53 protein-coding genes, 2 tRNA genes and 1 riboswitch (1 of these 56 cut by a window edge) are annotated in these 56,053 nt (G+C 72.3%); of the genes, 29 read left to right on the forward strand and 26 right to left on the reverse strand.

Translation table 11 applies throughout. The features are described from left to right. Positions 1-190: 190 nt before the first annotated feature. From ABTY59_RS00005 to ABTY59_RS00020, 4 genes are all read right to left on the reverse strand, one after another. Positions 191-1,714, reverse strand: coding sequence for a glycoside hydrolase family 3 protein (locus ABTY59_RS00005; RefSeq protein ID WP_352016618.1), 1,524 nt, complete (start codon positions 1,712-1,714; stop codon positions 191-193). A gap of 9 nt (positions 1,715-1,723) precedes the next feature. After that, entirely contained in the window at positions 1,724-2,503 is a 780-nt protein-coding gene (locus ABTY59_RS00010; RefSeq protein ID WP_352017282.1) for a carbohydrate ABC transporter permease, read from the reverse strand. Between the two features lie 86 nt (positions 2,504-2,589). Next, the gene (locus tag ABTY59_RS00015; protein WP_352016619.1) at positions 2,590-3,612 is read right to left on the reverse strand and encodes a carbohydrate ABC transporter permease; all 1,023 of its coding nucleotides are present in this window, start codon (positions 3,610-3,612) and stop codon (positions 2,590-2,592) included. 137 nt (positions 3,613-3,749) lie between these two features. Continuing rightward, entirely contained in the window at positions 3,750-5,045 is a 1,296-nt protein-coding gene (locus ABTY59_RS00020) for an extracellular solute-binding protein (protein WP_352016620.1), read from the reverse strand. A 287-nt stretch (positions 5,046-5,332) separates the two neighbouring features. Between ABTY59_RS00020 and ABTY59_RS00025 the strand changes: the two genes are divergently transcribed. The 19 genes from ABTY59_RS00025 (at position 5,333) to ABTY59_RS00115 (ending at position 25,851) form a co-directional block, all read left to right on the forward strand. Then, positions 5,333-6,097, forward strand: coding sequence for a GntR family transcriptional regulator (locus tag ABTY59_RS00025; RefSeq protein ID WP_053649500.1), 765 nt, complete (start codon positions 5,333-5,335; stop codon positions 6,095-6,097). Positions 6,098-6,501: 404 nt separating this feature from the next. After that, positions 6,502-6,696: a hypothetical protein gene (locus ABTY59_RS00030; RefSeq protein WP_352016621.1), complete on the forward strand. Its 195-nt coding sequence runs from the start codon at positions 6,502-6,504 to the stop codon at positions 6,694-6,696. Between the two features lie 26 nt (positions 6,697-6,722). Then, positions 6,723-7,001 (forward strand): hypothetical protein, encoded by a 279-nt coding sequence (locus tag ABTY59_RS00035; protein WP_352016622.1) that lies wholly within the window; start codon positions 6,723-6,725, stop codon positions 6,999-7,001. 47 nt (positions 7,002-7,048) lie between these two features. Continuing rightward, a complete protein-coding gene (locus tag ABTY59_RS00040) occupies positions 7,049-8,071 on the forward strand; it encodes a glycosyltransferase family 2 protein (RefSeq protein ID WP_352016623.1) in 1,023 nt (340 codons plus the stop codon). Positions 8,072-8,105: 34 nt separating this feature from the next. Continuing rightward, positions 8,106-9,059 carry a UbiA prenyltransferase family protein gene (locus tag ABTY59_RS00045; protein ID WP_352016624.1) on the forward strand — a complete coding sequence of 318 codons (954 nt, stop codon included), beginning with the start codon at positions 8,106-8,108 and terminating at the stop codon, positions 9,057-9,059. After that, positions 9,056-10,036 carry a lysylphosphatidylglycerol synthase domain-containing protein gene (locus ABTY59_RS00050; protein WP_352016625.1) on the forward strand — a complete coding sequence of 327 codons (981 nt, stop codon included), beginning with the start codon at positions 9,056-9,058 and terminating at the stop codon, positions 10,034-10,036. Before ABTY59_RS00045 ends, ABTY59_RS00050 begins: the two co-directional genes overlap by 4 nt. Next, entirely contained in the window at positions 10,033-11,463 is a 1,431-nt protein-coding gene (locus ABTY59_RS00055; RefSeq protein WP_352016626.1) for an aspartate aminotransferase family protein, read from the forward strand. Before ABTY59_RS00050 ends, ABTY59_RS00055 begins: the two co-directional genes overlap by 4 nt. Then, positions 11,457-12,509, forward strand: a complete 1,053-nt coding sequence (locus tag ABTY59_RS00060) for an NAD-dependent epimerase/dehydratase family protein (RefSeq protein WP_352016627.1) — start codon at positions 11,457-11,459, stop codon at positions 12,507-12,509. The genes ABTY59_RS00055 and ABTY59_RS00060 overlap by 7 nt, the downstream gene beginning before the upstream one ends. Positions 12,510-12,521: 12 nt before the next feature. Continuing rightward, positions 12,522-13,565 carry a glycosyltransferase family 2 protein gene (locus tag ABTY59_RS00065; RefSeq protein ID WP_352016628.1) on the forward strand — a complete coding sequence of 348 codons (1,044 nt, stop codon included), beginning with the start codon at positions 12,522-12,524 and terminating at the stop codon, positions 13,563-13,565. Further along, entirely contained in the window at positions 13,558-14,673 is a 1,116-nt protein-coding gene (locus ABTY59_RS00070) for an endonuclease/exonuclease/phosphatase family protein (RefSeq protein ID WP_352016629.1), read from the forward strand. The genes ABTY59_RS00065 and ABTY59_RS00070 overlap by 8 nt, the downstream gene beginning before the upstream one ends. Beyond that, entirely contained in the window at positions 14,670-15,641 is a 972-nt protein-coding gene (locus tag ABTY59_RS00075) for an endonuclease/exonuclease/phosphatase family protein (RefSeq protein ID WP_352016630.1), read from the forward strand. The genes ABTY59_RS00070 and ABTY59_RS00075 overlap by 4 nt, the downstream gene beginning before the upstream one ends. A 17-nt stretch (positions 15,642-15,658) precedes the next feature. Further along, positions 15,659-16,624, forward strand: coding sequence for an aldo/keto reductase (locus tag ABTY59_RS00080; RefSeq protein ID WP_352017283.1), 966 nt, complete (start codon positions 15,659-15,661; stop codon positions 16,622-16,624). After that, complete coding sequence (locus ABTY59_RS00085; RefSeq protein WP_352016631.1) at positions 16,614-18,605, forward strand: MMPL family transporter; 1,992 nt, start codon at positions 16,614-16,616, stop codon at positions 18,603-18,605. The genes ABTY59_RS00080 and ABTY59_RS00085 overlap by 11 nt, the downstream gene beginning before the upstream one ends. Before the next feature lie 17 nt (positions 18,606-18,622). Further along, complete coding sequence (locus tag ABTY59_RS00090) at positions 18,623-19,606, forward strand: LuxR C-terminal-related transcriptional regulator (protein WP_352016632.1); 984 nt, start codon at positions 18,623-18,625, stop codon at positions 19,604-19,606. A 103-nt stretch (positions 19,607-19,709) separates the two neighbouring features. Next, a complete protein-coding gene (locus tag ABTY59_RS00095) occupies positions 19,710-19,973 on the forward strand; it encodes a DUF3311 domain-containing protein (protein ID WP_352016633.1) in 264 nt (87 codons plus the stop codon). Beyond that, positions 19,970-21,595, forward strand: a complete 1,626-nt coding sequence (gene mctP / locus ABTY59_RS00100) for a monocarboxylate uptake permease MctP (RefSeq protein WP_352016634.1) — start codon at positions 19,970-19,972, stop codon at positions 21,593-21,595. The genes ABTY59_RS00095 and mctP overlap by 4 nt, the downstream gene beginning before the upstream one ends. A gap of 75 nt (positions 21,596-21,670) precedes the next feature. Continuing rightward, complete coding sequence (locus ABTY59_RS00105; protein WP_352016635.1) at positions 21,671-22,171, forward strand: GNAT family N-acetyltransferase; 501 nt, start codon at positions 21,671-21,673, stop codon at positions 22,169-22,171. Positions 22,172-22,212: 41 nt separating this feature from the next. Then, positions 22,213-22,348, forward strand: a riboswitch (cobalamin riboswitch). A gap of 132 nt (positions 22,349-22,480) precedes the next feature. Continuing rightward, positions 22,481-24,835: a ribonucleoside-diphosphate reductase subunit alpha gene (locus tag ABTY59_RS00110; protein WP_352016636.1), complete on the forward strand. Its 2,355-nt coding sequence runs from the start codon at positions 22,481-22,483 to the stop codon at positions 24,833-24,835. After that, positions 24,835-25,851 carry a ribonucleotide-diphosphate reductase subunit beta gene (locus tag ABTY59_RS00115; protein WP_352016637.1) on the forward strand — a complete coding sequence of 339 codons (1,017 nt, stop codon included), beginning with the start codon at positions 24,835-24,837 and terminating at the stop codon, positions 25,849-25,851. The genes ABTY59_RS00110 and ABTY59_RS00115 overlap by 1 nt, the downstream gene beginning before the upstream one ends. Before the next feature lie 64 nt (positions 25,852-25,915). Here the strand turns inward: ABTY59_RS00115 and def are convergent, their stop codons facing one another. From def to ABTY59_RS00155, 8 genes are all read right to left on the reverse strand, one after another. Next, positions 25,916-26,551, reverse strand: a complete 636-nt coding sequence (def, locus tag ABTY59_RS00120; protein ID WP_352016638.1) for a peptide deformylase — start codon at positions 26,549-26,551, stop codon at positions 25,916-25,918. A 67-nt stretch (positions 26,552-26,618) separates the two neighbouring features. Then, complete coding sequence (locus tag ABTY59_RS00125; protein ID WP_017236276.1) at positions 26,619-27,599, reverse strand: tetratricopeptide repeat protein; 981 nt, start codon at positions 27,597-27,599, stop codon at positions 26,619-26,621. Between the two features lie 79 nt (positions 27,600-27,678). Continuing rightward, positions 27,679-28,935, reverse strand: coding sequence for an HD domain-containing protein (locus ABTY59_RS00130; RefSeq protein ID WP_352016639.1), 1,257 nt, complete (start codon positions 28,933-28,935; stop codon positions 27,679-27,681). Continuing rightward, positions 28,932-30,317, reverse strand: a complete 1,386-nt coding sequence (locus ABTY59_RS00135; protein WP_352017284.1) for an HD-GYP domain-containing protein — start codon at positions 30,315-30,317, stop codon at positions 28,932-28,934. The genes ABTY59_RS00130 and ABTY59_RS00135 overlap by 4 nt, the downstream gene beginning before the upstream one ends. Positions 30,318-30,469: 152 nt before the next feature. Beyond that, complete coding sequence (gene rsrA / locus ABTY59_RS00140; RefSeq protein WP_352016640.1) at positions 30,470-30,787, reverse strand: mycothiol system anti-sigma-R factor; 318 nt, start codon at positions 30,785-30,787, stop codon at positions 30,470-30,472. Further along, a complete protein-coding gene (locus ABTY59_RS00145; RefSeq protein WP_030207302.1) occupies positions 30,784-31,440 on the reverse strand; it encodes a sigma-70 family RNA polymerase sigma factor in 657 nt (218 codons plus the stop codon). Before ABTY59_RS00145 ends, rsrA begins: the two co-directional genes overlap by 4 nt. A gap of 252 nt (positions 31,441-31,692) precedes the next feature. Beyond that, complete coding sequence (locus tag ABTY59_RS00150; RefSeq protein WP_352016641.1) at positions 31,693-32,325, reverse strand: alpha/beta hydrolase family protein; 633 nt, start codon at positions 32,323-32,325, stop codon at positions 31,693-31,695. Between the two features lie 24 nt (positions 32,326-32,349). Further along, positions 32,350-33,165, reverse strand: coding sequence for an SOS response-associated peptidase (locus ABTY59_RS00155; RefSeq protein ID WP_352016642.1), 816 nt, complete (start codon positions 33,163-33,165; stop codon positions 32,350-32,352). A gap of 50 nt (positions 33,166-33,215) precedes the next feature. On the opposite strand from ABTY59_RS00155, the gene ABTY59_RS00160 reads away from it, so the two are divergent. The 4 genes from ABTY59_RS00160 (at position 33,216) to ABTY59_RS00175 (ending at position 36,687) form a co-directional block, all read left to right on the forward strand. Beyond that, positions 33,216-33,902 carry a M50 family metallopeptidase gene (locus ABTY59_RS00160; protein WP_352016643.1) on the forward strand — a complete coding sequence of 229 codons (687 nt, stop codon included), beginning with the start codon at positions 33,216-33,218 and terminating at the stop codon, positions 33,900-33,902. 20 nt (positions 33,903-33,922) lie between these two features. Next, positions 33,923-35,257 (forward strand): 3-phosphoshikimate 1-carboxyvinyltransferase, encoded by a 1,335-nt coding sequence (aroA, locus tag ABTY59_RS00165; protein WP_352016644.1) that lies wholly within the window; start codon positions 33,923-33,925, stop codon positions 35,255-35,257. 3 nt (positions 35,258-35,260) lie between these two features. Continuing rightward, positions 35,261-36,271: a ribosome small subunit-dependent GTPase A gene (gene rsgA / locus ABTY59_RS00170; protein ID WP_352016645.1), complete on the forward strand. Its 1,011-nt coding sequence runs from the start codon at positions 35,261-35,263 to the stop codon at positions 36,269-36,271. 92 nt (positions 36,272-36,363) lie between these two features. Beyond that, complete coding sequence (locus ABTY59_RS00175) at positions 36,364-36,687, forward strand: DMT family transporter (RefSeq protein ID WP_189799973.1); 324 nt, start codon at positions 36,364-36,366, stop codon at positions 36,685-36,687. Here the strand turns inward: ABTY59_RS00175 and ABTY59_RS00180 are convergent. Next, positions 36,579-37,214 (reverse strand): TetR/AcrR family transcriptional regulator, encoded by a 636-nt coding sequence (locus tag ABTY59_RS00180; RefSeq protein WP_352016646.1) that lies wholly within the window; start codon positions 37,212-37,214, stop codon positions 36,579-36,581. The two genes, ABTY59_RS00175 and ABTY59_RS00180, sit on opposite strands and share 109 nt — an antisense overlap. Positions 37,215-37,353: 139 nt before the next feature. Between ABTY59_RS00180 and hisN the strand changes: the two genes are divergently transcribed. Together hisN and ABTY59_RS00190 are read left to right on the forward strand one after the other, a co-directional pair. Beyond that, positions 37,354-38,163 carry a histidinol-phosphatase gene (gene hisN, locus ABTY59_RS00185; protein WP_352016647.1) on the forward strand — a complete coding sequence of 270 codons (810 nt, stop codon included), beginning with the start codon at positions 37,354-37,356 and terminating at the stop codon, positions 38,161-38,163. Between the two features lie 147 nt (positions 38,164-38,310). Next, positions 38,311-38,700: a CBS domain-containing protein gene (locus tag ABTY59_RS00190; RefSeq protein WP_352016648.1), complete on the forward strand. Its 390-nt coding sequence runs from the start codon at positions 38,311-38,313 to the stop codon at positions 38,698-38,700. A 66-nt stretch (positions 38,701-38,766) separates the two neighbouring features. On the opposite strand, the gene ABTY59_RS00195 is transcribed toward ABTY59_RS00190, so the two are convergent. Beyond that, positions 38,767-40,236 carry a catalase gene (locus ABTY59_RS00195; RefSeq protein ID WP_352017285.1) on the reverse strand — a complete coding sequence of 490 codons (1,470 nt, stop codon included), beginning with the start codon at positions 40,234-40,236 and terminating at the stop codon, positions 38,767-38,769. Positions 40,237-40,388: 152 nt separating this feature from the next. On the opposite strand from ABTY59_RS00195, the gene ABTY59_RS00200 reads away from it, so the two are divergent. Continuing rightward, positions 40,389-40,808 (forward strand): Fur family transcriptional regulator, encoded by a 420-nt coding sequence (locus tag ABTY59_RS00200; protein ID WP_352016649.1) that lies wholly within the window; start codon positions 40,389-40,391, stop codon positions 40,806-40,808. Between the two features lie 102 nt (positions 40,809-40,910). On the opposite strand, the gene ABTY59_RS00205 is transcribed toward ABTY59_RS00200, so the two are convergent. From ABTY59_RS00205 to ABTY59_RS00220, 4 genes are all read right to left on the reverse strand, one after another. Continuing rightward, positions 40,911-40,984, reverse strand: a tRNA-Met gene (locus ABTY59_RS00205). 46 nt (positions 40,985-41,030) lie between these two features. Continuing rightward, the gene (locus ABTY59_RS00210) at positions 41,031-42,995 is read right to left on the reverse strand and encodes a tetratricopeptide repeat protein (protein WP_352016650.1); all 1,965 of its coding nucleotides are present in this window, start codon (positions 42,993-42,995) and stop codon (positions 41,031-41,033) included. A 204-nt stretch (positions 42,996-43,199) separates the two neighbouring features. Continuing rightward, a tRNA-Met gene (locus ABTY59_RS00215) sits at positions 43,200-43,273 on the reverse strand. A gap of 45 nt (positions 43,274-43,318) precedes the next feature. Then, the gene (locus tag ABTY59_RS00220) at positions 43,319-46,222 is read right to left on the reverse strand and encodes a UPF0182 family membrane protein (protein WP_352016651.1); all 2,904 of its coding nucleotides are present in this window, start codon (positions 46,220-46,222) and stop codon (positions 43,319-43,321) included. Positions 46,223-46,357: 135 nt separating this feature from the next. Between ABTY59_RS00220 and ABTY59_RS00225 the strand changes: the two genes are divergently transcribed. Continuing rightward, positions 46,358-46,909, forward strand: a complete 552-nt coding sequence (locus ABTY59_RS00225) for a PPA1309 family protein (RefSeq protein ID WP_352016652.1) — start codon at positions 46,358-46,360, stop codon at positions 46,907-46,909. 65 nt (positions 46,910-46,974) lie between these two features. Here the strand turns inward: ABTY59_RS00225 and ABTY59_RS00230 are convergent, their stop codons facing one another. The 4 genes from ABTY59_RS00230 to ABTY59_RS00245 form a co-directional block, all read right to left on the reverse strand. After that, positions 46,975-48,063 carry a YlbL family protein gene (locus ABTY59_RS00230; RefSeq protein ID WP_352016653.1) on the reverse strand — a complete coding sequence of 363 codons (1,089 nt, stop codon included), beginning with the start codon at positions 48,061-48,063 and terminating at the stop codon, positions 46,975-46,977. Positions 48,064-48,128: 65 nt separating this feature from the next. Then, on the reverse strand, positions 48,129-48,263 hold the full coding sequence (locus ABTY59_RS00235; protein WP_352017318.1) for a hypothetical protein: 135 nt from the start codon (positions 48,261-48,263) through the stop codon (positions 48,129-48,131). 261 nt (positions 48,264-48,524) lie between these two features. After that, complete coding sequence (locus ABTY59_RS00240; protein WP_352016654.1) at positions 48,525-48,986, reverse strand: molybdenum cofactor biosynthesis protein MoaE; 462 nt, start codon at positions 48,984-48,986, stop codon at positions 48,525-48,527. 85 nt (positions 48,987-49,071) lie between these two features. Continuing rightward, positions 49,072-50,181, reverse strand: a complete 1,110-nt coding sequence (locus ABTY59_RS00245; protein WP_351193747.1) for an SDR family oxidoreductase — start codon at positions 50,179-50,181, stop codon at positions 49,072-49,074. Positions 50,182-50,392: 211 nt separating this feature from the next. On the opposite strand from ABTY59_RS00245, the gene ABTY59_RS00250 reads away from it, so the two are divergent. Further along, positions 50,393-51,814, forward strand: a complete 1,422-nt coding sequence (locus ABTY59_RS00250; protein WP_352016655.1) for a zinc-dependent metalloprotease — start codon at positions 50,393-50,395, stop codon at positions 51,812-51,814. Continuing rightward, on the forward strand, positions 51,811-52,335 hold the full coding sequence (locus ABTY59_RS00255; RefSeq protein WP_352016656.1) for an NUDIX hydrolase: 525 nt from the start codon (positions 51,811-51,813) through the stop codon (positions 52,333-52,335). Before ABTY59_RS00250 ends, ABTY59_RS00255 begins: the two co-directional genes overlap by 4 nt. 50 nt (positions 52,336-52,385) lie before the next feature. Here the strand turns inward: ABTY59_RS00255 and ABTY59_RS00260 are convergent, their stop codons facing one another. The 4 genes from ABTY59_RS00260 to ABTY59_RS00275 all read right to left on the reverse strand — a co-directional run. Further along, complete coding sequence (locus ABTY59_RS00260; RefSeq protein ID WP_352016657.1) at positions 52,386-53,141, reverse strand: AIM24 family protein; 756 nt, start codon at positions 53,139-53,141, stop codon at positions 52,386-52,388. 19 nt (positions 53,142-53,160) lie between these two features. Further along, positions 53,161-53,841: an AIM24 family protein gene (locus tag ABTY59_RS00265; RefSeq protein WP_352016658.1), complete on the reverse strand. Its 681-nt coding sequence runs from the start codon at positions 53,839-53,841 to the stop codon at positions 53,161-53,163. Positions 53,842-53,852: 11 nt separating this feature from the next. Continuing rightward, on the reverse strand, positions 53,853-55,502 hold the full coding sequence (locus ABTY59_RS00270) for a TerD family protein (protein ID WP_352016659.1): 1,650 nt from the start codon (positions 55,500-55,502) through the stop codon (positions 53,853-53,855). A 132-nt stretch (positions 55,503-55,634) separates the two neighbouring features. Beyond that, on the reverse strand, positions 55,635-56,053 hold the 3' portion of the coding sequence (locus ABTY59_RS00275) for a M48 metallopeptidase family protein (protein ID WP_352016660.1). Its footprint extends 157 nt past the window's final position; the window shows 419 of its 576 coding nt (coding positions 158-576); its start codon lies off the right edge, out of view; the stop codon is at positions 55,635-55,637.

Below are 56,053 nucleotides of genomic sequence, written 5' to 3' on the forward strand. Positions count from 1 at the left end.
CGTGCCGGACGAAGGCCCTCGTAGCGGAGCTACTTGGGTCTTTGGCCGGTGCGGCGAGGGGGCGTGCCGGGCGCCGCGGGTGCTGTGCGGGACTTCCGAAACACCCCCTAGGACCCCGCGCACACGGACCCGTGCGCGCGAAGGGGCCCGGCACCTGATCCAGGTGCCGGGCCCCTTCGCGTACGTCCCGTCAGGCGCCGGTGCCGACCACGGCCTCTGCGGCCGCGCGGCCGCAGACCCGGGCAGCGCCGTGCGTGGCGATGTGCAGGGCCCCGCGGGGCTCCGCCTCGTTGAGGCCCATCTCGACGACGACGGTGTCGGGGCGGGCCGCGAGCAGGCCGTCCAGGGCCTGGATCATCCACGGGTGCCGGTGGACGTCCCGGACGACCGCCACGATCCGCCGGTCCCCCGCGGCGGCCAGGACGGCGTCCACGGACGGCTCGTCGTACGAGCCGGTCTCCGTGCCGGGGAGCAGGCGCTCCAGCTCCGCCGCGACGCCCCAGGGCGTCTCGTCGCCGACCGCGAAGTTCGCGACCGGGGTGAAGGAAGCCACGTAGGGAGCCTCGGTCATCGGCGTGTGGGGGTGCGCCCCCCGGGTCACCCTGAGGGCCCGGCGGGCCGCCACGAGTCCGATGTCGGCGCCGGGCGCGGTCCCCTCCTGCACTGCCGCGCCCGGCACCGATCCAGCCCCCCTGGCCCGGTGCGCCTGGGTCCAGGCCGCCAGGGCGCGCACGCGCGCCGCGGCGTCGGCCAGCCGCTCCTCGGGCAGTTCACCGGTCCGTACCGCGGTGACGAGCGCGTCGCGCAGCCGCAGCACGGTGTCCTCGTCGCACAGCCCGCCGCCGACGCAGATGGCGTCGGCGCCCGCGGCGATCGCGAGGACGGATCCGCGCTCGATGCCGTACGTCGCCGCGACGGCCTGCATCTCCATGCCGTCGGTGACGATCAGCCCCTCGAAGCCCAGCTCCTGGCGCAGCAGACCGGTGAGGATCTGCGGGCTCAGGGTGGCCGGACGGTGGGGGTCGAGCGCGGAGAGCAGAATATGCGCGCTCATGACCGCTTTGGTACCCGCGGCGACGGCCGCGCGGAAAGGTACCAGCTCACGGGCGTGCAGTGTGGCGAGGTCCACATCGATCCGGGGCAGCGCGTCGTGGGAGTCCACGTTGGTGTCGCCGTGCCCGGGGAAGTGCTTCGTGCAGGCCGCGACCCCGACGCCCTGGAGGCCGTCGACGTACGCCACGGTGTGACGGGCGACCAGGTCCGGGTCCGGTCCGAAGGAGCGGACGCCGATGACCGGGTTCTCGGCGTTGGAGTTGACGTCCGCCGAGGGCGCCCAGTTGAGGTCGACGCCGCAGCGCACGAGCCGGCGGCCGAGCTCGCGGGCGACGGCCCGGGTGAGCTCGACGTCGTCGACGCTGCCGAGGGCGTAGTTGCCGGGGAACGACGAGCCCTGCTTGACCTCCAGGCGGGTGACGTCCCCGCCCTCCTCGTCGATGGCGACGAGGACGTCGTCCCGCTCGGCGCGCAGCTGCGCGGTGAGCGCGGCGAGCTGCTCGGGGGTGACGACGTTCCGGCCGAACAGGCCGACCGACGAGAGGCCCTCGCCGATGCGGCGGAGCAGCCAGTCGGGGGCGGTGGTGCCGACGAAGCCGGGCTGGAGGACCGTGAGCGCGTCACGGGTCAGGGTGTCCGAGCCGTGTACGAGTGTGGTCATGGGGGTCCGTTATCCCTTCACCGCGCCGGCGGTCATGCCGCCGACGGCCTTGCGCTGGAGGAAGAGGAAGACGACGAGCACGGGGAGGGCGAAGAGGGTGGAGGCGGCCATGGTGGCGCCCCAGTCGCTGCCGAACGCGGTCTGGAACTGGGTCAGCCAGAGCGTCAGGGTCTGCGACTCCTTCTCCTTGTTGAGCATGAGGATCATGGCGAACTCGTTCCAGGCGGTGATGAAGCCGAAGAGCGAGGTCGACATCAGACCGGGGGCGAGCAGCGGGAAGATCACCTTGCGGAAGGCCTGGCCGCGGGTGCAGCCGTCGATCTGCGCGGCCTCCTCCAGCTCGACCGGGACGGCGGCGATGAAGCCGCGGAGGGTCCAGATCGTGAAGGGGAGGACCATCACGAAGTAGATCAGCGTGAGCATCGGGATGCTGTTCAGCAGGTCGTTCTCACGGGAGATCATGTACATCGCGATGACCATGACCTCCCAGGGGGCCATCTGCGCCATCATCACGATGAGGACGATGCCCTTGCGCCCCTTGAACTTGAGGCGGGCGATCGCGAAGCTCGCGGCCAGCGCGACGACCAGGGCGAGCAGTACGGCCCCGAGCGTGACGGTGAGGCTGTTGGTGACGTACGTCCAGAAGAGGTCGACGCCGGTCGCGGTCTTGTAGTTCTCGAAGGTCGGCGTGAAGACGAAGACCGGGTCCTTCGTCATGATCTCGTGCTGCGGCTTCAGCGAGGACGAGAACATCCAGTAGACCGGGAAGACGAACACGACCGCGAGCACGAGGGCGCCGACGTTCTTGGCGACCGCCGCGACGGTGAGCGGCTTCCTGGTGCGGAGCTTCTGCGGGGTCGGGGTGGTGGTGGCGCTCACAGCTGCTCCTCCTCCTTCAGGATCAGGCGGAAGTAGAAGGACATGACCGCGATGAGCATCACGATCGTGAGGATGGAGATGGCGGCGGCGACACCGTAGTGGAACTGGCCGACGCCCTCGATGTAGGCGAAGACCGGGAGCGTCTCGGAACCGCGGTCGGGGCCACCCAGGTTCATGGCGTAGACCTGGGCGAACGCCTTGAAGATCCAGATGATCTCCAGGAACGTCGTGATCATGAAGAAGGACCGGAGGTTCGGGAAGACCACGGCCCAGAAGGTGCGCCAGCCGCTGGCGCCGTCCATCTTGGCGGCCTCGTACAGCTCGGAGCCGATGGTGGTCAGGCCGGCGTACATGTTGAGGGCGACGAAGGGGACGGAGCCCCAGACGAGCAGGATGAGGACGATGACCAGGGTGGAGAAGCCGGTCTCGAACCAGTTGTGCTGGTCGTAGCCGGCGAAGCCCAGCGTGCGCATCAGCCAGTTCACGACGCCGAACTGCTCGTCGAAGAGCCAGCGGAAGACCGTGACGGAGGCGACGATCGGCATGGCCCAGGCGAACATCAGGGCCAGCGAGAGGACCAGTCGCATCTTCTTGCCGAGGCGGTTGAGCAGCAGACCGATGCCCGTGCCGATCGCCATGATGAGGGCGACGTTGACGGCCGTGAAGACGACGCTGCGGACGACGACGGTCCAGAAGTCCGCGTCACCGAGGAGCTCGGTGTAGTTGTCGAAGCCGGTCCAGACGGTCTCGCGGGTGATGAACTCCTTCCGGTTGAGCTGCTGGAAGGAGAGGATCACATTGCGGATCAGCGGGTAGAGCAGCAGCACCGCCATGGACAGCAGGGCCGGCGCGACGAGCAGGTACGGCAGCACCCCGCTGGGCAGGGAGCGCCTGCCGCGTGGAGGCTGAAGGACTTCCTTCGGGCCCGAAGAGGGTGGCGGAGTCTGAGACTTCCCTGCCGCCCTTCCGGGCGCGTCCTGGGGACCGGCGGTCGCCGTCCCCTGGGAGTCCACGGTCATGGTCTTATTCCTCGCGGTTCTGGGGCTCCCGCGCCCACCGGGGCGCGGCCCGGGGGAGCGGGCCGCTGATCACTGCATCGCTGCAACGCGCCGGTGGTGCGGCCGGTGCGAACCGGCCGCACCACCGGGGCTACGGATTACTGCTGGTTGATGCGCTCGTTGATGATCTTGTCGGCGTCTTCGCCGGCCTTCTTGGCGTCCTCGCCCTTCAGGACCTTGGTCATGTAGTCCTTGATCGGGTTCGGGGCCGTCTCGACGTTGGCCCAGCCCGGGGTGACCGGGGTGACCTTGCCGGAGGCGGAGGAGGCGGCCATGGCCTCGGCGAACGAGCCGGCGGCGGGCTTGAACTGCGCGGCGTCGGTGTTCGGAAGCAGCGCGCCCTCGGTGGCGGTCGCGTACTTCGTCATGAAGTCCTTGCCGGCGGCGAGCGCCAGCCACTCCTTCGCGAGGTCCTTGTTCTTGGAGCGCTCGGCGATGGCGAGGTTCGAGCCGCCCAGGAAGACGGAGCCCGGCTTGTCGGCGGTCTTGCCCGGGATCGGGAAGTAACCGAAGTCGGCGGTCTTGCCGGCCTTCTTCAGGGCGTCGATCGCGCCGCCGGCCTCCCAGCCGAGACCGATCCAGGAGGAGACGCCGCCCTTGGGGACGATGTCGGTGGACTGCTGCGGGGTCGCCTCGTCCTTGTCCTTCGGAGCGGTGGAGTAGGACGCCAGCTCCTTGTAGAAGTTCATGGCGTTGACGGCCTCGGGGGAGGACAGGTTGCCCTTCCACTTGTCGCCGTCCTTGACCGCGAGGTCGCTGCCCTCGTCCCAGATGAGGCCGGCGAGGACGTACCAGGACTGGCCCGGCAGGTAGATCGCCTGCGACTTCGGGTCGGAGGCCTTGAGCTTCTTCAGGCCGTCGATCCACTCGGCGCGGGTCTTCGGCGGGGTGACACCGGCCTTCTTGAAGGCGGCCTTGTCGTAGACGACGACGCGGTTGGCGGCGTACCACGGGGCGGAGTAGAGCTTGCCGTCCAGCTCGTTGGAGGCGACCATGCCCTTGTTCCAGGCGTCGTAGCCGAGCGTGGCCTTGTCGCCCGAGAGGTCGGCGAGACCGCCGGTGACCGCGTAGCCCGCGGTCTGCGTGTTGCCGAGCTCCAGGACGTCCGGCGGGGTGTCCTCGGAGAGGGCGGTGGTGACCTTCTCCTGGATGCCGTTCCAGATCTGCTTCTCGACCTTGACCTTGACGCCCGGGTGCTTGGCCTCGAAGGCCTTGTTCACCTCGGCCATCCAGGCGTCCGGCGCGGAACCGTCCATGACCCAGACGGTCAGGGTCTTGTCGCCGCCGGCCGTGGCCTTGCCGCCGTCCTTGCCGGTGTCACTGTCCGAACCACACGCAGCGATGGAGACCATCATGCCCGCGACGCCGATCGCCGCGATGAGCTTGCGCTTCACGCCACCCTCCTCAGGGATGCCTGCAACCCCCCTGCCCACCGCGCGAAGACATACGTCAGGTATTGCTCGTGGGGCTGGGACCTGGTCTTTAATGGTTTAGACCAGTACCCGGAGCTTGGCCTAGACCTTTAGGGGTGTCAAGGGTGTATAAGAAGGGCAGTCGCGTCCGTTATCGGACCGACACCTGAGGGAGGGCGACGACCCGTGACCGGTCCGTGCCACCATGTGAGCCGCGACAGACGGAGGAGCCGGTGACGGCAGCAGCACAGGAGTCGGGAAGGCAGGCCATGGCCACGGACGCGGGCAGTACGGAGACAGAGAGCGGGACACCGACCCGCACCGCGCGCGTGCCCAAGTACTACCGGCTCAAGCGACACCTGCTCGACATGACGGAGACCCTGCCGCCCGGCACCCCGGTCCCGCCCGAGCGGACACTCGCCGCCGAGTTCGACACCTCGCGCACCACCGTGCGCCAGGCCCTCCAGGAGCTGGTCGTCGAGGGCCGCCTGGAGCGCATCCAGGGCAAGGGCACCTTCGTGGCCAAGCCCAAGGTCTCGCAGGCCCTGCAACTGACCTCGTACACGGAGGACATGCGGGCCCAGGGCCTGGAGCCCACCTCCCAGCTCCTCGACATCGGGTACGTCACGGCCGACGACACCCTTGCCGGACTGCTCGACATCTCGGCCGGCGGCCGGGTGCTCCGCATCGAGCGCCTGCGCCTGGCGAGCGGCGAGCCGATGGCGATCGAGACCACCCACCTGTCCGCGAAGCGCTTCCCGGCCCTGCGCCGGTCGCTCGTGAAGTACACCTCGCTGTACACGGCGCTCGCCGAGGTCTACGACGTGCACCTCGCCGAGGCCGAGGAGACCATCGAGACCTCCCTCGCCACCCCGCGCGAGGCCGGGCTGCTCGGCACGGACGTCGGCCTGCCCATGCTGATGCTCTCCCGCCACTCCCTGGACGCCCAGGGCGAGCCGGTGGAGTGGGTGCGGTCGGTGTACCGCGGCGACCGGTACAAGTTCGTGGCGCGCCTGAAGCGTCCCAACGGCTGAACCTCACGTACGTAACGGACGGCCGCACCCCGGCGGGGGGTGCGGCCGTCCGGCGTTTCCGGGGGCGGTACGGGAGGAACCGCCGCCTCCGGGAGCGGTGCCGCGCGGCCGGAGCCGAACGGGGCGATCCGGAGCCGTACGGCGACGTGACGGCCCCCCGGCACCTTCCGCCTGGCAGCAACGTGACGCCTCCCCGATAGGCCCTGGTGGAGGCCGCGCGGAAGCCGGTGGCGCGCACTGGCCCCTAGCGGCCACGCGGTTGGCGCCACCCGTTCTCCGGTGACAGGGCTCCCCCGGCGGGCCAGTCTTGGACGTGTCGAAGCCGCCCGGCAGAGCCCGGAAGCGGCCCCGGGGAACCACCCCCGCGACCCCCACTCCGCACCGTCCAGGAAGGCAGCCCCGCCATGCCCAGCAGCGCCCGTTTCGCCACTTTCGCCCGCATTCAGCTCCGGGCCGCCGTCGCCCTCGCCGTCCCCGCCGCGGCCGCGCTGACCCTGGTCCTGGCGGCCCAGCCGGCGACCGCCGGGACGGCCGTCACCGCCGACGGCACCACGACCGTCCAGCCCACCGACGGCAACGACGGCTTCTCCTGGGGCTGATCCCCATCTACCTCATCGGCGTCTCGATGAGGGAACCGGACGACGACCCCGCACCGGACGCCGACCCCCCACCGGCCCCGTCCGCCGCACGACTCGTCGAGACGCTGCACCGCGTCGCCCGGCCGCCGGACCGCTTCGAGTCCGCCCGGGCCCTGGTCCTCGACCGGACGGTCCGACTGGCCCTCTACATCAGGGGCCCCGACGAGATCGAGGCCGTCGGCCACGCGCTGCGGCTCTGCCGGCTCCTCCTCGGCCACTCCCCCGAGCTCTCCCGCCACCGCATCGCGGACTTCCGGCTCCTCTGACGCCCCACCGCCCGGGGAGCCCCGCCCCAAGGAACCAAGGAACCCCCATGCCCAGGGCCCGTCCCAGCGTGTCCGTCATCATCCCCAACTACAACTACGAGAAGACCCTCCGCGCCTGCCTCACCTCGGTCTTCGCCCAGACCCACGCCCCGCTCGACGTCATCGTCGTCGACGACGCCAGCACGGACCGGTCCCGGGACATCGCCCGCGAGTTCGACGTCGTCCTCATCGCCAACCCCCACAACCGGGGGGTGTCCGCCGCCCGGAACATGGGCGCCGCCGCCGCCCGCGGCGAGGTCCTCTTCTTCCTCGACTCCGACACCGCCCTCGACCCCGAGGCCCTCGCCCACGCCGCCGACCTCCTCGCGGACGACCCCGGCCTCGGCTGCGTGCACGGCGTCCTCGACCCCGAACCGCTCTTCGACGACGGGCCGGTGGAGCGCTACCACGCCCTGCACGCCCACTTCTGGCGCCGCCGCGCCGCCGGCGAGGTCCGCACCGCCTTCTTCGCCCTCGGCGCGATCCGCAAGGACGTCTTCGAGGAGACCGGCCCCTTCGACGAGAACCTCCGGGACTCGGAGGACGTCGAGTACAGCGGCCGGCTCGTCCGCACCCACCGGATCCTGATGACCGGGGCGATCCGCGGCCGCCACGACGACGTGGACCGGCTCGGGGCGATGCTCTCGGAGCAGTACCGCCGCTCCCAGCTGCTGATCGCCGCGCTCGGGCAGATGCGGGAGGGCGGACTCACCGCCAACCGGCCGCTCGGCGTCCTCGCCGCCGCGCTGACCCTCCCCACGCTGCTCCTCGGGCTGCTGTCCCCCTGGCTGCTGCTCGTCCCCGCCCTGTGCACGCTGCTCTTCGCCTGCGCCGATCCCGGCCTGAGCCGTTTCGCGCTGCGCACCCGGGGACCCGGCTTCCTCCTCTACTTCACCGTCGTGCACTTCGTCCTGCACCAGGCGATCGTCCTGGGCGCGGCCCGCGGCGCCGTCCGCTGGCTCACCGAGCCGGACTTCGGCCCGAGCGTGCGCCGCCGGGCCGCCCCCGCCGCCCCCTCCACCTCCGTATGACCGCCCGTACGACCCTCCCCACAGGAGTACGTCCATGGCCACGCCCACGCTCACCGGCCGAGAGGCACCGGCGGCCCGTCCGCCGGCCTCCCGTCCCCCCAGTCGTCTCGCCGACCTCACCGCCCTCGTCCGGCCCGGACAGTGGACGAAGAACCTGGTCGTCGTCCCCCTCGGCCTGCTCGGCGCCCCCCGCCTCGACGGCGCGACGCTCGGCGGCGCCCTCGCCGCGATCGCCGTCTTCACCCTGGCCTCGGCGCTGATCTACCTCGTCAACGACATCGGCGACCGGGACCGCGACCGGCGCCACCCGGAGAAGCGCCACCGGCCGATCGCCGCCGGCCGGATCGGCGTCGCGACGGCGGTGTCCTTCGCCGCCGCCCTCGCCGCCCTCCTCGCGGCCACCGTCGGCCTGACCGTGCTCACCGGCACGGCCGGACTCACGGACTGGTGGCCGGTCGCCGCCTACGTCGCGCTGAACGCCGCGTACAGCAAGGGGCTCAAGCACGTCCCGCTGCTCGACGTCTTCATCGTCGCCCTCGGCTTCGTGCTGCGCCTCGCGCAGGGCTGCCTCGCCACCGGGAACCCGGTGCCGAGCTGGCTCGCGCTGTGCGTCCTCTCCCTCTGCCTGCTGCTCATCCTGGGCAAGCGGCGCCACGAGATGGCGGTCGGCGGGGTGCTGCACCGGCCCGCGCTGCGCGGCTACACCCTCGGCTTCCTCGACCAGCTGCTCGGCTTCACCGCGGTCCTCGCGGCGGTGAGCTACGTCCTCCAGGTGCAGGGCAGCCCGGTCTTCGGGACGCACGGCCCGCTCGTCGCGGTCCTCACCGCGCCGTTCGCGCTCTTCGGCCTCGCCCGCTACCTCCAGCTGATCGTCGTCGACGCGGGCGGCGGCAACCCCTCGCGGGCCCTGTTCAGCGACCGGATGACCGTCTCCAACGCCCTGCTGTGGTCGGTGCTGCTCACCGGCGCGTGGCTGCTCGGCTCATGACCACGACGACCGCCGTACGAGCGGCGCCGGCCGCCCCGCCGACCGGACCCGGACGTCTGCGCCGCGTCCTGCCCGTCCTCTTCCCCGTCGCCGTCGTCACCGGCATCGGCTTCGCCCTGTACGACCGGGCCGGGGAACTCGCCGCCCTCCTCCTGCGGCCCGACTCCGTCCCGTACCTGCTCGCGGCCCTCGCCGCGAACGCCGGCGCCGTCCTGCTGTCCATGGCCACCTGGCGGACCCTGCTGTCCGACCTGGGGCCGCGGGTGCCCGGCCGGACCGCCACCCGGATCTACTTCACCTCCTACCTCGGCAAGTACGTGCCGGGCGCCGTATGGGGCGTCCTCGCCCAGCTGCGGATGGGCGGTGCGGCCGGGGTGCCCGCGCCGGTGGTGCTCGCCGTCTTCCTGCTCAACCTGATCGTGGCCGTCCTCACCGGCCTCGCCGTCGGCCCGGTCGCCGCGCCCTGGACGATCGGCGCCGAGGCCTGGTGGCTGGTGCTGCCGGGCGCGGTCACCCTCGCCTTCGCCGTCCGGCCGGAGCTGCTCCACCGGCTCGCCGCGTCCGCCGCGCGGCTGGCCCGCAGGCCCGCCCCCGAGTCCCGGGCGAGCGACCGGGGCATGCGCCGGGCGCTCGCCTCCGCGACCGGCTCCTGGGCGGTCGGCGGACTCCACCTGTGGGCGCTCGCCGTGATGCTCGGCGCCCCGCCGCTGACCGCCCTCCCGGTCTGCGTCGGCGGATTCGCCCTGGCCACGGCCGCGGCCAGCCTCCTGGTGGTGCTGCCGGACGGCTGGGGTGCACGCGAGGCGCTGCTGCTGCTCGCCCTCACCGCCGTACTGCCCTGGCAGGAGGCGACCGCCGTCGCGGTCGCCAGCCGGGTGATCTGCACCCTCAGCGAGGTCCTCGTCGGCGCCGCCGCGCTCCTCCTGACCCTGCCCCGCCGCACGACTCCCCCCACCGACCCGAAGGAACGGACATGACCGCCCTCTACACCGTCGACGACTGCGAGTCGATGACGACCAAGCAGGTCCACGGCCTGTACAAGGACCACGTCAACAAGAGCCAGGTCTCCCTGATGACCTCCTTCGGCTTCGGCCAGGAGCTCGTCGAGAGCGCCGAGGGCATGTGGATCACCCAGCGCGACGGCCGCCGCGTCCTCGACTTCACCGGTGGCGTCGGCGTCCTCAACCACGGCCACAACCACCCCCGGATCCTCGCCGCCCGGCAGCGCTTCCAGGAGCGCAGGAGCATGGAGGTCCACAAGACCTACTTCTCGCCGTACATCGCGGCCCTCGGGCACAACCTGGCGGAGCTGCTGCCCGGCGACCTGAGCATGTCGTTCTTCCCCAACTCCGGGGCGGAGGCGGTCGAGGGCGCGGTCAAGCTGGCGTACAAGTACCACGGCGGCCGGCGCTCGCGGGTGCTGCGGGCCGACATCTCCTTCCACGGCAAGCTGCTCGGCTCGGGCAGCCTGACCGGTCAGAACGCGTCGACGTTCCAGTTCCCCGGGATCCCCGGCGTGGGGATCTTCCGGTACGGGGACCTGGAGTCGGTGCGGCGGCTGGTGGCCGAACTCCGCACCGCCAAGGGCGAGTCGGACGTGTACGCGATCCTCATCGAGCCGCTGTCGGCGTCGACGATGAACGAGTGCCCGGAGGAGTTCCTGCGCGGACTGCGGGAGCTGTGCACGGCCGAGGACATCGTGCTGCTCTTCGACGAGATCTACACGGGCTGGGGCAAGACCGGCACCCTCTTCCACTTCATGCGGTACGAGGGCCTGGTCCCCGACATCCTCACCACCTCCAAGTCCTTCGGCGGCGGCAAGTCCTCCATCTCCGCGTTCGTCGCCCGCGAGCCGGTCTTCCGCAAGGCCTACGACAACCTCACCGACGCCCTCCTGCAGTCGACCTCCACCACCTACTACGGCTTCGGCGAGGAGGCGGTCACCGCGATCGAGGCGGTCAACGTGGCCGTCGAGGACGACTATCCGGCCCGCGCCCGGGACATCGAGCGGATCCTCGCCCCGGGTCTGGAGCGGATCGCGAAGGAGCACCCGGACGTGGTGGCGGAGGTCCGCGGCCACGGCGCGCTGCACGGCGTGTTCCTGCACAAGGGCCCGAAGGTCCTGGAGCTGGTCACCAAGCTGGTGCCGGGCGCGATGACGAAGGACCCGCGCTTCCTCACCAAGCTCGTCACCTCGTCGGTGGTCAACGCCCTGTACCGGGACCACGGCGTCTACACGTACTACACGCTCAACGGCGACAACCCGCTGATGGTCGCCCCCTCGCTGGTCGCCGAGCCGCACGAGGTCGAGTTCTTCCTGGACTGCCTCGACAAGACCCTGGCCCAGGGTCTGCCCCGTCTGCTCACCCGTTTCGTCAAGGAGAAGGTGTCGTCGCTGTGGTAGAGCGCGTCGTGGTCACCGGCGGTGCCGGAATGCTCGGATCGACCCTGATCGAGCGGCTGCTCGACGAGGGCCGCGAGGTGCACTGCGTGGACCTGCGGGCCCCGCGCACGGAGCACCCGAACCTCACCCACACGGTCTCGGACGTCCGGGACGCCGTCACGATGAAGCGGGCCACCGCCGATGCGGACGTGGTGGTGCACTGCGCCGCCGCCCTGCCCAGCTACCCGGCGGACACCATCCGCTCGGTGATCGTCGGCGGGACGGAGACGGTCCTCACGGCCGCCGAGGCGAACGCCGTGCCCCGGGTCGTGCACATCTCCTCGACCGCCGTGTACGGGTTGCCGAAGACGGTGCCGACGCCGGAGGAGTACCCCCGCGAGCCCGTCGACACGTACAGCGCCGCCAAGGCGGAGGCCGAGGAGGTCGCGGAGCGCTTCCGGGGCCGGGAGATGTGCGTGCCGGTCCTGCGGCCCAAGACCTTCCTGGGACCCGGCCGGATGGGGCTCTTCGCGATGCTCTTCGAGTGGGCCGACGAAGGCCGGAACTTCCCCGTCCTCGGCCGGGGCGACGTCCGCATCCAGATGTTCGACGTGGCCGACCTGGTCGACGCGGTCGTCACCGCGATGGAGGCGCCGGCCGAGCGGGCCGACGACACCTTCAACCTCGGCGCCACCGAGTTCGGCACGATACGCGAGGACTTCCAGGCCGTCCTGGACGCCGCGGGGCACGGCAAGCGGGTCCGCTCGCTGCCCGCGAGGCCCGCGCTCGCCGCGCTCAGCCTGCTCCAGCGCTCCGGTCTTTCCCCCGTCTACGGGCGCCTGCTCCACAAGCTCCTGGCCGACAGCTTCGTCTCCACCGACAAGGCCAGGGACGTCCTCGGCTTCCGGCCGGTCCACTCCAACCAGGACGCGATCCTGCGCACCTTCGCCTGGTGGCGCGAGCAGCAGCGCACCGCCGGCGCCCGCCCCGCGCGGAAGAGCGAGGGCGTCACCAGTGTCGAACCGTGGCGGCAGGGAGCCCTCTCCCTCGCCAAGGTCCTCTTCTAGGAGCACCCGATCATGTCCCTCCCCCTGGTCTCCGTCATCGTCCCCAACTACAACTACGGGCGCTCGATCGGCCTGTGCGTCGAGGCCGCCCTCGCCCAGACGTACCCGAACGTCGAGGTGCTCGTCGTCGACGACTGCTCCACCGACGACTCCGCCGCGATCGCCGCGGCGGCCGGCGCCCGGGTGGTCTCCACCGGCGTCAACAGCGGGGTCGCGGTCGCCCGCAACCTCGGCGCGGAACTGTCCTCCGGCGAGATCCTGGTCTTCCTCGACTCCGACGTCGCCATGCACCCCGACGCGGTCGCCCGGTCCGTCGAACTCCTCGCCTCCGGGCAGGGGTACGGCGCGATCTGCGGCACCTACGAGCCCGAGCCGCTGATCCGCGACAGCCTCATCGAGGAGTACCGCTCGCTCCAGCAGTACTACCTGCTGCTGAAGTCGGAGGGCACCATCACGACCGTCCACACCGCGATCATGGCGATGCCCCGGCGGGTCTTCGACGAGGTGGGACCGTTCAACCCGATCCTGCGGCACACCGAGGACCAGGACTACGGCCGCCGGATCTCCGAGCGGTACACGGTGCTCAGCTCCCTGGAGGTGCGCGGCCGGCACGACCACGACGACACCGTGCGGATCGTCCTCGACAAGGTCTTCGCCCGCGCCCGGCTCGCCGTGCCGCTCATCCTCGGCCGACGCCACCTCCAGGGCGGCTTCGTCACCGGACCGCGCGCGGGCGCCAGCCTGGCCGCGCCGCTGACGGTCGCCGCGCTGGCCGCCCCGGTCCTGTGGGGCGCCGGGTGGGCGCTGCTGCCGCTCGCCCTGTTCCTGCTCGGCGTCTGGGGCGACCTGGACATGTACCGGGAGGTGCGGCGGCACCGGGGGCGGCTGTTCCTCGGGTACTTCGTGGCGGTCAACTTCCTGGTGAACCTGACGGTGTTCGCGGCGATCGGGGTCGCGGGCGTGCAGTGGCTGTGCTCGAAGCGGTTCCGGCACCTGTACGACCCGCAGCCCCGCCCGGATCTCGCACCGCTGACCGTGGGTGCCGACCGTGGCTGACACGCTCGCCGGGCCGGAGCCCGTGACCGGGGCGCCCGCTCCCTCCCGCCGCCGGAACCGGCTCGTCCTCGGGGCGGCCCTGGCCTGGCTCGCGCTGCTGCTCGTCGAGTGGGCGGCGGACGGCCGGATCTGGCTCGGGCACCTGGTGGGCATCGTCCCGCCGGCCGTGTTCGCCCTGGTGCCGCTCGGGCTCGCGGCCCTGGCCCCGCTCGCCCGGGGCGCGGCCCGGTGGCGGTCGCTCGCCGCCGCCGCGCTGGCGCTGGTGCTCGGCTTCGGGCAGTCCGGCTTCGACCCGGCGGCGCTGTGGCGGGCGGAGCCGGGCCCCGGTCCGGACGCGGTACGGGTCTTCGCCTGGAACACCAACTCGTGGAACCAGCTCCTCGGCACCCAGGACCACTTCTACGCCTTCCTGAAGGGGAAGGACGCGGACGTGTACCTGCTGCACGAGTACCAGCACGTCACCGCGGACCGGAAGGGGAAGCTGCCCGTCGACGACCTGGCGCGGCTGCGCCGGGAGTTCCCCGGCTACCGGCTCGCGGTGCGGGGCGAGCTGGTGACGCTCTCCCGCTTCCCCATCCTGCGGCAGCCTGCGGTGGGCCCCGCCCGGGACGTGCCGTCCGGCGCGGACTGGGCCACGGAGTACCGCGAGAACAAGGTGCTGCGGACGGACGTGCTGGTCAGGGGGCGCGCGGTGTCCTTCTACAACGTGCACATGCCGGTGTGGAACAGCATGCCGGACGGGCTCCTGTCCGCCGCCTTCTACCGCCACATGCGGGAGCGGTCCGGCCCGCGCCGGGCCCAGTACGAGGGCCTGGAGGCCGACCTGGCCGCCAACCGCAACCCGGTGGTGGTGGCCGGCGACTTCAACGCGACGGCCGCGATGTCGGACCTCGACCCGCTGCGGGAGCGCCTCGACGACGCGGCGGAGGTGAGCACCGACCCGTACCCGACGAGCTGGGAGGAGGGCGGCTGGAAGCCCTTCTGGCGGACGGACTGGGCGTTCACCGGGAACGGGGCGCGGGCCGAGCGGTACGCGTTCGGGTCGCCGGAGAAGCTGTCCGACCACGCCGTGCAGGACCTGTGGGTGTCACTGCCGGGGAGCGGATGACGGCGATGGTCCTGTCCTGCGCCCTCGCCTGGGCGGTGTTCCTGGCCCTGCACCTCGTGCTCAACGGCCGCTGGTGGCCGTGGCTCGCGGTCTCGCTCCTTCCGCCGGTCGCGCTGGCCGCCGTCCCGCTCGTCCTGCTCTCCGCCGCCGCGGTCACCGCGGACGGGCTCGCCGCGGGGCTCGCCGCGGGCTGCCTCCTGGTGGCCTGGCCGCAGAACGGGATCAACCTGCGGGGGTCCGTGCGGCGCGCGGAGGCCGCGGCCGGTCTGCGGCTGGTGTCGTGGAACACCCAGCACTGGAACCAGGGCGGTGACCCGGACCGCTTCTACGCCTTCCTGCGCGCGCTCGACGCCGACGTGTACGTCCTCCAGGAGTACCTGAACGGCTTCGAGGGCGGCGAGGTCTGGGACATCGACGACGGGGAGCGGCTGCGGGCCGCCTTCCCCGACCACCACCTGGCCGTGGACAACAACTCCGTGACGCTGTCCCGGTTCCCGCCCGCGGGGCCGCCCGTGCCCGTCGGCGCCTGCTCGCTGCGGGTGGACCTGCGGGTCGGGGACGGCGTCCTGTCCACGTACAACGTGCACATCCCGGTCCAGCTCACGGTGATGAACCCGCTGCGGCCGGCCTTCCTCCGGGACATGCGGCGCCGGGCGGCGGCCCGTGACCGGGAGTACGCGGCGCTCGTCGCCGACCTGCGGGGCAACCCGCTCCCGGTCCTGGTGACCGGGGACTTCAACACCAGCGCCGCCATCGGCGACATCCGCCGGATGCCGCGCTCGCTGCGCGACGCGGTCGGCGCCTGCCGCTCGGTCCTGCCGGCCAGCTGGAACGCCCGCGCGCGGCTGCGTCTGTGGCGGATCGACTGGGCGTTCACCGGCGGCGGGGCCCGGGTGGGCTCGTACCGCTTCCGTGACGCGGAGGGGCTCTCGGACCACCTGGTCCAGGAGCTGACCGTCACCGTATGAGAGAGAGGGAAGAGACGATGGAGTACACGAACCTGGGCGGTCCCGAGGGCCCCCGCGTGTCCACGCTGTGCCTGGGCACGCTGCCGTTCGGCACCCGGATCGACGAGGCCGCCGCCTTCGCCGTCCTGGACCGCTTCCACGAGGCGGGCGGCACGTTCATCGACACGGCGAACACGTACGCCTTCTGGGAGCCTGGCGCGACCGGAGCGGAGAGCGAGCTGCTCATCGGCCGCTGGCTGCGCAGCCGGGGCGTCCGGGACGAGATGGTGCTCGCGACGAAGGTCGGCGCCCTGCCGGACCCGCCGGGCTCGGCCTGGCCGGAGTGCGCGGAGGGTCTGTCGGCGCCGGTGATCCGCCGCCAGGTGGAGGAGAGCCTGCGGAATCTGGGCACGGACCGGATCGACCTGTACTACGCGCACATCGACGACCGCAGGACGCCGGTCGCGGAGACGATGGGCGCGTTCGGCGAGCTGGTGGACGTGGGGAAGGTCGGCCGGGCCGGCTGCTCGAACTTCGCGGCCTGGCGGATCGAGGAGTCGAGGGGCGCGGCGGTCGCCGCCGACGTGCCGGACTACGCGGCGGTGCAGCAGCGGTACACCTACCTCCGGCCGCGCCCCGGCGCGGAGTTCGGGGTGAACCCGCATGCCTCGGAGGAGCTGCTCGACTATCTGGGGACGCGGCCGGAGCTGACGTTCACGGCGTACACGACGCAGCTGACGGGGGCGTACACGGATCCGGGCAAGGAGATCCCGGAGCAGTACCGGCACGCCGGTTCGGAGCGGCGTCTGAAGGTGCTCGCCGAGGTGGCGGCGGAGCTCGGGGCGACGGCGAACCAGGTGGTCCTGGCCTGGGCGCTGGGCGGCGCGCTGCCCGTCCTTCCGGTGATCGGGGCGAGTGCGCCGGAGCAGCTGGACGAGACGCTCGGCGCGCTGGGCCTGCGCCTGGACGAGGAGCTCAGGAAGCGGCTCGACGATGTGGACTGAGCGCGTGGGGGCGGCGGCGGTCCGGCACCGGGTGGCGGTCGGGGTGGTGTGGCTGCTCGTGCTGCTGCTCGGCGGGGCGGCGGCGGTGCTCGGCCTCGGGCGGCTCGACCAGTCGTTCACCGCCTCGGGCGGTGCGGGCCACCGGGCGAACCTGGCGGTCCAGGAGCGGTACGGGAACGGGGCGGCGGTCGCACCGCTGGTCGCGGTCGTGACCTGGCCGGCGGGGACCGACGTACGGACCGGAGACACCCGCCTCGCGGACGCCCTGGACCGGGGGGCGGGTCCGGGGGCGCGGACGGTGTCGTACGCGACGACGGGCGACGAGGGCTTCCTCGGCGCGGACGGCCGGACGGCGTACGCCCTGGTGTACCCGGGGGTCGGGGAGCCGGACCTGGCGGGTCTGGCGGCCGTCGAGGAGACGGCGGTCGGGCTCCGCGCGGAGCTCCGCGCGGCGCTTCCCGGAGCCCGGGTCGAGGTGACGGGGGTGCTGCCGCTCCAGCACGACAGCGCGCTGGCCGGGCCGGGCCCGGCGGCCCTGGCGGCGAAGGCGGCCTGTGCGCTCGGGTTCGTGCTGGTGCTCGTCCTGGCGTTCCGTTCGCCGCTGGGGGTCCTGGCGCCGCTGCTGCTCGCGGCGGTGACCTCGGTGGGGGCGCTGGTCCTGGTGGAGGCGGTGGCCGGGTTCACGGAGATCGGTTTCGTGGTGGTGTACCTGGTGCCGGTGACCGCGCTGGTGGTCGCCGTGCACCGCTGGGCGCAGCCGCCGGGGCCGGCCGCCGCCCGGTCCGCGGTGACGGGAGGGGCGGCGGGTGCGGCGGCCTGCGCGGTGCTCGCGCTGTTCCCGGCCGCGTTCCTGCGCTCGGTCGGGGTGGCGGGCCTCGCGGTCTGCGCGGTGGGCACCGCGGCGGCCCTGACGCTGGCGCCGGCGCTGCGGTCAGCGGCGGCGCTCCGGTCGGCGCCGGCGCTCCGGTCGGCGCCGGCGCTCCGGTCGGCGCCGGCGCTCCGGTCGGCGCCGGCTCCCGTACGGAAGACCCGTACGGTCCCGGCTCCCCTGGCGGCGGCCGGTCTCGTCCTCCTCGTCCTGCTCGCGGGCGCCGCCACGCAGCTGCGGGTGGGCAACCCGGAGGCGCGGGCGCTGGTGGCGGGCGGTCCGGCCCGGGACGGGCTCGACCGGCTCGCGGCGGCCGGGGTGCCGTCGGGGGTCCTCAACCCGCTGGAGGTGCTGGTGCCCCGGGGCGGGGACGCGGCGGCGGTGGCCGCGCGGGCGGCGCGGGTGCCGGGGGTGCTGCTGGCGGCGGCGCCCGCCGACTGGCGCCGCGCGGGGGACGCGCTCGTGGTGGTCGTGCCGGAGGAGGAGCCGATGACGGCGGCCGGGGCGGCGACGGTGACGGCGCTGCGTTCGGCGCTCGGGGACTCGGGGGCCCTGGTGGGCGGTTCGGGCGTGGTGGACCGCGATCTGGTGGACGGGGTGTACGGGCTGCTGCCGTTCGCGGTCCCGTCGGCGGCCCTGGCGGCGTTCGCGGTGCTCGCGCGGCGGCTGCGGCCGGGCCCGGCGGCGCGGGCGGTGCTCGGCGGGCTGCTGGCGGCGGGCGCGTCGGCGGGGGCGCTGGTGGTGCTGTGGCAGGAGGGCCCGGCGGGGACCGGGGCGGTGACGGGCTGGGTGCCGCTGGTGGTGGGTGCCTTCGCGTTCTGCGTGTCCCTGGAGCGGTCGGCGGCCTCGGCGGCGGGCGGGCCCGGGTGGGCGGGGCCGGTGGCGGCGGGCGCGGGTGCGCTCGCGGTGCTGGCGGTGGGGATCGGGCCCCAGGTGGAACTGGCGCTCCTGGTCTCCGGGTTCGCGGCGGGCGCGCTGGCCGACGCGTCGGCGGGTGCGCGGACGGGCGCGTCCCGCGGAGTTCACCAGGATTGGTCTAGACCTAGACGGTCCCTCCCCTCTAGCATCGACGACCGCGATCACGAGTTCGACCGGTCGCGCCACGGAAGGTGACGAGGGGGAGATACCTGATGCTGGAGGCGCTCGGCATAAAGGAGTCGACGGAGGCCGTCTACCGCCTGCTCCTGGAGCGGCCCGAGTACGACGTGACGGACATGGCGGCCCATCTGGGCCGCCCCGAACCGGAGGTCCGCGAGGCACTCGCCTGTCTCGCGGACCTCAAGCTCGTCCTCATGGACGACTCCTCGGGCGAGGTCGAGCCCTTCAACCCGGACGTCGGCTTCTCGTTCCTGCTCTCGCGCGCCGAGGCCGAACTCAGCAAGCGCAAGCGCCAGGTGGAGCAGGCCGGCCGGGCGGTGGCCGGCATCCTCGCCTCGTACGCCGACTGCCCGGGACCGGGCGTCCGGCACGATCTGGTGGACCGCATCACCGGACTCGACCAGGTCCGCGAACGCCTGGAGGACCTCGCCGCGAACGCCCGCACCGAGTGCCTCTCCCTGCTGCCCGGCGGCGCCCAGCTCCCCGACACGATGGACGCGAGCCAGCCGCTCGACCAACTGGCCCTGGAACGCGGGGTGCTGATCCGCTCCATCTACCAGGAGAGCTTCCGCAACGACCCGCCGACCGTGGAGTACGTGCGCTGGTACTGCGACCTCGGCGGCGAGGCCCGGACCGTGCCCGTGGTCCCGATGCTCATGGTGATCGTCGACCGCGAGGCCGCGCTCGTCCCCGTCGACCCGGAGGACGGCCGCGCCGGCGCCCTCGAAGTGCGCAGCCCCGGCCTGGTCCACGCGCTCCTGGTGCTCTTCGACCGGCTCTGGGACGCGGGCACCCCCTTCGGCGAGGCCCCGCGCCGCGACGCGCACGACCTCTCGCCGCAGGAGCGGGAGTTGCTGATGCTCCTCGGCATCGGCTGCACGGACGACATCGCGGCCCGGCGGCTGGGGGTCTCGCTGCGGACCGTCCGCCGGATGAGCTCGGAGCTGATGAACCGGCTGGGCGCCCGCAGCCGGTTCGAGGCGGGCGTGCGGGCCGCCAAGGAGGGCTGGCTCTGACGAGTCGCTTCCGTTATGCGGACAGGGGTTCCCAGCGGGGGAACAGTCCCCTAGATTTCCCCAGCATTGTCACCGAGGTGATCAGCGAGGGGACGGAATCGCCATGTCAGACGCGCCAGATGCGACACAAGGGAAACAACCGACCATCACGCCCGTGCGCGTGGTGATCGCGCTCTGCCTGATCGCCCCGTTCGTGGCGATGCTCTGGGTGAGCTCCTACGCGAAGACCGAACCGCTCTTCGCGGGCATCCCGTTCTTCTACTGGTACCAGATGCTCTGGGTGCTGATCTCCACGGTCCTCACCATGATCGCCTACCAGCTGTGGCAGCGGGACCAGCGCGCCCGCAAGGGAGGTGACGCGCGATGAAGGACGGCGTGAACGGCGTGGCGCTCGGCGTCTTCGTCTTCTTCTTCCTGGCCGTCACGGTCATGGGCTTCCTGGCCGCGCGCTGGCGCAAGGCCGAGAACGAGCACAGCCTCGACGAATGGGGTCTGGGCGGACGGTCGTTCGGCACCTGGGTGACCTGGTTCCTGCTCGGCGGCGACCTCTACACGGCGTACACCTTCGTCGCCGTCCCCGCGGCCATCTACGCGGCGGGCGCGGCCGGCTTCTTCGCCGTCCCGTACACGATCCTGGTGTACCCGCTGATCTTCACCTTCCTGCCCCGCCTCTGGTCGGTCTCGCACAAGCACGGGTACGTCACCACCTCCGACTTCGTGCGCGGCCGCTTCGGCTCCAAGGGCCTGTCGCTCGCGGTGGCGGTCACCGGCATCCTCGCCACCATGCCGTACATCGCGCTCCAGCTCGTCGGCATCCAGGCCGTCCTGGACGTGATGGGCGTCGGCGGCGGCGAGAACACCCACTGGTTCGTCAAGGACCTGCCGCTGCTCATCGCCTTCGGCGTCCTCGCGGCGTACACGTACTCCTCGGGTCTGCGCGCCCCCGCGCTCATCGCCTTCGTCAAGGACACCCTGATCTACATCGTCATCGCGGTGGCGATCATCTACATCCCGATCAAGCTGGGCGGCTTCGACGAGATCTTCGCCAAGGCGGGCGAGGCGTACGCGACGGTCAACCCGGCCACCGGCAAGCCGAAGGGCGCGCTCGTCCCCGGCGAGGCCGGCCAGTGGACGTACGCGACGCTCGCGCTCGGCTCGGCGCTCGCGCTCTTCATGTACCCGCACTCCATCACGGCGACCCTGTCGTCCCGGAGCCGCGAGGTCATCCGCCGCAACACCACGATCCTGCCGCTGTACTCGCTGATGCTGGGCCTGCTCGCGCTGCTCGGCTTCATGGCGATCGCCGCCGGCATCAAGGTCACGAACGGCCAGCTCGCCATCCCGCAGCTCTTCGAGACCATGTTCCCCGACTGGTTCGCGGGCGTCGCGTTCGCCGCGATCGGCATCGGCGCGCTCGTCCCGGCCGCGATCATGTCGATCGCCGCCGCCAACCTCTTCACCCGCAACATCTACAAGGACTTCATCAAGAAGGACGCGACCCCGGCCCAGGAGACGAAGGTCTCCAAGCTGGTCTCGCTCCTGGTGAAGGTCGGCGCGCTCGTCTTCGTCCTCACCATGGACAAGACGGTCGCGATCAACTTCCAGCTGCTCGGCGGCATCTGGATCCTGCAGACCTTCCCGGCGCTCGTCGGCGGTCTCTTCACCCGCTGGTTCCACCGCTGGGCGCTGCTCGCCGGCTGGGCCGTCGGCATGGTCTACGGCACGGCCGCCGCGTACGGCGTCGCCAGCCCGACCCAGAAGCACTTCGGCGGCTCCTCCGCCGAGATCCCGGGCATCGGGGAGATCGGCTACATCGGCCTCACCGCCTTCGTGCTCAACGTCGTCGTCACGGTCGTCCTGACCTTCGTCCTCAAGGCCGTGAAGGCTCCCGAGGGCGTCGACGAGACCTCCCCCGAGGACTACACGGCGGACGCGGGCGACGCCGGTGTCCGCACCGAGCTCCCGAAGGTCGGCACCTCGACGCACTGACCCACGGACGCGTCACCGGAGGGGCCCGGGAAATCCCGGGCCCCTCCGGCGTGCGCGCGCGGCAGACTGAGACGCATGGACTTCACGATCAGGGCGGTACGGCCCGAGGAGTACGAGGAGCTCGGTGACCTCACCGGGTTCACCTATCTGAATGACGGGCTGCTGCTGCACGGCGAGGACGACTTCTACCTGGACGTGCTCCGCGACACGGCCCGGCGGGCGCGCGAGGCCGAGGTGCTCGTCGCCGCCGACGCCGACGACGGCATCATCGGCGGGGTGACCTTCGCCGCCGGCGGCACCCCCTGGGCCGACATCGCCGTCCCCGGCGAGGCCGAGTTCCGGATGCTCGTGGTCGCCCCGGAAGCCCGCGGCAGGGGCGTCGGAGAGGCGCTCGTCCGCGCCTGCGTGGACCGGGCGCGGGCCCTGCCCGACTGCGCCCGGCTGGTGCTCTCCACGGACGCGAAGATGGTCTCCGCGCACCGGATCTACGAGCGGATGGGCTTCGTCCGCACGCCCGAGCGGGACTGGAACCCGATCCCCGAGCACGCTCTGCGGACGTACGCCCTCGCACTGTAACTCCGGGACCGACACAACATGTGGGGGGTGCTCGAAGGGGCGCCCCCCACATGTATGCTCGTCCTCGCTGTCGACGCAGGGGAATCCGGCGCGAATCCGGAACTGTCCCGCAACGGTGTGCTACGTGCGGATTCGTACGGAGTGAGTCCGAGGACCTGCCGGCAGCCCACCCGGTCCGTCCGTTCCGGGTGCCACAGACGTCCGGGCCTCGCGGAGTGGGCCGGTGGACGCGGCGCGCCCGCGCGTACGGGTGCCCGCCTGCCCGCCTCCCCCGCCCTGGCCCCGAGCCGAGCGAGGGAGAGCCCCCACGTGACCATCGCGCCCGCCGATCCGGCCGCAGCGATCGAGAACGACGGCCCCGGGACCGTACTCCTGCGGACCCTGACCGATCTCACCGCCGACCTCCCGGACACCGACCCCGGCAAGGTCGCCGCCGCCGCGCTCCGCGGCCGCAGCGCCACGTCGGACGAGGCGGAGCTGCGCGAGCTGGCCACCGAGGCCGCCGCCGGCCTGATCTCCGAGGACCCCGCGTACTCCCGGCTCGCCGCCCGGCTCCTCACCCTCACCATCGCCGACGAGGCCGCCGGCCAGGGTGCCGTGTCCTTCTCGGCCTCGGTGGCCGTCGGTCACCGCGAGGGCCTCATCGCCGACCGCACCGCCGAGTTCGTCACGCTGCACGCGGCCCGGCTCGACGCGACGATCGACGCGGCCGGCGACGACCGCTTCGGCTACTTCGGTCTGCGCACCCTCTACTCGCGCTACCTGCTGCGCCACCCGATCACCCGCAAGGTGATCGAGACCCCGCAGCACTTCATGCTGCGCGTCGCCTGCGGCCTCGCCGAGGACGACAGCGTCCGCGCCCTGGACGAGGTGGCCGCCCTGTACGGCCTGATGAGCCGTCTGGACTACCTCCCGTCCTCCCCCACGCTCTTCAACTCCGGCACCCGCCACCCGCAGATGTCGTCCTGCTACCTGCTGGACTCCCCGCAGGACGAGCTGGACTCCATCTACGGCCGCTACCACCAGGTCGCGCGCCTCTCGAAGCACGCGGGCGGCATCGGCCTCTCGTACTCCCGCATCCGCGCCCGCGGTTCGCTGATCCGCGGCACCAACGGGCACTCCAACGGCATCGTGCCGTTCCTGAAGACCCTCGACGCCTCCGTCGCCGCCGTGAACCAGGGCGGCCGCCGCAAGGGCGCCGCCGCGGTCTACCTGGAGACCTGGCACGCGGACATCGAGGAGTTCCTGGAGCTCCGCGACAACACGGGCGAGGACCAGCGCCGCACGCACAACCTGAACCTGGCGCACTGGATCCCGGACGAGTTCATGCGCCGGGTCAACGCCGACGCCGAGTGGTCGCTGTTCTCCCCGGCGGACGTGCCCGAGCTCGTCGACCTGTACGGCGAGGAGTTCGACGCCGCCTACCGCAAGGCCGAGGACGCGGGCCTGGCCCGCAAGACGATGCCGGCCCGCGATCTGTACGGCCGCATGATGCGGACCCTCGCGCAGACCGGCAACGGCTGGATGACGTTCAAGGACGCCTCCAACCGGACCGCGAACCAGACCGCCCTGCCCGGCCGCGTGGTGCACTCCTCGAACCTGTGCACCGAGATCATCGAGGTCACCAACGACGACGAGACCGCGGTGTGCAACCTCGGCTCGGTCAACCTGGGTGCCTTCGTGACCGCTGGGGACATCGACTGGGAGCGCCTGGACGAGACCGTCCGCACGGCCGTCACCTTCCTCGACCGGGTCGTCGACATCAACTTCTACCCGACCGAGCAGGCGGGCCGCTCCAACGGCAAGTGGCGCCCGGTGGGGCTGGGCGCGATGGGCCTCCAGGACGTCTTCTTCCAGCTGAAGCTGCCGTTCGACTCGGCCGAGGCGCGCGCCCTGTCCACCCGGATCGCCGAGCGGATCATGCTCGCCGCGTACGAGGCGTCCGCCGACCTCGCCGAGCGCAGCGGCCCGCTCCCCGCCTGGGAGGAGACCCGCACCGCCCGGGGCGTCCTGCACCCCGACCACTACGACGTGGAGCTGAACTGGCCGGAGCGCTGGGCCGCGCTGCGCGCCCGCATCGCCGCGACCGGCATGCGCAACAGCCTCCTCCTCGCCATCGCCCCGACGGCGACGATCGCCTCCATCGCCGGTGTGTACGAGTGCATCGAGCCGCAGGTCTCCAACCTGTTCAAGCGCGAGACGCTGTCCGGCGAGTTCCTCCAGGTCAACTCGTACCTCGTCGACGAGCTGAAGAAGCTCGGCGTGTGGGACGCGCAGACCCGCGAGGCGCTGCGCGACTCCAACGGCTCGGTGGCCGGCTTCACCTGGGTCCCGGCCGAGGTGCGCGAGCTGTACCGCACGGCCTGGGAGATCCCGCAGCGCGGCCTCATCGACATGGCCGCCGCCCGCACCCCCTTCCTGGACCAGTCGCAGTCCCTGAACCTGTTCATGGAGACGCCGACGATCGGCAAGCTGTCGTCGATGTACGCGTACGCCTGGAAGCAGGGGCTGAAGACGACGTACTACCTGCGCTCCCGCCCGGCGACCCGGATCGCCCGCGCCGCCCAGGCCGCCGCCCCGATCCCCGTCCAGCAGGCGGCCCCCGACACCGACGCGATCGCCTGCTCCCTTGAGAACCCCGAGTCCTGCGAGGCCTGCCAGTAATGAGCTCCACCGAGAAGAAGAACCTCCTGGACCCGGGCTTCGAGCTCACGCTCCGCCCCATGCGCTACCCGGACTTCTACGAGCGCTACCGGGACGCCATCAAGAACACCTGGACCGTGGAGGAGGTCGACCTCCACTCGGACGTCGCCGACCTCGCCAAGCTCACCCCCGGTGAGCAGCACATGATCGGCCGGCTGGTCGCGTTCTTCGCGACGGGCGACTCGATCGTGGCGAACAACCTGGTCCTGACGCTGTACAAGCACATCAACTCCCCGGAGGCGCGGCTGTACCTGTCGCGTCAGCTCTTCGAGGAGGCCGTGCACGTCCAGTTCTATCTGACGCTCCTGGACACCTACCTGCCCGACCCGGACGACCGCGCGGCGGCCTTCGACGCGGTGGAGAACATCCCCTCGATCCGCGAGAAGGCGCAGTTCTGCTTCCGGTGGATGGACTCGGTCGAGAAGATCGAGAAGCTGGAGACGGCCGCCGACCGCCGCCGCTTCCTGCTGAACCTCATCTGCTTCGCGGCGTGCATCGAGGGCCTGTTCTTCTACGGCGCCTTCGCCTACGTCTACTGGTTCCGGTCCCGCGGCCTGCTGCACGGCCTGGCGACGGGCACCAACTGGGTGTTCCGCGACGAGACGATGCACATGAACTTCGCCTTCGAGGTCGTGGACACCGTCCGCAAGGAGGAGCCGGAGCTGTTCGACGACGCGCTCCAGCAGCAGGTCACCGACATGCTGAAGGAGGCCGTCGAGGCGGAGCTCCAGTTCGGCCGTGACCTGTGCGGCGACGGCCTGCCGGGCATGAACACCGAGTCGATGCGCGAGTACCTCCAGTGCGTCGCCGACCAGCGCCTCCAGCGCCTCGGCTTCGCCCCGGTGTTCGGCTCCGAGAACCCCTTCTCCTTCATGGAGCTCCAGGGCGTCCAGGAACTGACCAACTTCTTCGAGCGCCGCCCGTCCGCCTACCAGGTGGCGGTCGAGGGCTCGGTGGACCTCGACGAGGACTTCTAGCCGGTACGCACGAGGGCCCCGCTCCTGGAGAGGAGCGGGGCCCTCGCGCGTCTGCGTGCGCGCGTCAGTCGTTGGCGACGACCGGGTAGCGCGGGGTGCCCTCGGCCATCTGGCGCAGGGCGTCCTTGCGGTCCCGCTTCGACAGCTTGTCGATGTACAGGAAGCCGTACAGGTGGTCCGTCTCGTGCTGGAGGCAGCGGGCGAAGTAGCCGGTGCCCCGGACCTTGATCGGGTTGCCCTGGGAGTCCTGGCCGTGCACGACCGCGTAGTCCGGGCGGGCCAGCTCGGCGTACGCCGTCGGCACGGAGAGGCAGCCCTCGTTGGACTCGTCGAGGATGCGGCGGTCGGCGGGCAGCTCCTGCAGGACCGGGTTGACCACGTGGCCGACGTGCCGGACGCCCTCGTCGTCCATGCAGTCGTAGACGAAGACCTTCTGGTCCACACCGATCTGGTTCGCGGCCAGGCCGACGCCCTCGGCGGTCCTCTGGCTGGCGAACATGTCGTCGATGAGCTGCGCCAGCTCGTCGCCGAACTCGGTGACGTCCTTGCACTCCCGGTGCAGCACGGGGTTGCCGACGACCGTGATCGGACGCGAGGTGCCCCGCTCGCGGTGCGCGAGCTCGCGCTCCTCGCAGTCCTCCGTGTCCACGACGAACTCGTCGTCGCTCTGCGTCTGCTCGTCCGTGTCCTGCTGCGCCATGTCCGGCCGCGCCCTTCTGAAAACCCGATTCCGTCGGAGGACAGCCTACGGGCCCCGAAGCGATCGCTCAGCAGACCTCTTCGAGATCACGCCACTCGCGGGAGTCGGGACTGTCCGCCACCCAGCCGTCGAGGAGCCCCCGCACCAGGCCCGCCGGTGCCGCGATGCCGCACTCCCGCTCCGGGACCCACAGCTCGCCCGGCGAGCGGTGGCCGAGCGGCCCGGGGTGTCCCGGCTCGCTGTGGTCGTGCGGGTCGGAGTGCTCGCCCTCGCCCTCCGCGCTGGGCATGGTCGACTCGGAGCAGGCACGGCAGAGCAGCCGCACCGAGGACGACCAGTCCTCCGCGGCGAAACCGGCCTCGGCGGCGAGCTGCTCCAGCGCGTCCCGGTCGGCCTCGGTGGCGGCCTCCAGGAGGACCACCCAGGTCGGCACGGGCGACGGCGCCCACAGCTCGATCTCGTCGAAGACGGGGTAGGAGGGGCCGGCTGTGGTGGTCCGCTCGCCGTTCGGCACGCCGTCGTGGAGGACGACCTCGCCCCAGCGGCGGCCGGAGGACGGCAGCGGGATGGACAGGACCTCGATGCGGGCCGGGTCGAGCCGGCGGCCCCACACCACCTCCGCCTCACCCTCGGGCGAGAGCCGGACGGCGGCGCTGCCCAGCTCCATGCCGGCGGGCTCGCCGGTGCCCGCGGCGGCGCCGGGCACCTTCAGTCCGTAGGCCTGCCAGGCGCGGCGGGCCAGCGGCCAGTCCTGGAGGGCGGTGGCGGCGATGCCCACGTTCCACCAGTCGGGGGCGCCGGTCTCCTTGTCGAGCAGGGCGACGGCGCGCAGCCCGGCGGCCCGCGCCTGCTCCCAGTCGTGCCGGAACTTGTGCAGCAGCGCCAGGTTGAACCAGGACTCCGAGAGCCAGGGCTCCAGGTCCGCCGCGCGCGTCAGGAGCGCGCCCGCGTCCTCGTACCGGCCGTCGCCGATCAGCGTGAACGCGCGGTCCGTGGCCTGCCGCCATGAGGCGGAGGGCCGATGCCGTACCTTCCCGAAGATCTTCACGATTCCCGCCTGCCGGTCGCTTCACCCTCTTGTTCGCATCCAACCATGCCCGGTCGGACGCGCGCTCATTACCCATGGGTTACCCAGGGACCGCCGAGGTCACCCCAGCGGCTCCGCCCCGCGCCAGGACCCTGGCCAGGCCTTCGACGACATCCGGGTGGAAGTCGCGGGCGGTGCCGAGCCTGAGCCGTTCCAGGGCGCCGAGGGCGGCGCCCGCGCCGTCGCCCGCGAGGTCGTCGTAGGCGTTCACGGCCCGGACGATCCGGGCCGCGGGCGGCTGCTCGCGGTACGGGTCGGCCTGCCGCTCCACGACGACGGCGACGGCCTCGGGGACCCCGGTCCTGCGGACGACCTCGCCGCCCAGGAGCGCGATCCGGCGCTGCTCCTCGGGCGGCAGGAGGGCGGTGGCGCCGCCCGCGACCGGGTCGACGAGGGAGAGCTGCCCGATGTCGTGCATGAGCGCCGCGTGCTCCAGGACGGTCAGCTCGGTCCCGGAGAGGCCCAGCTCACGGCCGACGGCCGCGCTGAGGGCGGCGACCCGGCGGGCGTGTCCCGGCGGGGTGCAGCCGGCGATCTCGGTGGCGCGGGCGAGCGAGGCGATGGTCTGCCGGTTGACGGTCCGGACGGCCGCGTACCGCCGGAAGGAGACCTGGGTGAGCAGCAGCGGGACGGCGAGCACGGGCAGCGCCCACAGTCCGGCGGCGGCGACGCCGAGCGCCATGACGGTGCCGGTGGCGCAGACGGCGGAGCCGATGCCGAGGAAGGCGCGGAGTTCGTCGCGCAGGAGGGGGCCGTACGGGAATCCGGTGCGGGCGCGGAGCACGAGGGAGGCGAGCACGGCGTCGCACAGGGCGGTGAGGACGAGCAGGAGGAGCAGGAAGAGGGCGTAGGCGGGCCCCCGGCCGAGGTGCGCGGTGACGGCGCCCGCGTTGTAGAGGGGCTGGAAGCAGAGCGCGGCGAAGCCGACGGTGAGGACGCGGCGGGCGAGGTGGTCGGCGCCGGGACCGCCGCCGCGGGCGAGGTGCGGGACGATCCCGGCGAGGCCGGCGGCGACGACGACGGCGACGGTCTGGAGGACGCCGTGGGTGGTGGCGGTGCCGGCGCTGGTGCCGAGCAGGGCGTAGGCGAGGGCTCCGGCGGCGGCGAGCGGCGCGGGTTCCCGCTCGCCGGGCGCGGCGCCCCAGCGGGCGAGCTCGCCGAGGGCGATGAGGGTGCCGAAGGCGAGGGCGTTGCCGGGTTCGTCGAGGCCGTACCAGAGGGTGCCGGCGAGGCCGGCGAGGCCGAGGAGGAGGGCGGCGCCGCGCACGGTGCCGACCGTGAGGGTCCCGGGTCTCACGCGTGGTCCTCGGCCGGGGCGGGGAGGGGCTCGCGCGGCGGGGGCACCTGCCCGGGGCGGGCGCCGGGTGCCGTGGCCGGCTCGTCGGCGGTGACGGCGGGCTGCCAGCCGTGCCGGTCGAGGGCCCGGGAGAGGGCGGTGACCATCCGGGGGTCGAACTGGGCGCCGGCGCAGCGCTCCAGTTCGGCGAGGGCGGTGGGCACCGGGCGGGCCCGGCTGTAGGAGCGGGTCGAGGTCATGGCGTCGAAGGCGTCGGCGACGGCCACGACCCGGGCGAACTCGGGGATCTCCTCGCCGTGGAGCCCGTAGGGATAGCCGCTGCCGTCCATGCGTTCGTGGTGGTGGAGGATCGCGGCCCGCGCCTCGCCGAGGAAGCCGATGCCGCGCACCATCTCGTGGCCGTACTCGGGGTGCAGTTCGATGACCCGGCGCTCCTCGGGGGTGAGGGGCCCGTCCTTGGTGAGCACCCGGGTGGGGACGCCGAGCTTGCCCACGTCGTGCAGGATGCCGGCGAAGCGGACGACGTCGAGGCGGTCCTCGGCCATGCCGAGTTCACGGGCGATCAGGACGGAGGCGTGGCCGACGCGTTCGCTGTGGCCGCGGGTGTACCGGTCCTTGATGTCGACGGCCTGGACGAGGGCGCGGATGGTGGCCTGGTGGGCGGCGCGCTCGCGGTGGTACTGGGCGAAGACCCAGCAGGAGATGTACATGGGGAGGAGCACGAAGAGCGCCGCGACCGGCCCGTACGTGCTGCGCCAGAGGACGGCCATCATCAGTCCGGCGAGGCCGTGGACGGCGTGCGGGGCGAGGGCCCGGCCGAGGAGGCCGCGCCAGGCGGCCCGGAGGGAGAGTCCGCCGGCGGTGGCACGGATGCCGCCGTCGAGTGCGGTGAGGACCAGGCAGAAGGCGAGGGCGGCGGCGCCTGCGGGCAGCAGCGCGTAGGGCAGGTCGGGTGCGTCAGTGCCGTGGCCGAGGGCGGCGGGGCCGCCGAGTGCGGCGGCGGTGTGGGCGGCGGCCCAGACGGCGAGGGCGGTGGCGGCGGCCCGCCAGGCGCGGCGGGGTGCGGCAGGGGGTTCCTCGACGCGGGCGAGGAGGCCGCCGGGGATCGCGGTGAGCGCGGCGGCGGCGGGCGGCAGGAGGAGCGCGGCGGCCAGGAGCACGGGGAAGAAGGAGCCGGTGCCCATGGGGACGGCGGCGCCGAGGGCGCGGCCGATGAGCCGGCAGCGGGCGGGCAGCTCGCAGAGCGCGTACAGGACGGCGAGGAGGGCGACCGTGTCCCAGGGGACGGCGGCGTCGGGGCGCAGCGCGGGCAGGGCGCAGGCCCCGGCGCCGAGCAGGGCGCAGCCGATGTACCAGCGGGCCGCGCGCGGAATGACCTTCACGCCCATCACGGCTGTCACGCTAGCGAGTCGGGGGGGCGCGGGACGGCCCGGTCCGAGCGATTCGCACCATCGGGTGATACAAGCTGATATATGCGTGAGGCCGCCGCGAACGCGTCGCGGCGGCCCGTCACTCCCCGGTGCGGGGAGGGGTGTTACTCCTGCGGCGCCGGTGTCGCCGGGCCGCTCACCGTGATGTCCTGCTCGGGCACCATGTGTCCGGCGCGGATCAGGTCGATCCGGCCCATGACCTTGGCGCGCAGGTCGGTGGGGACGTCGTCGCTGCCGCAGCAGCGCTTCACGAGCTTCTTCACCGCCTGCTCCAGGCCGTACTTCTCCAGGCAGGGGGAGCACTCCTCGAAGTGCACCTCGAACTTGGTGCAGTCACTGTCGGGCATCTCATGGTCGAGGAACTCGTAGAGATGATCCAGGACCTCTGAGCAATCCGTCTCGTGCGGCTCTCCGCAGCTCATGAGCCCGAGCCTTTCAGATCGTTCGACGACTCTCCGGCGCCCGCGGGTACCAGCCCGCGGTCGCGGGCGTAGTCCTCGAGCATGCCGCGCAGCTGGCGGCGGCCCCGGTGCAGTCGGGACATCACCGTACCGATGGGTGTCCCCATGATGTCCGCGATCTCCTTGTACGCAAAGCCCTCGACATCGGCGAGATAGACGGCGATGCGGAACTCCTCGGGAATCGCCTGGAGCGCTTCCTTCACGTCGGAGTCGGGCAGGTGGTCGAGGGCCTGCGACTCGGCGGAGCGCAGACCGGTCGACATGTGCGACTCGGCGCGGGCGAGCTGCCAGTCCTCGATCTCCTCGGCGGCGCTGCGCTGGGGCTCACGCTGCTTCTTGCGGTACGAGTTGATGAAGGTGTTGGTGAGGATGCGGTACAGCCAGGCCTTGAGGTTCGTGCCCTCGCGGAACTGGTGGAAGGATCCGTACGCCTTGGCGTAGGTCTCCTGCACCAGGTCCTCCGCGTCCGCGGGGTTGCGCGTCATGCGCAGCGCGGCCGAGTACATCTGGTCGAGGTAGCCGAGGGCGTCCCGCTCGAAGCGCGCGTTGCGCTCCTCGGTCGTCTCCTCGGGGCCGTCGTCGGTCCCTGTGTCGGTCCCAGTGACCGGACCCACCTCCTCCAGCGCGGCGGCGAGCCCGAGGGCGGACCCGCTCGTTTCGGAGGATAGACGAGGAAGCACTCCGCCCGCCGCCCGAATCGGGGCGGCCTTGGGCGCGGGCAGCACTGTCCAGTCGAGGTCAGCGCCCTGCGCGCGCTCCGGGCAGATGGTCATACCCATACGACGGACTCCCTCTTCCTTGCTGTCACACCGACGTTCTCGACAACAGTGGTCCCCCGCTCGGCATTCCCGGGGGCGGCCGGGAACTCAGCGGAGGGCGGAGATCCACTCGGCGACCCCGTCGACGAGGAGGCCGAGGGCCTCGTCCTGACTCAGGGTCGCCCGCTTGGGGATCGCGAAGCCGTGGTCCCCGTACGGGATCTCCACGAGTCCGTACGACCCCTCCGGGTACTCGTCGGGTCTGCCGAACGGGTCGTTGCCGCCCTGGACGACGAGGGTGGGCAGGCCGGTGGAGAGGAGCTCGTCGGCGCGGCTCCGCTCGGGCTTCCCCGGCGGGTGGAGCGGGAAGCTCAGCGCGAGGACGGCGAGCGCGCCGAGTTCCCGGCCGGTGCGGCAGGCGACACGGGCACCGGCGCTGCGGCCGCCCGCGATCACCGGGAGGCCGGGCCTCGCCAGGGCCGGCCAGAGGCCGCGCCAGCCGGTGTCGAGGGTCTTCAGCGCGGGCGCCACCTTCTTGCCGGCGACCCGCCAGGGCTGCTCGACGAGGGCGACGGTCACGCCCCGTGCGGGCAGCGCCCCGGCGAGGGCCTGGAGGTCGCGGGCCTCGACGCCGCCGCCGGCGCCGTGCCCGAGGGCGAGGACGGCCCGGGGCCGCGTCCCGGCGCACCACGTGATGCGTGCCTCACCGGCGTCGGTGGAGACGGTCTCGTACTGTGTCACGTCCCCATCCTGCCGTCCCGGGGGTCAGAAGAGCGTGCCGACTTCCGGTCCCGCCAGCTCCTCCAGGAGTTCGGGGCCGTTGTTGCGGACGTTGCTGACGGCGGTGGCGACCGGGTAGGCCCGCATCAGGCCCTCGGGCGGCGGGGCGAGCAGTCCGCGCAGCTCCTCCGGGTCGGTGCGCGCCGGGTCGAGCCAGGCGTCCCAGCGGTCCTCGGTCAGCATGAGGGGCATCCGGGGGTGGATGTCGGCGAGCGAACGCGGGCCCTCGGCGGGGGCGACGCCCAGCGGGCCGGTCTCGGCCTCGGTGGTGACCACGGAGCAGGTCACCCACCACGCGGAGGGGTGGCCGTCGGGCAGGGTGCGGTCCCGCCAGAACTCGTAGAGCCCGGCCATCGCGAAGACGGAGCCGTCCGACGGGGTCACGAAGTACGGCTGCTTGCGGGGCCGCTTCTTCTTCCCCTCGACCTCCAGGTCGCGCTCGGCGGCCCCGGTCACCCACTCGTAGTAGCCGTCGGCGGGCAGGATGCACCGGCGCGACTGGAAGGCGCGCTTGAAGGACGGCTTCTCGTCGACGGTCTCCGCGCGCGCGTTGATCATCCGGGCGGCGCCCTCGGGCGACTTCGCCCAGGACGGCACGAGCCCCCACTTCAGGGCGCGCAGCTGGCGAACCGGCCGGCGGGAATCGGCGTCTTTCACAGGACGCTCGAGAACGGCCCAGACCTCCTTGGTGGGGGCCACGTTCCAGTCGGGGGCCAGGGTCTCCTCCGGCTCCCACTTCTCGATCCCGAAGAGACCGACGAGGTCCTCGGGACGCCGACTCGATGCATACCGTCCGCACATACGTGCCACACTGCCACGTTCCCGCCCCCGACCGAGGAGCCGTCCGCGAAATGACCGAGATCCTCGGGACCCAGCCCGCCCCGGCCGAGTGGATCGTCTACGTCACGGCCGCCTGCGCGCTCGGCCTGGTCGTGTTCCGGCGGCCCTGGCTCCTGGCCCGGAACGCGGTCACCATCGCCCACGAGGGCGGTCACGGACTCGTGGCCCTCGCCACCGGCCGCCGCCTGGAGGCGATCCGGCTGCACTCCGACACCAGCGGCCTCACGGTGTCCCGGGGCCGCCCGACCGGCGTCGGCGTGGTCCTCACCCTCGCCGCCGGCTACCCGGCGGCCCCGCTGCTCGGGCTCGGCGGCGCCGCGCTGCTCGGCACCGGCCACGTCACCCTGCTGCTCTGGCTCGCGACCGGGCTGCTGCTCGCGCTCCTCGTGATGGTCCGCAACGCGTACGGGGTGCTGACCGTCGTCCTGACGGGCGCCGCCTTCCTCCTCGTGTCCTGGCTGACCGGCCCCGAGGTCCAGTCCGTGTTCGCGTACGCGGTGGTCTGGTTCCTGCTCCTCGCCGGCGTCCGGCCGGCCTTCGAGCTCCAGGCGAAACGGCGCCGCGGCGGGGCCCCCGACTCGGACGCGGACCAGCTCGCGCGGCTCACCCACGTGCCCGCGGGGGTGTGGCTCCTCTTCTTCCACACGGTGGCGATATCCGCCCTGATCGGCGGCGGGCGCTGGCTCCTGGGCTTCTGACTCCCCCGTACAGTGAGTCCATGACCGCAGCAGCTTCCGCGACGCACACCGAGCCGCCCACCGACCTCTGGCCCGCCCCTTATGCCGGCGGCGCCGTCGACGCGACCGTCACCGTGCCCGGATCGAAGTCGGTCACCAACCGCGCCCTCGTCCTGGCCGCGCTCGCCGCCGAGCCCGGCTGGCTGCGCCGCCCGCTGCGCTCCCGCGACACCCTCCTGATGGCCGAGGCGCTCCGCACCCTCGGCGTGCGGATCGAGGAAGGCGTGGGCCCGGACGGCTCCGGCGAGGCCTGGCGGATCATCCCCTCCCCGCTGCGCGGACCCGCCACGGTCGACGTCGGCAACGCGGGCACGGTCATGCGCTTCCTGCCGCCCGTCGCCGCCCTCGCCGACGGCCCGGTGCGCTTCGACGGCGACCCCCGCTCCCACGAGCGCCCGCTGCACGGCGTGATCGACGCGCTGCGCGCGCTCGGCGCCCGCATCGACGACGACGGCCGGGGCGCGCTCCCCATGACCGTGCACGGCGGCGGCGCCCTGGACGGCGGCACGGTCGAGATCGACGCCTCCTCGTCCTCCCAGTTCGTCAGCGCCCTGCTGCTGTCCGCGCCCCGCTTCAACCAGGGCGTCGAGGTGCGGCACGTGGGCAGCCGGCTCCCCTCGCTCCCGCACATCCGGATGACGGTCGACATGCTGCGCGCGGTCGGCGCCCGGGTCGACGAGCCGGAGCACGGCGGCGAGCCGAACGTGTGGCGCGTGGCGCCGTCCGCGCTGCGCGGCCGGGACCTGGTCGTCGAGCCCGACCTGTCGAACGCGCAGCCCTTCCTGGCGGCCGCCCTGGTGACCGGCGGCCGGGTGACCGTCCCGGACTGGCCGGCGAGGACCACCCAGCCGGGCGACGAGCTGCGCCGGATCTTCACCGAGATGGGTGGCTCCTGCGAGCTCACCGAGGCGGGCCTGACCTTCACCGGCACGGGCCGGATCCACGGCATCGACGTGGACCTGGGCGAGGTCGGCGAGCTGACCCCCGGCATCGCGGCGGTCGCGGCCCTCGCGGACTCCCCCTCCACCCTGCGCGGGGTCGCCCATCTGCGGCTGCACGAGACCGACCGGCTCGCGGCGCTCACCAAGGAGATCAACGAGCTGGGCGGCGACGTGACCGAGACCGAGGACGGTCTCCACATCCGGCCGCGCCCGCTGCACGGCGGTGTCTTCCACACGTACCACGACCACCGCATGGCGACGGCGGGCGCGATCATCGGCCTCGCGGTCGAGGGCGTGGAGATCGAGGACGTGGCGACGACGGCGAAGACCTTGCCGGACTTCCCGACGATGTGGACCGAAATGCTCGGGGTCTGAACCATGCGGCGCTACGGCAAGCACACCGACGAGGACGACATCCGCCAGCGGCCCAACCGCAAGGGCACCCGTCCCCGCACCACCATCCGCCCCAAGCACGAGGACGCCGTCGAGGGCATGGTCCTCACGGTCGACCGGGGCCGGCTGACCGTGCTGGTCGACGACCGGGCGGTGACGGCGATGAAGGCGCGCGAGCTGGGCCGCAAGGCGGCCGTGGTCGGCGACCGGGTCTCCCTCGTCGGCGACCTGTCCGGCGAGAAGGACACGCTGGCGCGGATCGTGCGGATCGGTGAGCGCAGCTCGGTGCTCCGCCGCACGGCCGACGACGACGACCCGTACGAGCGGGTGGTCGTCGCCAACGCCGACCAGCTCGCGATCGTCACCGCGCTCGCCGACCCGGAGCCGCGCCCCCGGCTGATCGACCGCTGTCTGGTGGCGGCGTACGACGGCGGACTCGAACCCTTCCTGGTGATGACGAAGTCGGACCTGGCGCCGCCCGAGAAGCTCCTGGAGCTGTACGGCGACCTGGACATCCCGCACGTGGTGGTGAACCGCGAGGAGCTGTACGACGGCGGGGCGGCCGACCGGGTGCGGCAGTACCTGGACGGGCGGGTCACGGCCTTCGTCGGGCACTCCGGCGTCGGGAAGACGACGCTGGTCAACGCCCTGGTGCCGGAGGAGAAGCGGCGGATCACCGGCCATGTGAACGCGGTGACGGGCCGCGGCCGGCACACCACGACCTCGGCGCTCGCGCTGCCCCTCGACGCGGCCGAGGGCTGGGTCATCGACACCCCCGGCGTGCGTTCCTTCGGTCTGCACCACGTCGACCCGTCCCGGGTCATCCACGCCTTCCCCGACCTGGAGCCCGGCACGGAGAACTGCCCGCGGGCCTGCAGCCACGACGAGCCGGACTGCGCGCTCGACGCGTTCGTGGCGGAGGGGCACGCCGATCCGGCGCGGCTGTTCTCGCTGCGGCGGCTGCTCGCGACCCGGGAGCGACGCGAGGGCGACTGACCCGTCGGCGTTTACGTCCGCTCGCTGCCGGTAAGTGCATAATCGCACCAAGTGCGACGAAGCAGTCACCGACGGCGTGGGAGGCACTGACGATGGCGTGGCTGCTGGTGGTGATCGCGGGGATCCTGGAGACGGGGTTCGCGGTCTGCCTGAAGCTCTCGCACGGCTTCACCCGGCTGTGGCCGACGGTCGCCTTCGCGGCCTTCGCCCTGGGCAGCTTCGGTCTCCTCACGCTCGCGCTGCGCAAGCTCGACGTGGGTCCGGCGTACGCGGTGTGGACGGGGATCGGCGCGGCCGGGACGGCGATCTACGGCATGGTCTTCCTCGGCGACGTGGTCTCCACGCTCAAGATCGTCTCGATCAGTCTGGTGATCGCTGGGGTCATCGGGCTCCAGCTCTCCGGCTCGGCGCACTGAGGGCCCACCGGCGGCGCCGGTGCGACGACATGGCTGAGGGCGATCCGTACGGCGAGTTCGCAGGGGGCCGCCCAGCCCTCCCCCGCGCAGGCCGCGGCCTCCGCGACGAGCTCGCCCGGCGCGGGCGGGCCGGCGTCGGCGCGCCGCTGGGCGGGGACGGGCGCGAGCCGGGCGCCGGGCCGGGCCGGGCGGGGCTGGGGCAGCCGCTCGTTCCAGGCGCCGGTGAGCAGGGCCCGGAGTATCGGACGGACGGCGGCGCGGGCGACGATCCACTCGGCGACCGCGACGAGGTTCCGCTCCTGCGGTGCCGGGGCGGCGAGCAGCCGCCGGACGCCCACGAGGTAGGCGTCGGCCTCCCTCCGCACCAGCGCGCGGGCCAGCCCGTCCTTGGAGCCGAACTCGTTGTAGAGGGTCTGCCGGGAGACCCGGGCGGAGGCGGCGAGGTCGGCCATCCGCACGGCGGACCAGGGGCGGTGCGCGAGCGCGACGAGCGCGGCGTCGAGCAGGGCCTCGCGGGCGTTCGCCATCCTCACCTCCGGGAGGGAACGGTTCTCCGCTCAGCGTCGACAGGCGCCCACCCCCTGTCAAGGGGCCCGCACGGACCGTCCGGGCGGCGGCCGTGGACGCGTCCGCGCGCGCTCGCGGCTCGGGGATAGAGTGCCGACCATGGCCGACTACCACGATGATCTGCGTCTCGCCCACGTCCTCGCGGATGCCGCCGACGCGGCCACCATGGACCGTTTCCAGGCGCTCGACCTCCAGGTCGAGACGAAGCCGGACATGACTCCGGTGAGCGAGGCGGACAAGGCGGCGGAGGAGCTGATCCGCGGTCAGCTCCAGCGCGCCCGGCCGCGCGACGCGATCCTCGGCGAGGAGTACGGCGTGGAGGGCACCGGCCCGCGCCGCTGGGTGATCGACCCGATCGACGGCACGAAGAACTATGTGCGCGGGGTGCCCGTCTGGGCGACCCTGATCGCGCTGATGGAGGCCGGGGAGACCGGCTTCCAGCCGGTGGTGGGCGTCGTGTCCGCCCCCGCGCTCGGCCGCCGCTGGTGGGCGGCGAAGGGCCTCGGCGCGTACACCGGCCGCAGCCTGGCCTCGGCGACCCGGATCGGCGTGTCGAAGGTCGCCTCCCTGTCGGACGCCTCCTTCGCGTACTCCTCGCTGAGCGGCTGGGAGGAGCGGGGCCGCCTCGACGGCTTCCTCGACCTCACGCGCGCCTGCTGGCGGACCCGGGCGTACGGCGACTTCTGGCCGTACATGATGGTCGCCGAGGGTTCCGTCGACCTCTGCGCGGAGCCGGAGCTCTCGCTGTGGGACATGGCCGCGGTCGCGATCGTGGTCCAGGAGGCCGGCGGCACGTACACCGGTCTCGACGGTCGCCACGGCCCGCACAGCGGGAACGCGGCGGCGTCGAACGGCCTGCTGCACGGGGAGCTGCTCGGCTACCTGAACCAGGAGAGCGCGCAGGGCTGAGCGCCCCGCCGCACTCCCGGGGGCGCCTCGCGCGCCCCCTTGTCGACCCCTCCGCCCGGTGTCACTCTGAGAGTCCCCCCGCTTGTGAACTTGTGAATTCGTTCTCATTGAAGGCGGGAAGGGTTCACCAAGGAGGTGGCTCCGTCCATGCTCGTCCGTGACGCCATGAGCACGGTGGTCCTGACCATCGGCCCCGCCCACACCCTCCGACAGGCGGCCCGGCTGATGTCGGCGCGCCGCGTCGGCGCCGCCGTCGTCCTCGATGCCGACGCCGGCGGGCTCGGGATCCTCACCGAGCGCGACATCCTCAACTCCCTGGGCCGGGACCAGGACCCCGACCGGGAGACCGCCGGCTCCCACACCACCCGGGACGTCGTCTTCGCCGCGCCCACCTGGACCCTGGCGGAGGCGGCCGAGGCCATGACGCACGGCGGCTTCCGGCACCTCGTCGTCCTCGACGACCGCGGACCCGTCGGCATCGTCTCCGTACGGGACATCATCCGCTGCTGGATCCCGGTGCACAGCGTCGCGGGCTGAGCACGCGAAGGCGGGCCGGTCCCCCGTACGGAGGTCCGGCCCGCCCTCTGCCGACGGCAAGCGTCCTCAGCCGCGCAGGGCCTGGACCGCGGCCTCCAGCCGCTTGCCGAAGTCACCGTCCGCCTGGCGGAAGTTGTCGATCGCCCGCTCGGCGATGTCGTCGCGGGAGACCTTGGCGATGAAGCCCGCCAGGTTCTCGACGAGGCGGCCCTTCTCGGCCTCGGACATCAGGCGGTAGAGGTCACCCGCCTGCGTGAAGTCGCCGTCCTCGGCGTGCGCGGGGGCGGCGTGGTCGCCGGTCACGCCGGTGACGGCGGAGCCGGCCCAGAGCGGCCGGTCCGTCTGGTGCGGGCCGCCGAAGCTGTTCGGCTCGTAGTTCTTCGCGCCCTTGTGGCGGCCGTCGTAGAGGAAGCCGTCGCGGGAGTGGGTGCGCGCCTCGGTGGCGTGCGGGCGGTTCACCGGCAGGTGGTCGGCGTTGATGCCGACGCGGTAGCGGTGGGCGTCTCCGTACGCGAAGAGGCGGCCCTGGAGCATCTTGTCCGGGGAGGGACCGATGCCCGGCACGAAGTGCGCGGGGCTGAAGATCGACTGCTCGACCTCGGCGAAGACGTTCTCCGGGTTGCGGTTGAGCTCCAGCCGGCCGATCTCGATCGGCGGGTAGTCCTCGTGCGGCCACACCTTGGTGAGGTCGAAGGGGTTGAAGCGGTAGTCCGCCGCGTCGGCCGCGGGCATGATCTGGACCTGCACGGTCCAGCTCGGGAAGTCGCCGCGCTCGATGGCCTCGCGCAGATCGCGCTGGTGCGAGTCCGGGTCCTCGCCGGCGAGGCGGTTGGCCTCGTCCTGGGTGAGGTTCTTGATGCCCTGGTCGGTCTTGAAGTGGTACTTGACCCAGAACACCTCGCCGGCCTCGTTGTTCCACTGGAACGTGTGGGAGCCGTAGCCGTTCATGTGGCGGTACGAGGCGGGGATGCCGCGGTCGCCGAACAGCCAGGTGACCTGGTGGGTCGACTCCGGGGAGAGGCCCCAGAAGTCCCAGACGTTGTCCGCCTCCTGCGAGCCCGTGTACGGGTCGCGCTTCTGGGTGTGGATGAAGTCGGGGAACTTGACGGCGTCCTTGATGAAGAACACCGGGGTGTTGTTGCCGACGAGGTCGTAGTTGCCCTCCTCGGTGTAGAACTTCAGCGCCCAGCCGCGGGGGTCGCGCACCGCGTCCGCCGAGCCGAGGCTGCCGGCGACGGTGGAGAAGCGCAGGAAGGTCTCGGTCTCCTTGCCGACCTCGGAGAGGAACGCGGCGCGCGTCCACGGCGTGACGTCACGGGTCACCGTGAACGTGCCGTAGGCGCCCGCGCCGCGCGCGTGGACGACGCGCTCCGGGATGCGCTCGCGGTTGAAGTGGGCGAGCTTCTCCAGGAGGAGTTGGTCCTGGACGAGGACCGGACCGCCGACGCCCGCGGTCTCGCTGTTCTGGTTGTCCGCGACCGGAGCCCCGGCCTCCGTGGTGAGCGGTCCCTGCGTCACGTGCGCCTCCTGGGTGATGTCCTGCGTGTCCTGTCGCCCCGGCCGGGCTCCGCCAGGGAGCCTTGGCCAGTACCGGTTTCGATCCTACATTGGACATTGTCCAAGTCAAGGTAGCTTCCAAAGTCACACCCGTTCGGGACCCCGCTCCCCCGACTGTTAGGCTGGCCCCCATGAGTGACCTGTTGGAACGACTGCGCGGACGCGGCTGGCGGATGACCGCGCAGCGGCGTGTCGTGGCCGAGGTCCTCGACGGGGACCATGTGCACCTGACCGCCGACGAGGTCCACGCGCGCGCCGTGACGAAGCTGCCCGAGATCTCGCGCGCCACCGTGTACAACACGCTGGGCGAGATGGTCACCCTCGGCGAGGTCATCGAGGTCGCGACCGACGGACGCGCCAAGCGGTACGACCCCAACGCCCACCGGCCCCACCAGCACCTGGTCTGCGGCCGCTGCGGCGCGATCCGCGACGTGCACCCGGCCGGCGACCCGCTGGCGGACCTCCCGGACGCCGAGCGCTTCGGCTTCACGATCTCGAACGTCGAGGTCACCTACCGGGGCATCTGCCCGAGCTGCGCCGCCACCGCCTGACGACACGAAGAAGCCCCCGCTCCGGCGGGGGCTTCTTCGTGACCCGGATCGACGACGAAGGCCCGGATCCAGTGACTGGATCCGGGCCTTCGTGATACTGAGTAGCGGGGACAGGATTTGAACCTGCGACCTCTGGGTTATGAGCCCAGCGAGCTACCGAGCTGCTCCACCCCGCGTCGGTGAACACCACCTTACGGGACCGTTCGGAGCAGGGCAAATTCGTTAGGCGGTGAGCTCCTGGTGCAGCGCCTCGCTCAGCCGCGCCGCCCGCTCGGCGACCTCCGCCGGGCCCAGCTCCACCGCGCGGTCGCACCAGCGGCGCCCCTCGGTGAGCTCGCCCCGGCGCGCCGCGAGCAGCGCGAGCCGGAGCGCCGCGCGGCCGTGCCCCGCGCGCGCCGCCCGGGTCCACCAGAGCGCGGCCTCCCGCTCGCTGCCCTCGCGGGCGAGGAGGAGCCCGAGGTTGAAGGCGCCGTTGCGGCTGCCCGCCTCGGCGGCCTCGCGGTACCAGCGGTCGGCCTCGGCGAGGTCACCGCGCCCGGCGGCGAGCATCCCGACCCGCACCTGGGCGCGCCGGTGCCCCTGCTGGGCGGCCCGCTCGTACCACTCCTCGCACTCGGACTTCTCCTCGCGGGGCGCGCCGAGCACGGCGGGGCCCGGCTCGGGGCGACGCGCGTCGAGCACCGAGGCGAGCCGGAAGGCGGCCTCGGCGCTGCCGCCGCCGGCCGCGCACCGCAGGTGCCGCTCGGCGGTCTGCTCGTCGCCGTCCCGCAGGGCCGCGATGCCGACCTGGAGGGCGGCCTCGGTGTGCCCGGCGGCGGCGGCGCGCTCGTACCAGACGAGGGCCGTGCGGTCCTCGTCGCGTCCGGCGTGGAGGATGCCCAGGTTGAACGCGGCGTCCACGCTGCCGGCCTCGGCGGCCTTGGAGAACCACGGCTCGGCGCCGTTGGCGTCGCCGGCCTGGAGGAGCAGCACCGCGAGCGCGTTGGCGGCCTCACGGTGGCCCGCGTAGGCGGCGCGCCGGTACCACTGCTCGGCCTGCGGGATGCGGTCCTGGGCGGCGCAGAGCAGCCCGAGGTTGTAGGCGCCGTTCACGTCGCCGGCGTCCATGGCGGCCCGGTACCAGCGCTCGGCGGTCTGCTGCTCGCCCCGCGCGGCGTGCAGGGCGCCGAGGGCGTTGGCCGCGTTGCCGTCGCCGTCCTGGGCGGCCCGCAGCCACCAGGCGCCGGCGCTCTCCTCGTCGCCCGCGTCCCGGAGCAGGAAGCCGAGCGCGCAGGCGGCCTTCGCCTCGCCCTCCTTGGCGGAGCTGAGGTACCAGCGGCCGGCCTCCTTGAGCTCGCCCCGGTGCTCCAGGATCGCGCCCAGGTGGAGCGCGGCCCGGCGGTGGCCGCGCGCGGCGGCCTGCCGGAACCACTGCTCGGCCTCGGCGGCCTCTCCGGCGCGCTCGCCGGTCGGCTGCCCGGGGACGGCCGTCCCGGTGCCGGTCGCGGCCGCGCCGGGGGGCGCGAGCGCGCGGGCCGGGGGCCGCAGCCGGGTGCCGGTCTCGTGCGGTCCGCGGGTGGTCTCGGTGGCGCGGCGCTCCAGGGCGAGGGCGAGGCGGTACGCGGCCTCGCGGTGGCCCTGTTCGGCGGCGGCGCGCAGCCAGCGCTCGGCGCCGACGTCGCTGCGGTGCTCCAGGAGGTCCGCGAGGGCGTACGCGCCGAGGGCGTGGCCCTGCTCGGCGGCCTGGCGCAGCCAGTACTCGGCGGCCGGTTCGTCGCCGCGCTCGCGGTGGTGGCGGCCGAGGGCGTGGGCGGCGGGCGCGGAGCCGGCGACGGCGGCGACCCGCCACCAGCCGGCCGCCTCGTCGGCGTATCCGCGCTGGTGGAGCAGGACGCCCAGGTTGTTGGCGGCGGCCCGGTCCCCCTCGGCCGTGGCCCGGCGGAGGTACGGCTCGGCGCCGTCGAGGTCGCCGCGGCGCAGCAGCAGCGCGCCGAGGGCGCTCATCGAGGCGAGGTCACCGCACTCGGCGGCCCGTCGGTGCCGGGCCTCGGTCTCGGTCTCGGTCTCGGCGTCGGTCTCGGCGGTGGTGTCGACGGCCGCATCGACGGCCCCTACTGCCTCGATGATCTCGTCTGCGGCGTTTCTGGCGTGCCGCTGCACAAACCGCCCTGTCTCCAACAGAGTTGCCCTGTCCCCCATAAATACCATCGTCGCACCACCCGCAACCCGAGCACACCTGGTATACCGCAGCCAGTGAGGTCACTCAGCGTTTTGTCGACATGCCCACAGAGAGACAAGTCAAACACGACTCACGCCAACTCGCCCCCTCCCTACCGCCCTTCGGCACCCCCCGGCACGTCGACACACGACAAGGGCCCGGATCCTTATGGATCCGGGCCCTTGTCCTCTGAGTAGCGGGGACAGGATTTGAACCTGCGACCTCTGGGTTATGAGCCCAGCGAGCTACCGAGCTGCTCCACCCCGCGTCGGTGAAACCACAGTATCACGACGCGGGGACGGAAAACCTCAGGTCAGCCGCCTGACCCCGGGGTCTTGAGCTTCGCGCCGGCCTCCGCGGCCCGCTGGAGCGCCGCCTGGAGGTCCTCCTGGGCCTTGCCGTACGCGGCCCAGTCCTGCTTCTGCAGAGCGGCCTCGCCCGCGTCGTACGCCTTCTGGGCGTCGGCGATCGCCTGCTGGAGCGCGACGTCGTTCGAGGCCGGCGGCTGGGTCGTGCCAGGCGGCTGCGTGGTGCCCGGCGGGGTCGTCGGCGAGGTCGGCGCCTCCACCCCGAAGACCGCGTTCAGCGCCTTGGTGAGGTTGTCCTCGAAGACCGTGACGTCCTTGGTCGTGTCACCGTCCGGCTGGTCCGCGTCCACGTACGACACCGCGACCTTCTTCAGGAGCGGATAGAGCGCGTTGCGTCCCTGGGCGTACACCGGCTCCACGTACAGGAACCCGCCGTCGAGCGGCACGGTCAGCAGGTTGCCGTACTGGATGTCGGAGTCGGCGCCCTTCATGTCCCGGACGAAGGTGGCCACGGACGGCAGACCGTTCAGCTTGCTCTGCACCTGCGCCGGGCCCGGGACGTCCTCGGTGACCCGGAGCAGTCTCAGCCGGCCGTACTCCTTGCTGGTGGCGTCGGCGTCGACCGCCATGAAGCCGCCCAGGTTGGGCCGCCCGTTCGGCGTGAACGTCGTCGTCAGCGAGAAGCGCTGCGCCGTGTCCCCGGGCATCTTCATGCTCAGGTAGTACGGCGGGACCGCGTTGCCGTCCTTGTTGGTCGGGTCGTCCGGCACCTGCCAGGCGTCCGAGCCGCTGTAGAACTGGGCGGGGTCGGTGACGTGGTACCGGGTCAGCAGCTCGCGCTGGACCTTGAACATGTCCTGCGGGTAGCGCAGGTGCTGGAGCAGGTCGCCCTTGATCTCGGACTTCGGCCTGACCGTGTCGGGGAAGGCCTTCATCCAGGTCTTGAGGACCGGGTCCTGGGTGTCCCACTCGTACAGCTTCACCGTGCCGTCGTAGGCGTCGACGGTGGCCTTGACCGAGTTGCGGATGTAGTTGACCTGGTTCTGCTGGGCGACGACCGTGCGCTGCTGGTTGCCGACGGTCAGCGAGTCGGCCGTGGTGTCGCCGAGCGTGGTGCGCGAGGCGTACGGGTAGCCGTTGGTCGTCGTGTAGGCGTCGATGATCCACTGGATCCGGCCGTCGACGACCGCCGGGTAGGCGTCGCCGTCGATGGTCAGCCAGGGGGCGACGGCCTCGACGCGCTCCTTGGGCGTGCGGTTGTACAGGATCCGCGAGCCCTCGCCGATGGCTCCCGAGTAGAGGATCTGCGGCTCGCTGAAGGCCACCGCGTACGCGGCGCGGTTGAAGGTGCTGGAGAGGCTGACGCCGCTCTTCTCCTTGTAGCTGGTGGTCTTCTCGCCGTTCTCCTCGTAGTCCAGCTCCTTCTGCGGGCCGCCCACGATCGAGTACTGGTCGGTCTTCTCGCCGTAGTAGATCCGCTGCTGGTACGTGCCGAGCGAACCGGTCGTCGGCAGTCCGGACTCGGTGAAGACCGGGGAGCCGTTGGCGTCCGTCTGCGTGCCCGAGGCCAGGATCGCGCCGTAGCCGTGGGTGTAGGTGAAGTGGTCGTTGATCCAGTTCCGCTTGGGGATGCCCTTGATGTTCAGCTCGCGCAGGCCGACGACGGTGTCCTTGCCCTGGTAGCGGTCCACGTCCAGGGTCGTCGGGAACTGGTAGTACTTCCGCTTCTGCTCCAGCTGCTGGAACGTCGGCGACACGATGTTCGGGTCGAGGAGACGGTAGCTCGCCGCCGAGTCGGCGTCCGTCCGGAGCTTCTCCTTGGCCTTGACCGTCGACTTGCCCGAGTAGTTCTCCGGCTTCGTCCCGTCGATGGCGTACGCCTTGCGGGTCGCGTCGATGTTCTTCTGGATGTACGGCGCTTCCTTGGCCTGCTCGTTCGGCTGGACCTGGAACTTCTGCACGATGGCCGGGTACAGGCCGCCGATCAGGACCGCCGACAGGACCATGAGGCCGAAGCCGATCACCGGCAGCTGCCAGGTGCGGCGCCAGAGCGTCGCGAAGAACAGCAGCGCGCAGATGACGGCGATGCAGAACAGGATCGTCTTCGCCGGCAGATAGGCGTTGGCGTCCACGTACCGCAGACCCGTCCAGTTGCCGGTGGCCTTGAAGTCACTGGACTTCACCGCCAGGCCGTACCGGTCGAGCCAGTACGCCACGGCCTTGAGCGCCACGAAGAGGCCGAGCAGCACCGAGAGGTGGCCGGTGGCCGCCGCGGTCGCCCGCGCGCCGGGACTGGTGATCCGCAGCCCGCCGTACAGGTAGTGCGTCAGCGCGGCGGCGATCAGGGACAGCACGGCGGCGGCGAAGCCGAACGCGAGGAGGAAGCGGTACCAGGGCAGGTCGAAGGCGTAGAACGACACGTCGAGGTCGAACTGCGGGTCCTTCTGTCCGAACTTCACCCCGTTGACCCACATGAGCCAGGTGCGCCACTGGCCCGACGCGGAGGCACCGGCGATCAGGGCCACCAGGGCGGTGACCGCGAGGAGCACCCACTTCTTGAACGGGGCCAGACCCATCCGGTACCGGTCGAGGCTCTGCTGCTCCAGCGACATCGCGCTGAGCGGCGGCCGCAGCCGGTACGCCAGCCAGATGTTGAAGCCGACGGCGAGCCCCATCAGCAGGCCGAAGACCGCGAAGAGGCCGATCTTGGTCCACAGAGTGGTGGTGAACACGGACGAGTACTCGACCGAGCGATACCAGAGCCAGTCCGTCCAGAACCCGGCGAACATCACGAACGCCATGGCGAGGACGGCCAGCACCCCGAGTGTCATGAGCAGGGTGCGGGCCCGCCGGGACGGCCGGCCGACTCTCACCCTCGGCCCGGACGGGCCTCGGCCACGGTCCGGCATCTGGAAAGCCAACGTGCGCCCCTCGATGTTGATGCGTCTGAAAGCAGGCCCCGCGATCGTAGAGCCCACTGATGCAACTTACTGAGGCTTTACCTAGTTCCCGCCTTCAGGGGAAGAGGAGGCAGGATATTGGTCATGTCCAACGTTTCCCCCTCCGGCCCGGCCATGGCCGCGAGCCCCCTCACCCGCGCGGTGCTCGAGATCGACGAGTACGCGTCGGGCCTCGGCTGGGACCAGCCCGCCCGCCTGTTCGCCCTGGTCGACACCGCTCGCCTGCGCGCCCAGGAACCCAAGCTCGCCTCCCAGCTCGGGCTGGGCGACGACGCCACCGCCTACACCCCGATCGAGCAGGACAAGCTGCCGCGCGGCAAGGCCCTCGACGAGTTCCTCGGAACGATCGCCTGGCCCGACGCCGTCGCCGGCTGCGCCCTCACCGTGGAGCGGCTCATGCTGCCCCCGTCGGCCGAGGCCCAGGTCCCGCAGGGCCTGAACGAGAAGCAGCTCGCCAAGTGGGTCGCCGGACACCCGGACCGCCAGGAGGTCCGGATGACCGTGGCGGTGCTGCGGAACGGCACGCGCGAGGCGGCGATCCGGCTCCGCGAGAAGGACTCGCCGACCGAGGTGCTGACCGGCCCCGACCTGGTGCCGGGCCTCGCCGAGGCGCTGACCGCCACCTTCGAGGGCTGAGCCGCTCCCGTACGAGGAAGGGGCGCCCGGTCGCTGACCGGGCGCCCCTTCGCGTACGGACCGGGTCAGCTCTTCGAGCAGCTCGGCAGCGACGCCGTGTCGCCCTTGCGGAGCTTCTCCAGCGACTTCGTGGCGTCGTCGATGGTGTCGACCTTGATCAGGGTCAGTCCGTCCGGGGTGTCGGCCGCGGCGGCCTCGCAGTTGTCGGCGGGAGTGAGGAAGTACGCCGCGCCCGCGTTCCGCGCGCCCACCAGCTTCATCTCGATGCCGCCGATCGGGCCGACCACGCCCTTGTCGTCGATGGTGCCCGTGCCGGCGATGAACCGGCCGCCGGTGAGGCTCTCCGGGGTCAGCTTGTCGACGAGGCCGAGGGCGAACATCAGACCGGCGCTGGGGCCGCCGACATCGGCGAGGTTGATGTCGATCGTGAACGGGAAGACGTGGTCGGTGCCCGCCTGGATGCCGACGACGGCCCGGTCGCCCTCCTCCGAGGTCGTGGTCGTGATGACCACCTTCCGGGTGACGGTGGGCTCCTTGTGGGCCTTCTCCGCGGCGGCCGCCTCCTTGGCGGGGACGATCGTGAACTCGACGTCCTGGCCGGGCTTCCGCTTCGTGACCTGCTTGGCGACGTCGGCCTGCTCCTTGACCGGCACGCCGTCGACGGCCTTGATCACGTCTCCGGCGTGCAGCTTCCCCTCGGCCGGGGCGCCCTTGACGACCGTGGCCACCACGACCCGGGCGACGACCGGGATGCCCAGCTCGCCGAGGGCCGCCACCTTGGCGCTCTCCTGGGACTGGCTGAACTCCTCGGCGTTCTCCTGGCTCGACTCCTCCTCGGTCTTGCCGTCCGGGTAGAGGGTGTCGTGCGGCACCACCACGTTGTCGTGGGCGAGCCAGCCGTAGACGGCCTCGACGGCGTTCATCTTGTAGTCCGCGCTGGTGACGCGGACCGTCGTCATGTTGAGGTGGCCGTCGGTCGGGTAGGTCTTGCGTCCCGAGATCTGGAGGACCGGTTCCCCCCTGGCGTCGCCGAGGGTGTTGACCGTGGGCCCCGGGCTCATCTCCGCGTACGGCACCGGGATCAGAACGCCCGCGATGAGCAGACAGATCAGGACCAGGGTGGAGGCGAGCATCGTCGCGGTGCGGCGTGGCATGGAACGACAGTACGGGACTCGTCTGTGGGTGCACCCCTGGGGCGGTCCGTACGGGGCGGGCCTCCTCAGCCGGAGGGCGAGGTGGTGACCGCGGAGGCCGTCGCGGCCGGTTCGCGCTCCGCGCGGGCGGGATCGGCGATCGTGACGTGGGTCCGCTCCATGGCGTCCCGGAAGCGCGCGTAGCCGGCGAGTTCCGCCACGTCACCTATGGTCTTGTTCCTCGAAGCCCAGCTTCCCCATATCGCCGCGCCGACGACTGCGAAAAGCGGAATCAGCAACCAGGCCAGCGCTGCCATCCCGACCTCCCATCCCCAGTTGGTTGATCAGCAGACTCTGTCATCTGTGAGGTCAACGCTGGCGCCTGGGGGGCGGTTACGCAAATCGGGCGGTCGGCTACGCCCTGTCGGCGTGCCGCCTTGCCGCCCTCCGGTGCTGGGGCCGGTGGACCCTTCCGGTCACGGCTAGCAGGACCCCACCCATTCCTCGGTGCCGTCCGAGAACGTCTGGTGCTTCCAGATGGGGACCTCGTGCTTGAGGTCGTCGATGAGCTTCCGGCAGGCCTCGAAGGCCTCGGCGCGGTGCGGGCAGGAGACGGCGACGACCACCGCGATGTCGCCGACGCGCAGGTCGCCGACGCGGTGGACGGCGGCCAGGGCCCGGACCGGGTAGTTCGCCACGACCTTCTCCGCGACCCGGCGGAGCTCCGCCCCGGCGGTCGGGTGACAGGAGTAGCCCAGCGCGTCGACGTCCGCGCCGCCGTCGTGGTTGCGCACCGTGCCGACGAAGAGGGTGGTGCCGCCGGATGCGTCGTCGCCGACGGCCCGGAAGACCTCGTCGACCGAGAGCGGGGTGTCACGGATCGCGAGCAGCTTGATCGGGTCGTCCGCTGCCTGCTCGCCGGGGTGGTCGTGGGTCTGCGCCATGCGCCCATGGTGCCGCACGGCCGCGGCAACCGGTAAGGGACCTTTCGACCTGTGGACGGGAGCCTCCCTAGGAGGGTCCTACAAGCTACAGGCCCCTCCGCTTCCGCATCTGCCGGACCAGGGCCGCCGTGCCGAGCAGCGCCACCGTCGCACCGGCCGCGCCGGCCGCCGTCGCGTCCTTGCGGCCCAGGCGGCGGCCGGCGACCGTGTGACGGCCCTCGACCTCCTCCAGGAGCGCGGCGAGGACCTCCTCGTTCGTCCACTTGGGGCGCCAGCCGGCGTCGTGCAGCCGCCCGACGCTCACCACCCAGGGGTGCATGGTGTAGGCGAGGTCGCCCGCCGGGGACGGGGTGAGCCCGATCCGGTGCAGCCGGGCCGCGGTGCCGAGGGCGACCGCGGAGGGCAGCTCCATGCGGCGGATCCCGGAGAGCTCCTCGACCTCCTCCTGTTCGAGCCAGCCCTCGCAGCCGACCGCGAACTCCCCGTCGACCTTCTCCAGGGCCGCGTACTCCAGGGCGCTGACCAGGTCCTCGACGTGGCAGAACTGCCAGGTGGGCCGGGATCCGGCGACGACCAGCAGCCGCGGCGACTCGAAGTAGCGGGTCAGCGCCGTGTCCGTACCGCCGACGAGGACGGCGGGGCGGACGACGGTGACGTGCAGGCCGGGGTGGGCGCGAGGGGCGCGGCGGCCGAGGCGCTCGATCTCCAGCATGTCGCCGACGCCGGTGGCCTCCGCCGTCGCCCTGAGCTCGGCGTCCTCGGAGAGCGGGATGTCGTTGTCGGGCAGGGCGCCGTAGACCATCGCGGAGGTGCAGAGCACCACCCGGTGGACCCCGGCCGCCGCCGCCGCGGTCAGGACGGTCTGGGTGCCGCGCACGTTGTACGCGGTCCTGGCGGCGGGGTCGGTCTCCAGGTCGAGGTCGACGGCGAGGTGCACGACGACGTCCGCGCCGCGCAGCTTCTCGGCGATGGCCGGGTCCCGCACGTCGAGGATGTGCCACTGCGCCTCGGCGACCTCGCCCCGGCGCTCGTCGATGGCGACGACCCGCTTGATCTCCTCGGACGCGGCGAGGCGCCTGGTCAGCAGGTCACCGACGCCGGAGGCGGCGCCGGTGACCGCGACGACGGGGCCGCGCACGGCGGACCGGGTTGAGGGGTTTCGCGCTCCGCGAACCTGTGGATCTGGGGAACTCACCGGGCGTCTCCAGCGGTTGTCTTCAGTACGGACGCGCATGACGCGTACGGACCAGGTGGCGTCCATCCTGCCGCAGGGCACGTCCCGGCGGAGCACCGAGCCCGATTCCGGCCCGGATGTCTACGCTGGTGGTGTGCGGGGCCGCGTTCTGGCCCTGGTCGGGCAGTCGCCGTCGGCAGGAGGCCGGCGGCCCTACGAGCCGAGGAAACCTGTGAGTGACACCCCATTCGGATTCGGCCTTCCGCCGGAGGAGCCGGAGAACGGCGACGAGGGCAAGAAGAAGGACCCCGCCGGAGGTGGCCAGGGGTCCGGCGGCAACCCGTTCGGTGCGAACCCGTTCGGATTCGGCGGGCTGCCCGGCATGGGCGGTCCCGGTGGCGCGGACAACCCGTTCGCCGCGATGTTCGGATCCCTGAACCCCAACGATCTGGGGGCGGCCTTCCAGCAGCTCGGGCAGATGCTGAGCTACGAGGGCGGTCCCGTGAACTGGGACATGGCCAAGCAGATCGCGCGCCAGGTGGTCGCCCAGGGCACCGCCGACGGCACCAAGGACGCGAGCGTGGGCCCGGCCGAGAAGTCGGCGGTCGAGGAGGCCGTGCGCCTGGCCGACCTCTGGCTCGACCAGGTCACCTCGCTGCCCTCGGGCGCGAACACGGCCGTGGCGTGGAGCCGCGCGGAGTGGGTCGAGGCGACGCTGCCGGCGTGGCAGCAGCTCGTGGACCCGGTCGCCGAGCGGGTCGGCACGGCGATGGGCGACGTCCTGCCGGAGGAGATGCAGGCCATGGCGGGCCCGCTGATCGGCATGATGCGCTCCATGGGCGGTGCCATGTTCGGCCAGCAGATCGGGCAGGCCGTCGGCGCGCTCGCCGGTGAGGTCGTCGGCTCGACCGACGTCGGTCTGCCGCTGGGCCCGGCCGGGCGTGCCGCGCTGCTGCCGCTGAACATCGAGGCCTTCGGCAAGGACCTGGGCGTGCCCTCGGACGAGGTGCGGCTCTACCTGGCCCTGCGTGAGGCCGCGCACCAGCGTCTCTTCGCGCACGTGCCGTGGCTGCGGGCGCACCTCTTCGGCGCGGTCGAGGGGTACGCGCGCGGGATCAAGGTCGACACCTCGAAGCTGGAGGAGGCCGTCGGGCAGCTCGACCCGACGCATCCGGAGCAGCTGCAGGAGGCGCTCCAGCAGGGCATGTTCCAGCCGGAGGACACCCCGGAGCAGAAGGCGGCCCTGGCCCGTCTGGAGACGGCGCTCGCGCTGGTCGAGGGCTGGGTGGACGCGGTCGTCCACGAGGCCGCGAAGTCCCGGCTGACCTCGGCGGACGCGCTGCGTGAGACGCTGCGCCGGCGCCGGGCCTCGGGTGGTCCGGCGGAGCAGACCTTCGCGACGCTGATCGGTCTCGAGCTGCGTCCGCGGCGGCTGCGGGACGCGGCGCGCCTGTGGGCCTCGCTCACGGACGCGCGCGGGGTCGACGGCCGGGACGGGCTGTGGGAGCACCCGGACATGCTGCCGACGGCGACCGACCTGGACGACCCGGACGGCTTCGTGCACCGCGAGCACCTGGACTTCTCCGAGCTGGACAAGATGCTGGGCGAGGCCGCGAAGGGCGAGAGCCCGGAGGACGGGGACGGCGAGAAGTGAGCCTGTACGACGACGCGGTCCTCGTCCTGAAGGGGTACGAGGGCCAGCCGGAGCTGCGCGATGTCTATCTGGACCATCTCGCCGAGCATCCGGACGGCATGTACAAGCCCTGCGGGGCCGGTCATCTGACGTCCAGCGCGCTGGTGATCGACCCCGCGCGCGGGCGCGTGCTGCTGACCCTGCACAAGAAGCTGGGCATGTGGCTGCAGATGGGCGGTCACTGCGAGCAGGGTGACCCGACGGTGGAGGCGGCGGCGCTGCGCGAGGGGGCCGAGGAGTCCGGCATCGCGGGCCTCACGCTGCTGCCGGGCGGTCCGGTGCGGCTCGACCGGCATCCGATCCCGGCGCCCTGTCACTGGCACCTGGACGTGCAGTACGCGGCGCTGGCGCCGGCGGACGCGGTGGCGGAGATCAGCGAGGAGTCGCTCGACCTGCGCTGGTTCGCGTACGAGGACGTGGCGGGCGTGGCCGACACGTCGGTGGTGGAGCTGCTGAAGGGCACGCTGGCGCGGCTGGCGTGAGCACGGCCGAGGGGCGGCCTCCGGTGGAGGCCGCCCCTCGGGTCCGCTGCTCAGTTCCAGGCGTTGTTCTGGTTCTGGGCGTGGGAGCCGTGCTGGCCGGCGCCGAACTGGGCGGCGATGCCCTGTCCGATGGCGGCGTTCTGCGGGGGCATGACCTCGCTCGGCTGGACGAGGGCGAAGCCCTGTCCGAGGAAGCTGAGCTCCCAGCCCTCGCCCGTGTTGCCGCGGCGGCGGCGGACGCTGGAGTTGGTCGTCTGCGCCTGCATCTGGACGCGGAGGCCGGTGGACCAGGCGACGATGGCGTCCGCGTCGACGCTGACGTACTTCTCGGGCGTGACCTGCATCATCAGCGGCTGCCCGGAGGTCATCAGGGCGACCTTGCCGCGGCCGGAGATGTTGAGCTGGTACTTGCCGGTGCCGGAGACGCCGTACTGGCTGTCGACGGCGATGACCTCGGTGTGCAGGGTCGAGTCGAGCGCGAGCACGTAGGAGCTGTCGACCGTGAGGCCCTCCTGCTCGACCTCCACGATGTGGACGTACTGGGCGAGGTTGGCGAAGTAGACCGTGCCCTGGCCGGAGCAGCGCATCAGGTCGAGGCCCTCACCGGTGCGGGCGCGGGCCCGCCGCTGGTTCGGGGTCTGGTACTCGCCGTCGAAGTCGACGAGTCCCTGGTACGCGACCATGGCGCCCTTGCGGGCGAGGACGTCGTCCTGCCCGGTGAGGCTGACCCGCAGGAGCTGCGGGTTCTGGATGACGTACCGCTCCTGGCTCTGCTGCTCGGCGTGGTTGAAAAGCGGGCTCTGCATGGTGTGTTCTCGCTCCCCCTCAGCCCCGGACCCGCAGGCGGTCGGTGCTGTCCTCGCTCGGCTGTACGACGACGATGCCCTGGCCCGAGAAGGCCATCTGGTATGCCTCGCCGCTGCCCCGCCCGATGAGGGAGGACGCCTTGAAGCTGCGCTTGCCCTTGACCTTGAGCGAGGGCGACCAGGCGACGAGCGCGTCGGGGTCGACGTACGTCTCGTCCTCGCCGCGGCCGCAGTCGACGACGATCGGCGTGCCGCGCGAGGTGAGCGCGACCCAGCCGGTGCCGGCGATCTGCACGTTGAACAGGCCCTGGCCGGCGAACTTGGCGAGCCCCTTGACCCGCTCGACGCCCCACTGGAGGTGGGCGTCGAAGGCGAGCACGTTGGTGCCGTTCACCGAGATCGAGTCGTTCTGCAGGTTGATGACGACGACGTCGGCGCCGTAGTCGGCGAGGTAGAGCAGTCCGTCGCCGGCGCACTTCATGATCGGCGCGCCCTCGCCGGTGGCCCACTGCTGGGCGACCTGGCGGACGGCGGGCGGGTTGGGCTCGTAGCTGATGAAGCCCTCGTAGGCGACCATCGAGCCGGTCCGGGCGTACAGGTCCTGGCCGGAGGCCATGGCGACCTTGAGCATGGAGCGGCCGTGGTTCTCCATCCGGGCCGCGACGGGGGTCGGGGCGTAGCCCGCGAGTTGCTGGTTCATGACGGGCTCCCTCAGACCTCGTAGGGCTGGACGACGATGAAGTTGCCGGGGGCTCCCCGGAACTGGAGGTTCACGGTCTCCCCGCTGTGGCCCGGGTAGGCGTTGCGGCGGAGCCGCACCTGGCTGGAGAGGATGACCTGGGACGCGGACGACCAGGCGACGACGGCGTTGCAGTCGGCGAAGGTCGTCGGCGTGACGGGCAGCACGACGGGGACGCCGTGGGTCTTCACGACGACCGTTCCGGTGCCCTGGAACTGCATGGTGAACAGGGCGCCGCCGGGGATGCCGTGGCCCTCGATGCGCCGGACCTCGTACTGCAGGGACTCGTCGAACGCGAGGACGTTCTCGGCGGAGACGCAGATGCCGTCGCCCTGGAGCTCGATCGGGTGCAGATGGGCGCCCTGCTCGGCGAGGAAGACCTGGCCGCGTCCGGTGCAGCGCATGAGCTGCATCTCCTGGCCGGTGGCGTTGCCGACGATGCGGCCGGCGAAGCCCGCGCCCTTGTAGCCGAAGTCGACCTTGCCCTGGTACATGACCATGGAGCCCTGCCGGGCGAGGACGGGGACGCCGCCCATGGCGAGGTCGACCCGCATGAGCTGCTGGTTCTGCGGGGTCCAGCGGGTGCCGGTGGCGGTCTCCTTGTACGGCGCGAGCGCGGCGGCGAGCCCCGCTCCGGTGGCCGGCACGCCCTGCGGGACGCCGGGCTGCTGCCCGTACGCCGGCGGCTGCTGCCCGTACGGGGCGGGGGCGGGCTGACCGTAGGGGGCCTGCGGCGGCTGCCCCTGGCCGGGGTAGTGGCCGGGCACCTGGCCGGGGATCTGCCCGGGGTACTGGCCGGACGGCTGTCCCGGGACCTGGCCGTACTGCGGCTGCTGCGGCGGCTGCCCGTAGGGGGCGGGGGCCGGCGCGGGCGGCGGCACGGGGGCCGGGGCCAGCGGCGCGACCATCGTCGGCTGCGTGTGGACCGGCGGCGCGGGCGGGACGGGCCCGGGCGGGGCCTGCGGCGCGCCGAACGCGGGCGCGGGGGCCGGCGCGGGCGCGGCGGGCGCGCCGAACGCGGGCGGCGCGGCGGCCTGCGGCGGCGGGGCGAAGCCCGGGGCCGCGGCCTGCTGCTGCGGCGCGGCGGGCTCGTCCTCGGCGACCTCGCCGCCGAAGTTCCGCAGGAGCGCGTCCAGGCCTCCGTCGAAGCCCTGGCCGACGGCGGCGAACCGCCACACGTCCTTGAGGTAGAAGTCGCCCAGCATCACCGCGCGTTCGGTGGAGAACTCCGCGCCGGTGAACGCGTAGCGCGCGACCTCCTCGCCGCCCGCCACGATCCGCAGGTGACCGGGTCCGACCTGGGACATCTGGCCGGCACCGTCGATCGTCGCGGTGAACGACAGCTTGTGGATGTTCGCGGGGATGCGGTCGAGGGTGACGCGGAAGGACTCGGTGTCGCCGGACTGCGCGCCGAGCAGCTGGATGGACTCCTCGGGCGACTTCGGCTGGTTGAAGAAGACGAAGTAGCGGTCGTCCGAGAGCCGCTCGTCGGCGTCGAGGCCGAAGCAGCTGATGTCGAAAGTCAGTCCGGGTGCCGCGATCTGCACACCCACGTACAGATCGGTCCCCGCGGTCAGATCACTGATCTTGGCCTTGTGGCCGCGTTGGAATTCCCTGGCCATGCGTAACGACCGTCCCCCATCCCGAATGGCGAATGCTCGCGCCAGGCTAACCGCTGGGCACGACATTGAGACAGGCCAGGTCGTTTTCGGTACGGAATCGGGAAACCGGCCGGCGGGCGCGGGACGGCTCCGTCACTCCTCGCGGGAGGCCGGAAGGTGCGGCAGGCGCGCGGCGGCGACCACGCCCTCCAGGTAGCCGCGTGCCCGCTCGGTGCGGGGGTAGGCCTCCAGGAGCTGCCAGAACCGGGGGCCGTGCCCGGGGACGAGGAGGTGCGCCAGCTCGTGCAGGAGGACGTAGTCGACGACGTACTCGGGCATGCCCTGGAGCCGGTGGGAGAGGCGGATGCTGCCCTCGGAGGGGGTGCAGGAGCCCCAGCGGGTGTTCTGGTTGGTCACCCAGCGGACGGAGCCGGGGCGGGCGCGGCCGTCGAAGTACTGCTCCGACAGGTGCAGCGCCCGCTCGATGAGCTCCCGGTCGCCGAGGACGCTCCGGCTCTCCTGGGCGGCGAGCTTGTCGAGCATCACACCGACCCAGCGGCGCTCCTCGGCCT

Source organism: Streptomyces sp. NPDC096079 (genome assembly GCF_040303145.1).
Lineage (GTDB): Bacteria > Actinomycetota > Actinomycetes > Streptomycetales > Streptomycetaceae > Streptomyces.

What these genes read in the sequence shown, in the direction of transcription:
- ABTY59_RS00035 (WP_352016622.1), top strand. Translation starts at nt 6,723, where the DNA reads ATGAGGGAACCGGACGACGACCCCGCACCGGACGCCGACCCCCCACCG.
- ABTY59_RS00050 (WP_352016625.1), top strand. Translation starts at nt 9,056, where the DNA reads ATGACCACGACGACCGCCGTACGAGCGGCGCCGGCCGCCCCGCCGACC.
- ABTY59_RS00220 (WP_352016651.1), bottom strand. Translation starts at nt 46,222, where the DNA reads ATGCCGGACCGTGGCCGAGGCCCGTCCGGGCCGAGGGTGAGAGTCGGC.
- ABTY59_RS00240 (WP_352016654.1), bottom strand. Translation starts at nt 48,986, where the DNA reads ATGGCGCAGACCCACGACCACCCCGGCGAGCAGGCAGCGGACGACCCG.
- ABTY59_RS00115 (WP_352016637.1), top strand. Translation starts at nt 24,835, where the DNA reads ATGAGCTCCACCGAGAAGAAGAACCTCCTGGACCCGGGCTTCGAGCTC.
- ABTY59_RS00210 (WP_352016650.1), bottom strand. Translation starts at nt 42,995, where the DNA reads ATGGTATTTATGGGGGACAGGGCAACTCTGTTGGAGACAGGGCGGTTT.
- ABTY59_RS00025 (WP_053649500.1), top strand. Translation starts at nt 5,333, where the DNA reads ATGGCCACGGACGCGGGCAGTACGGAGACAGAGAGCGGGACACCGACC.
- ABTY59_RS00230 (WP_352016653.1), bottom strand. Translation starts at nt 48,063, where the DNA reads ATGCCACGCCGCACCGCGACGATGCTCGCCTCCACCCTGGTCCTGATC.
- ABTY59_RS00090 (WP_352016632.1), top strand. Translation starts at nt 18,623, where the DNA reads ATGCTGGAGGCGCTCGGCATAAAGGAGTCGACGGAGGCCGTCTACCGC.
- ABTY59_RS00265 (WP_352016658.1), bottom strand. Translation starts at nt 53,841, where the DNA reads ATGAACCAGCAACTCGCGGGCTACGCCCCGACCCCCGTCGCGGCCCGG.
- ABTY59_RS00225 (WP_352016652.1), top strand. Translation starts at nt 46,358, where the DNA reads ATGTCCAACGTTTCCCCCTCCGGCCCGGCCATGGCCGCGAGCCCCCTC.
- ABTY59_RS00175 (WP_189799973.1), top strand. Translation starts at nt 36,364, where the DNA reads ATGGCGTGGCTGCTGGTGGTGATCGCGGGGATCCTGGAGACGGGGTTC.
- ABTY59_RS00030 (WP_352016621.1), top strand. Translation starts at nt 6,502, where the DNA reads ATGCCCAGCAGCGCCCGTTTCGCCACTTTCGCCCGCATTCAGCTCCGG.
- ABTY59_RS00040 (WP_352016623.1), top strand. Translation starts at nt 7,049, where the DNA reads ATGCCCAGGGCCCGTCCCAGCGTGTCCGTCATCATCCCCAACTACAAC.
- ABTY59_RS00200 (WP_352016649.1), top strand. Translation starts at nt 40,389, where the DNA reads ATGAGTGACCTGTTGGAACGACTGCGCGGACGCGGCTGGCGGATGACC.
- ABTY59_RS00260 (WP_352016657.1), bottom strand. Translation starts at nt 53,141, where the DNA reads ATGCAGAGCCCGCTTTTCAACCACGCCGAGCAGCAGAGCCAGGAGCGG.
- ABTY59_RS00180 (WP_352016646.1), bottom strand. Translation starts at nt 37,214, where the DNA reads ATGGCGAACGCCCGCGAGGCCCTGCTCGACGCCGCGCTCGTCGCGCTC.
- rsgA (WP_352016645.1), top strand. Translation starts at nt 35,261, where the DNA reads ATGCGGCGCTACGGCAAGCACACCGACGAGGACGACATCCGCCAGCGG.
- hisN (WP_352016647.1), top strand. Translation starts at nt 37,354, where the DNA reads ATGGCCGACTACCACGATGATCTGCGTCTCGCCCACGTCCTCGCGGAT.
- def (WP_352016638.1), bottom strand. Translation starts at nt 26,551, where the DNA reads ATGGCGCAGCAGGACACGGACGAGCAGACGCAGAGCGACGACGAGTTC.
- aroA (WP_352016644.1), top strand. Translation starts at nt 33,923, where the DNA reads ATGACCGCAGCAGCTTCCGCGACGCACACCGAGCCGCCCACCGACCTC.
- ABTY59_RS00075 (WP_352016630.1), top strand. Translation starts at nt 14,670, where the DNA reads ATGACGGCGATGGTCCTGTCCTGCGCCCTCGCCTGGGCGGTGTTCCTG.
- ABTY59_RS00160 (WP_352016643.1), top strand. Translation starts at nt 33,216, where the DNA reads ATGACCGAGATCCTCGGGACCCAGCCCGCCCCGGCCGAGTGGATCGTC.
- ABTY59_RS00015 (WP_352016619.1), bottom strand. Translation starts at nt 3,612, where the DNA reads ATGACCGTGGACTCCCAGGGGACGGCGACCGCCGGTCCCCAGGACGCG.
- ABTY59_RS00190 (WP_352016648.1), top strand. Translation starts at nt 38,311, where the DNA reads ATGCTCGTCCGTGACGCCATGAGCACGGTGGTCCTGACCATCGGCCCC.
- ABTY59_RS00105 (WP_352016635.1), top strand. Translation starts at nt 21,671, where the DNA reads ATGGACTTCACGATCAGGGCGGTACGGCCCGAGGAGTACGAGGAGCTC.
- ABTY59_RS00095 (WP_352016633.1), top strand. Translation starts at nt 19,710, where the DNA reads ATGTCAGACGCGCCAGATGCGACACAAGGGAAACAACCGACCATCACG.
- ABTY59_RS00005 (WP_352016618.1), bottom strand. Translation starts at nt 1,714, where the DNA reads ATGACCACACTCGTACACGGCTCGGACACCCTGACCCGTGACGCGCTC.
- ABTY59_RS00045 (WP_352016624.1), top strand. Translation starts at nt 8,106, where the DNA reads ATGGCCACGCCCACGCTCACCGGCCGAGAGGCACCGGCGGCCCGTCCG.
- mctP (WP_352016634.1), top strand. Translation starts at nt 19,970, where the DNA reads ATGAAGGACGGCGTGAACGGCGTGGCGCTCGGCGTCTTCGTCTTCTTC.
- ABTY59_RS00080 (WP_352017283.1), top strand. Translation starts at nt 15,659, where the DNA reads ATGGAGTACACGAACCTGGGCGGTCCCGAGGGCCCCCGCGTGTCCACG.
- rsrA (WP_352016640.1), bottom strand. Translation starts at nt 30,787, where the DNA reads ATGAGCTGCGGAGAGCCGCACGAGACGGATTGCTCAGAGGTCCTGGAT.
- ABTY59_RS00085 (WP_352016631.1), top strand. Translation starts at nt 16,614, where the DNA reads ATGTGGACTGAGCGCGTGGGGGCGGCGGCGGTCCGGCACCGGGTGGCG.
- ABTY59_RS00155 (WP_352016642.1), bottom strand. Translation starts at nt 33,165, where the DNA reads ATGTGCGGACGGTATGCATCGAGTCGGCGTCCCGAGGACCTCGTCGGT.
- ABTY59_RS00055 (WP_352016626.1), top strand. Translation starts at nt 10,033, where the DNA reads ATGACCGCCCTCTACACCGTCGACGACTGCGAGTCGATGACGACCAAG.
- ABTY59_RS00065 (WP_352016628.1), top strand. Translation starts at nt 12,522, where the DNA reads ATGTCCCTCCCCCTGGTCTCCGTCATCGTCCCCAACTACAACTACGGG.
- ABTY59_RS00270 (WP_352016659.1), bottom strand. Translation starts at nt 55,502, where the DNA reads ATGGCCAGGGAATTCCAACGCGGCCACAAGGCCAAGATCAGTGATCTG.